Raw genomic sequence first — 57,671 nt, forward strand, 5'->3', positions numbered from 1 at the left:
GCCTGTAGTGTTAACCTTTGATGATGGGTATGCAGATACCTATTCTATCGTATATCCTTTGATGAAAGAGTATGGTTTTGCTGCTACTGTATTTGTTAATCCGGGCGATGTAGGAACGCGACTTACATGGGAGCAATTGAAAGAGATGAAAGAAAATGGTATGACCATTTCTAATCATGGGTTCCAGCATATCGAAATGGGACAGCTTTCAAAAGCGGAGCAAATGGAAAATATTAAAAGGGCTCAACAAGCTCTAGCTGATAAGCTTGGTATTACAGATAATCCTTGGTTCTGCTATCCTTATGGCGACAAAAACAAGGATACCGATGCGGCAACAAAAGAGAGCGGCATAAAAATGGCAATGGCTATGAAATCTGGTTGGGCGCATAAAGGCGATAATCCGTATAATATTTTGCGCGTCTGGATTGGCAATGCTGTAGATATTAAGCATTTTGAAGAGCGAATTAGCACTGAACATTTCAGTGATTTATAAGGAGATAGACATTGTTTAAAAAGAATTGGGTAAAGTTCATCCTCATGGTGTTCTTGTTTACCGCAGTCACATCACCAGTAGTGGTATTGTTTGGTCCATTTAATAATGTAAAACGTGCCGTTATTGGTGCTATATTGCAATCTCGTCACCCTCACTACATAACTTGGTTATTTAGTACTGATGAATTGCAAGCAATCCTTGGTTCCGTGGGCGTTGTAAAAAGCCAAGACTTATTCAAATTTAATGCTCGTGAAGACAAGGACTTAAAATTAGAAAAAATTGAGTCATCTCGTTATGTCGGCTATGTGCTTGAAATTCCTGATCCACGTCGCATTCAAGTAGCAACGGCAGCCAATATTCAAGAAAAAGGTGATACTACAAGTAATATCGCTAAAATGAATGGTGCTGTAGCGGCTATTAATGGCGGTGGGTTCCACGATCCAAATGGTACGGGTACAGGTCGTTTACCATATGGCTTTATTCTTCATGATGGAGAATATATCATCGGTAAAGATGTAGGCCCATCTGAGGCTGTTGACTTTATTGGGTTCTCAAAATCTGGCAACCTAATTGCTGGCAATTATGACAAAGCAGAACTAGCTGATATGAAAGCTATGGAAGGTATTACCTTTGGTCCTCCGCTTATCGTAGATGGTAAGAAAATGATTACTGATGGCGATGGCGGTTGGGGCGTAGGCCCTCGTACGGCTATTGGTCAACGCAAGGATGGTACTGTGTTATTTGTAGTTATCGATGGTCGTCAACCGGGCTATTCTATCGGTGCTACATTGCGTGATGTACAAGATGTATTATATGAAAAGGGCGCATACATTGCCGCTAACCTCGATGGTGGCTCTAGCTCTACCTTGTATTTAAATGGCAAAGTTGTTAATAAACCAGCCGATTTGTTAGGGGAACGGATGATTCCTACGGCGTTTATCGTGAAATAGGAGGGACAATGAAACCTTTTACGCGTGTACTGAGCGCCTTTGCAGTAGGTATTTTACTGCAAGGAGGGGTGTATCTGTACCTTGATCAATATATGTTTGCACCCACTACTGAATTTAATGTGTCTGGTGCATCTAAGGATGACACAAAAAACTTCCCTAATGTAAAAGAGGGCCGTAAATACGTATCCTATGATCATCAATTTATGGCTGTTGTAACTGATGACAGTCTACGGATTTATAAGGCTGGTGAAAGTAAACCTACAACGGTTAACTTAAAAGGCCGCTCCATTAGTTACTTTGACTGGATGCCAGACCGTAACTATGCAATTATGGGGCTTTATACGGATAATAAAGTCGTTATGGCTCGACTCAATGCAGATGATCCTGAACATGAAGTCGATACAGAACTAGAAGATGTGCCAAAAGGCAGTCGTATTGTTGATGCGGCATATTCCGAAGCAACTAATGTGGTATACATGAAGGTAAAGGTTCGTGAAGGTGCATACCGCATTTATCGAACTGATGCAAACTACGATACTCGTCGCGTTTACATGCAAGCTACAGACATTGGCCGCATAGCCGTATTCTACGATGAAGATAATTTCTTCTATGACAATGCTAAAACAGGTGATATATTCATGTTTAACGGCATTGAAGGTGGCTGGCGTGTAATCAATCCACCAGGACGCTATAGATTGATTGGTGTAGATACTAGCAAAACAATCTATATTGGTCGTGTTGATGAAGATAACAATGTAATCACTGTATATACTGGTAAATTAGGTGTAGGTTTCAAACCAGTTTATAAGTATAATAATCCAACTACATTGTCTGAGGTGACAATGAGTACTGTGAAAGAAATTATTACTAATGGTAGTGATGATACGACAAAGGTAACAGAAGATAATGAAAAATCTTCATCCTCTGATTCATCAACTAACTCAAAAAAGAAAAAGAATTAACATAAAGCCTTTATAATCTTAGGTTATAAAGGCTTTATTTATAAAATATTTTTGGTTTTATGCTATATAATTAAACTTAAATTCATATCTGTTTTGTTAGATAGCAGTAAATAATAACAGAAATGTATTGATGCTGAATAGTTAGTAGAATATAAACGCTATGTGAGAAAGGCGGTTGTTTGTGAATATACTATTTGTACGGCTTAGTTATATAGGTGATATACTACATGCCACAGCCGCTGCGCGGTGGATAAAGCAACGGTATCCTAATGCAATATTACATTGGATTGTTACACCGAGTATGGCTGAGTTATTAGAACATAATCCATATGTAGACCATATTATCCCCTGGGAACGGGATGTGTATGAGGCTCATTCCAAAAAATTGCACCTACGTACCATGTGGAATATGTGGTGGGATTTAAGAAAACAGCTACAACCATATCAGTTTGATATTGCTGTTGATATACAAGGTCGCCTTATTACAGGCCTTGTATTACTAGCAACAGGTGCTCCTATACGCTTAGGTTTGGGTGGAACGAAAGAGTTGAACTGGCTGTTTACAAACTATAAATCAAAAGATAGATCCAAGCATGTTATTGAGCAATATCTTGAAGTGGCCCAGCTATTACCGATGGCAATACAGCAATCTAGTCTTAAAGATAGAGGTACAGTTGAAACCTCTAATCAGGATCTTTTGGCTAATGATGCGTCTGAGACGACTAGATCTGATGAAAGTTTTGATGATATAAATCAAATGGATCTCTTTGTGACGGATGAGGAACAGCAACAGGCGCAATCTGAAATCGCACATGCTTTCACAGATAAAGAGAGACCGACTATAGGGATTGTTCTTGGTTCGTCTTGGCAAACTAAATCTTGGCCTAGTGAAAAGTGGCAGCAATTAATTGAATCCATGTCATATAGGAGTAATTTTATTTGCTTTGGTGGACCAAAGGAAGAAAAGGATTTTACTAGTCTCATGCAGTATGTAGAAAAAGAGGAATTACCTGTTTATAATAAATTAGGTAAAACAACACTTCGTGAAATGGCCGCCCTTTTGCAGGCCTGTGATGTGGTTGTTTCTTGCGATACTGGTGCGTTACATATGGCGATTGCTTTAAATCGACCTGTTGTGGCTCTATTTGGCCCTACAAATCCCGCTGAATGGGGACCCTTAACTGGACTTTATAGAGTGATACAAAATCATGATATGGATTGCTTAGGATGTCGTAAGAGAAAATGTCCTAAGGGCAAAGCCTATTGTATGTCAGGCATTGATCCAATATGGGTGAAAGAAAATATTATTGAACTATTAGATGTAGTATCTAGTGAGGTTCGGTAATAATAATTATAGCTTTTTAGTAAGAGAAATAGGTGATTATAATGGCAAAATTTAAGATTCAAAAAGGTTTGTCTGATGCGGAAATGATGAAGCAATGGGGGGGAGAGGATAATTTTGAAGAAACGATGATGGAGGCCGAACGTAATGCAGCTAAGCCTGTAATTCATCAAAGTCCTCAACAAAGTCAAGATGCTTTCTACCGTGAGTTCTTAACAGAAAAGGTAGAAACTTTAATTGGGAAAATGCTATTAGACATCAAGATGGAGTACTTTAAAGAAGGGGAAGGCGCTTTTTCTATTCAAGTAAAACGAAATGGCAAAAATATAGTTCTTGAAACAGCTCCGAAAAAAGTGAAATAAAACGCTTATACAAAGAATGTAAAATGTATAATTATGAAGTTTATAACCTACTGAACTCTTATCATAAAAATTGATAACTGCATTTACTAATCAAGATAATTCGTTATACTACATCAAGAAATACTGATATAGTCTAGACCATAAACAAAAATTATATCGAAATTTTGTTTAGTTAGTTTATACATTCTCATTAACATACTATTTTGGTAATGATTGAAAATACAAGATAAAATCTAGTGTATCCGGCGTTTATTGTGATTTTTCATACACTTTTATACCGAAAATGATCGCTTTTTAATGACAAATAAGCATAATATACTTGTTGACAAAGAATTTTAGAAGTAGTCTAATATAAGTATGTTCCAATAATTCATAGTGTATTTTACTTATATGGGTAGGCACTATAGAAATTGTTGATAAATAGGTATGAGATAGTAAGTGAAAAGATGCATAAAGTTGCATCGGGTAACTATTTCGAATTGGAGGATTAACATGGCAAACAAACTAAGAATCTGTGAAACCGTTCTTCGTGACGGTCATCAATCTATTTTGGCAACACGCATGCGTTATGAGCAAATGGAACCAGTACTTGGTCTTTTAGACGAAATTGGTTATGAAGCTCTTGAGTGTTGGGGCGGTGCTACTTATGATAGCTGCCTTCGTTTCTTGAATGAAGATCCATGGGAACGCCTTCGCAAATTGAAATCCAATTTGAAAAACACTCCATTGCAAATGTTGCTTCGTGGTCAAAACTTATTGGGCTACAAACACTACTCTGATGACGTAGTAGAAGCGTTCTGTAATGCAGCTGTTAAAAATGGTATCGACCGTATCCGTATTTTCGACGCATTGAATGACCCACGTAACATGGAAGCTGCTATTAAGTACTCCAAAAAAGCTGGTGCACACGTTCAATCCGCTATGGTATACACTATTTCCCCAGTTCATACAACTGAAAGCTTCTTGAAAGTAGCTGAAACATTGGTAGAAATGGGTACTGATTCCCTTTGTATCAAAGATATGTCCGGTTTGTTAGGACCTGCTGATGCATATGATTTAGTTTCTACTTTCAAAAAACGTTTTGGCGAATTGCCAATCGATTTGCACAGCCATTTCACTTGCGGTCTTGCAAGCACTACATACTGGGAAGCTGCTAAAGCTGGCGTAGATATCATCGATACTGCTATCTCCCCATTTGCTCATGCAACTAGCCAACCAGCTACTGAAACTATGATTGAAATGTTCAAAGGTACTGAATGGGATCTTGGTCTTGATCTTGACAAATTCATTCCATTAGTTGACCATTTCCGTAAAGTAAAACAACAAATCGCTGAAGAATTCAACTTGAAACCAGCTAGCGATGTAATCCCAGCTGTTCGTCGTTACCAAATTCCTGGCGGTATGTTGTCCAATACTCAAAACCAATTGAATGAAATGGGTATGGGCGATCGCTTCTTCGACGTTATGGATGAAATGCCACGCGTTCGTGAAGACTTGGGTTACCCTCCATTGGTAACTCCAACATCCCAAATCGTTGGTACAATGGCTATGATGAACGTTATGATGGGCGACCGTTACAAAATGGTTCCTAACGAAGTTAAAGACCTTGTACGCGGTAAATATGGTGCGTTGCCTGGTAAAATTTCTGACGAAATTCGTCACACTATCATTGGTGATGAAGAACCTATCACTTGCCGTCCAGCAGATCTTATCGAACCTGAATTGGAAGGTTATCGTCAAGATTTAGCTTCCAAAGGCTACAATGGTATCACTGACGAAGACGTATTAACATACGCTATGTTCCCAGAAGTTGCTATTAACTTCTTCGAAGCTAACCGTCGTTAATCTTACATTAACAGCTCTACCTATACAGGTGGAGCTGTTTTTATGTCTATTTATAGAAAATCTACTCTTTATTTATATTTTCTAGAGATAGATATGAAAAAAATATAATTAGTAATTATTATTGGTTACAATTATAAACATATGATGAATAAGTTGTGAATTTTATTACATGAAATTTACGTTTTTGCTTGCTAATCATGCGTAAAATAGCGTACACTATAAGGAGTATCTACTAATTATGATATTGAGGTAATCCTGTGAATTTACAAATTAGAATTTGGATATCCAATGTTGTTCTATTTGTAGTTCCTATACTAATAGCAATTATTCTATTTTTGTTATATTTTTCAGGGCTACGCATTTTAGCAAATGCTGGATACTATTTGCGTATCGAGCAAGAACAACAATTTAAAAGTGTCAGTCGTGTGGCTGAGACAATTACTTTTTATGGCTTAGATAATGGTTTAATTGATTCTCTTGTTAAACCTAGCTATAGCTTGTTTGACCCAAATGAAATCTATGTAGAGGTTCTTGATCAAGGTAAACTTTTATATTCTTATGGAACACAACAAATTTACAATGAATCTGCGATTGTAGGGTTGATCGATGTTAACCCAGAATTACAGGGCATTGTGTATCAATCAAATCATACCTTTGTGTATGAAATGCGTAAGAATGAAGGTCACCATGCTTACTTGTACCATATAGCTATTAAACGCGCTGTTCATGGTAGTGATAGTTTGATGGAATCAGTTTCCTTCTACATTAGCATTGTGGCTTTACTTTTGTTTATTGTTACATTTTTTGCAATTAACCGATTTGTAACTAAGTTTATCATGATTCACGTTCGTAATATGACGGAATCATTGAGAGTCGCTAATTATCAAATCGAGATGGAACAGGAGCAACAAAAGGAATTACTAGCTGGTATTTCCCATGATATCCGAACTCCATTAACTGCTATCAAAGCGTATGCAGAAGGTGTTAGAGATGGTATAGCACCAACTGAAGAGCAACAAAAGCGCTACATGGGTATTATTTTAAAACGCGCCAATGATTTAGATTCTATGTTGGAGGAACTATTCCTTATAACAACGCTAAATTATAAAAAAGAATCTAGACCGTCGGAAGCAATCAATCTAGGTAAATACGTACAGGGCTTTGTTGATGATCATATAGAACATTACAAGTCTAGAGGTCTTGAATTAAGTCAACGTATTACCGTAAAGGATGCAACTATTATGGCAAATCCGCAGTTGCTACAACGGGTTTTGCAAAATATTTTAAATAATAGTGCAAAATATAAGATGGCAGATATAGGACATAGTGTTATTGATGTCACCGAAGATGAAAGTCATGTGTACTGTGTGGTAAGTGATGATGGCCCTGGGGTTCCGCCAGAATCGCTTGACCGACTTATGCGTCCGTTTTATCGAGTTGATTCGTCCCGCACTAATCCACAGGAGGGGAGTGGACTTGGTCTTTCGATTATTAGACGTATTATGGAAATTTTCGAAGGTCGTGTAGTGATAGAAAATATTAGACCACATGGACTTAGGATTATTTTAGAGTTCCCAAAAAAAGGAGAAAATCATGAGTGAACATATTCTAATAATTGAAGACGATATCGATATTGCTAATATTGAACGTGATTATTTGATGGTTGCTGGTTATGATGTAACTGTTATGAACAATGGTACTGATGGTATTGAAGCTGCTTTAAATACACCTGTGGACTTAATTATCTTGGACGTTATGTTGCCGGAAATGGATGGCTTTGAAGTTTGTCGCATTATTCGTGACAAAGTCCGTGTACCTATCGTAATGGTTACTGCACGCCTTGATGATATTGATAAAATCCGTGGCCTTGGTGTAGGTGCAGATGACTATATCGAAAAACCATTCTCTCCATCCGTATTGATTGCTAAAATCAAAGCAATGTTAGCGCAATATAAACGTCTTACAGAAAAAGACGTGGTTGATACGAATGCAATTCAATCTGGTGATATTCGTCTTGATCCAAAAATGATGAAAGTTTGGGTGAACGACAATGAAGTTCATCTTAAAAAGAAAGAGTTCCAACTATTAGAATTCCTTATGCGTAATCGCGATATTGTATTCTCTAAAGAAGAATTATATTCCCGTGTATGGGGCTTGGACTCTTATGGTGATTATGCAACTGTAGCAGTTCATATTAATCGTTTACGTGAAGAAATTGAAGAAAATCCATCTGATAGTAAACACATTATTACTGTTTGGGGCGTAGGTTATAAATTTGTATAAATTAACAGTTTAATTCACTTTGAACTCATGGATTGGTGCGCTGTTGATAAGATATGGGATTAGAGGACTTATATTATAGAGATATAATTGAAGTTTTAAGTATTGTTTATATACTATGGTTTATTTTTTAGACATATCGTGTATACTATAATTGTAAGGATTTTATGAAGATATACGGAAAAGATACACTTAACTTCTCTCTCTTAATAAGTTCTCTCTCAACTTTTCCGTCTTCATAAATAACTCTCTCTCACAGTCCTTACACTCTCAAACTATATGCAAAAGAGGTATTCATTAGTAAATGCTAATGAATACCTCTTTTGTGTTCTCTGCTTTTTACATATATTTTAGGCTTAATAAGAATTGTTATATTGCAAATCTATAATATTAGCAATATAATAAATTAGTATTAATTGTATACAATTGAAAAATGTAGGAGAAAATATATGAATATAAAAAACTATAAGAAACAAATTATAGCATGTGCTATTGCAGCCTGTGTAGGTATCGGCGGTGGTTATTATTTATTTGGTACTCCAGCAGGCCACCAGCAAACTGTAGTGTCAGAGAATACCAAACAAACTAAGCCACTAACAGAATCTCGAAATACTTATGTTGTACAGGCGGCTAAAAAATCAGGCCCTGCCGTAGTTGGTATTACAACACAGGTATTCCAAAAGGATATCTTTAATCGTACTATTTATGCAGGTGAAGGCGTTGGCTCTGGCGTTTTAATCGATAATGAAGGTCATATTGTTACCAATAACCATGTTGTGGCAGGTGCTAAAAATGGGGAAGTTACAGTTTCCTTGTCTGATGGATCTACTGTAACAGGTACCGTTATAGGCACAGATTCACAAACAGATTTGGCCGTTGTAAAAATTACGGCGCCAAAGAACATTCAACCTATTACTATAGGTGATTCGGATTCCTTACAAGTAGGTGAACCTGCCATTGCTATCGGCAATCCATTAGGTTTAGAGTTTAAAGGTTCTGTAACATCTGGCGTGATCAGTGCCTTGGCACGTACCATTGACGATCAAGGACAACGTTTTCCATTGATTCAAACTGATGCCGCTATTAATCCAGGTAACTCTGGTGGTGCATTACTCAATGCGGATGGCGAGCTCATTGGCATCAATAGCTCTAAAATTTCTAAGGAAGGCGTTGAGGGGATGGGCTTTGCTATTCCTATTAATTCTGCTAAGTCTATTATCGACTCTATCATCAAGAATGGTAAGGTAATCCGTCCATATTTAGGAATATGGGCTGTGGATCGTCAAACAGCAGCTCGCAATAATGTAAGCTATGAAGGAGAAGGCCTTCTTATTGTACAATTGGATCCTACCGGTCCTGTGGCTCGAGCTGGTATTGTAGAAGGTGATACGATTGCTCAAATCGATGGTAAGAATGTAAGTACATTAATCGAATTGAAAGAGCAAATTGATGCCAAGAGCCCTGGTGATACAATTTTAGTATCTTATACTCATAATGGTAAAATGAAGAGCGCTCAGGTAAAATTAGGACAAGCCTCTACAAATTAATTAATAGATGTGTATTTACATTAGAAAATTGAATTTAATCTAACATGTTAAAACCCTTTCAATTCATGAAACACTTTATAATAGGTGTGTTTTTAGAGATATTGAAAGGGTTTTATATTGTATAAAACATTTTTTTACAAGGTACCTTGCAATTCGAGGTACCTTGTGTTATTATGTATTTGTCAGTACATGATAGTGACCGTAAGAGAGCTTTCACATTGGCAGGTAGGCACAGCCTAAAGGGAGGAACTATGCAAGTTCAATTAAAAAAAGGTGTTATGGATATGCTTGTGCTAGCACTATTAACACAAAGTGATCGCTATGGATATGAAATCGTAAGCACTATTTCAGAATACATTGAAATTTCAGAAGGAACTATATATCCATTATTTAATAGATTGAAAAAAGAAAAGTATGTTGAAACGTATTTGAAAGAGTCGTCCACAGGGCCATCTCGAAAATATTATCACATCACGGCAAACGGCCGTGTAGCATACAATCAGATGCGCCAAGAATGGGATGAATTTTCTAGTGTCATCAATATCCTGTTGAAAGGAGTCGACTATAATGGACAAAAATAGCTTTTTAGAGGCATTGCGCAATATTTTTAAAAAGGCGCACGTTGCCGATGTAGAGAGTATTATAGAGGTTTATGAGGAACACTTTGCCGTAGGTTATGAAAAAGGCCTTACAGATAGTGAAATCATTAAATCGTTAGGTACTCCAGAGGAAATTTATGCATCCTATGTAGATGCAGGCATTATTACAGATACATTAGGCCAAGATGGTGGTGACAGTAAATCTGTAAATATGCAAGAAATTTATGCTAGATTTGATGACTACAAAGAGCGTTTATTGCCGCAGTTGCCAGGAATGGCTAAAAAAGCATCTAAAACCTTACTATCCATCGGTAGTGGTTTATCATATATTGTGGGGGTTCTTATATTTATTATTACGCCGGCAATCCTGTATTTATTAGGTAGCTCTTGGCAACCATTCGAGAATGTAACGGCATTTCCTGCATTATCATTGGTAACTTTAGTGGCACTTGGTGGTGTAGGTCTCTTTGGGGGCCTTACATGTATCTTTATTGGTATTGAACTTCGTGGTGTACGCGAACGTTATTTCAGCAATGTAGATTAAGGAGGACCTATGAGACGAATTATAATTGCTGCCATTCTAACTGTAATCAGTGCTGTAGGGGTAGGTACATCCTTTGCTGTAAATGATTTACCAAATTTTGGTGAATGGATGAAAACCAATGAACAACAGTTCAGAAAAACACATAGACATGATGGTCCTAATATGCATATGAATCAACATATGATGGATGGAAATAATAAAATGATGCCTCAAGATGGTATGGGGCCAAATAATGGTCAACATATGTACCAAAATTGTCAAAACCAAATGATGCCTCAAGATGGTATGGGACGAAATAATGGTCAGTATATGCATCAAAATGGTCAAATGCCTCCACAAGGCCAATCTGGTCAAATAGGGCAACAAGGTCAACCTGGTCAAATGCCTCAAGGGGGGCAACCAAATGGTAATGTGCCTCAACCATCTGTGGAACAAGGTGCATCACAGACTACTCAAAATCAATAGTATTTTATTGATTCTTTTCTCTCACAACACTTTTAGAGCGCGTGGTCATGAAAGTGCATTCATGGCCACCGTAGAGCCATACACTCTACGTGATACATATGTATCAGAATCTCTCTCTTACACACAATAACTACACACAAGCAAAAAGAGCTCCTCAGTGAAGGAGCTCTTTTTGTATCTGTTTATAATTTTATTTAATGTGTTTAGAACCGCGTTCTGTCATAGCTACGCCATCTTTACAAAGAGGGCATTCCTCTGGCTTGTATGTTGGAACTTCAAGGTTGAGTAATGCTTGTACCTTTTCGTTTGGTACGCCAAATTCGGCTTTGCCGCCAGAACGGTTAACGAGAAGGCCGACGCCTACGATTTCACCACCGGATTGGTTCACTACGTTAACAACTTCTTGTACGGAACCACCAGTAGTTACAATGTCCTCAACGATGAGTACGCGTGTACCTGGTTCAATCTTAAAACCGCGACGCAATGTCATAACGCCTTTTTCACGTTCTGTGAAAATAGCGCGAGTACCCAATTCTTTACCAACTTCGTGAGCCAATAAGATACCACCAGTCATAGGTCCAATAACGAGTTCTACATTTTGATCGCGGAAGCGTTCAGCTAACTCTTTACACAATGTTTCAGTGTACTTTGGATGTTGTAATACATTGAATTTTTCAACGTACATTGGGCTATGCAGACCAGAAGTCAATAAGAAATGACCTTCTAAAATTGCTTGGGTATCGATAAGTAATTGTTTTACTTCTTGTTCTGACATCATTTGGATACACTCTCCATTTCTTCAATAATCAAGCGCACAGCTTCTTGTGGGTTATCCGCTTGTGTAATCGGTCGGCCAATAACGAGGCGAGATGCGCCATCTTGTAACGCACTCGATGGTGTAGCGATGCGTTTTTGGTCATTTGTGGCTGCAAAGGATGGGCGAATACCAGGCGTAACGATAAGGAACTCTGGTCCGCAGGCATCGCGAATCATCCTAGCCTCTAAAGCGGAACATACAACACCGTCCATACCAGATTCTTTTGCTAGTTTAGCAAGGCGAATTACTTGGTCTGCAATTGGTAATTGACCGCCAATAGATGTCCAAGATTCGTCATCAAAGCTCGTTAAAACGGTAATAGCCAATAGTTTTGGACGTTCGATGCCTAGTTTTTCAGCGCTTTCACGAGCAGCCTCAGCGGCAGCTTTCATCATTATAGGGCCACCTTGACCGTGAATGGTAATTAAATTGGCGCCTAAACGAGTAAGGGAAGATACGCCATGGGCCACCGTATTAGGAATATCATGTAATTTCAAATCGAGAAATACATGCTTGCCGTGCTCTTGCAAATAGCGAACCGTTTGGTCCCCTTCGGCGTAGAATAATTCCATCCCCACCTTGTAGAAACTAACGGAATCCCCTAGTGAGGACACGATAGATTTCATCGCATCCATTGTGGATACGTCGAGGGCGACGATTAATCTGTCATCTGCCATGTTATAACCTCCATAGTACTTATATATCTAAATAATTTTCACATAGAATGGGTCGTCCTGTCAATGAAAATCCAATGTGAAAGTATACATAAGAACGGCTTTTGTACATCGATTTTCTTTGCGTTCATGATATAATAAATAAAGAAGTGAAGATGATTCCTAATACGAGTTGATATATGTATATCGGATTTATTTATATAATTTATTGTTAGTAGCTAAGAAAGGATAACCATGTTAGATTTTGTAGCATTGGATTTTGAAACAGCTAATAAATATAAAAATAGTGCCTGTTCCTTAGCGGTTATTACCGTAGAAAATGGACAGATTACAAAAAAAGCATATAGTCTTATTAAACCACCGTTTATGTCCTTTGATCCTGAATGTATTGAGATTCATGGCATTGAACCTAATGAGGTAATACATGAGAAAACATTTGATCAATTATGGCCTACTATTTACGAGAATCATTTGAAGGGGAAAATCATGATTGCTCACAATGCTAAATTCGATATGAATGTATTGCGTGCTACTCTTGATTACTATAAAATTCCTTGGCCAGAACTCGATTATGCATGTACTGTAAAAATCTCTCGTGCCGTATGGCCTGATTTGGTAAATCATAAATTAAATACTATGGCAGCGTACCTAGGTGTAGAATTTAAGCATCATTATGCATTAGATGATGCAGAAACATGTGCTAAGGTCGCTATTGAGGCCGCTCGTTTGAAAGGCGCTAATTCATTGCCAGAGTTGCTTTCAAAAACAGGTGTACCGCTCGAGCCATTTATCGATGAAAAGAATAAGGCAGCACAGGCAGAGCTTCATAAAGCACCAGAACCAGAGCAAATGTCATTTTTCTAAATATGGCTTAGTTCGAAATACAAATTAATGATGAACCGTATAGTGTAATAGATTGTTTTGGGAGGTTATTATGCTAGGTAAAGAATTATTGACATATGTTGATCATACATTGTTAAACCCCATTGCTACATGGGAGGAAATTAAGGTGGTTTGTGAAGATGCACTAGCATATCATACAGCGTCTGTATGTATTCCGCCGGACTTTGTAGCGTCTGCGCATAATGCATATCCAGATTTAACTGTGTGTACCGTTGTAGGTTTTCCTTTGGGATACCAAACTACAGAAGCCAAGGTAGCAGAAACTAAACAAGCTATTGAAGAAGGTGCTTCGGAAATCGACATGGTAATCAACTTAGGTGATGTTAAACAAGGTGATTACCATGCTATAACCGAGGAGATTAAGGCACTTAAAGCCATATGTGGAGAGAAAATATTGAAGGTCATCATAGAGGCTTGTTCCTTAACAAAGGATGAAAAAGTAGAATTGTGCCGCTGTGTGACTGAAGGTGGTGCTGACTTCATTAAGACATCGACTGGATTTGGTAGTGGTGGCGCTACTTTAGAAGATGTGCAATTATTTAAAAAGCATATTGGGCCACATGTACAAATTAAGGCGGCTGGCGGTATTCGTTCCGTTGAGGCTATGAAGGCTTATATCGAGGCTGGATGCACACGTATTGGGGCTAGTGCGGCAGTGGGGCTATTACAAAATCGATTGGATGAACAAGTATAGATTGTTTTGCCATGTACTGTATAGAAAGGGGGCTGTACCGAAGTTAAAATAAGCTATTTCGGTACAGCCCTTTATAGGTGAACTATGAGAATGTATGATGTGATACTCAAAAAACGACAAGGTATTGAGTTAACTGACTCTGAATTACAATGGCTTATACATGGTTATGTAGCGGGTGATATTCCAGACTACCAAATGAGTGCCTTTTTAATGGCTGTCATATTTAAGGGCATGACACCAAAGGAGCTAGGGGCTTTCACTATGGCTATGGCACATTCTGGTGATATGGTTGATTTATCAGCTATTAAGGGAATCAAGGTAGACAAGCATAGCACTGGAGGTGTAGGTGATAAAACAACACTTGTCATCGCATCCTTGGTTGTAGCCTGTGGAGGTGTGGTGGCTAAGATGTCTGGTCGTGGCCTTGGTCATACAGGTGGCACCATTGATAAAATGGAGTCTATACCTGGTCTTAGAACAGAGCTTTCAGAAGAGGAATTTAGAAATCAAGTCAACAATATTGGCGTTGCTGTAATTGGTCAATCCAGTAATATTGCACCAGCCGATAAAAAAATTTATGCACTTCGAGATGTAACGGCTACGGTGGATAGTATTCCTCTTATTGCATCTTCGATTATGAGTAAGAAGCTCGCTTCTGGGGCAGATGCTATTTTATTAGATGTTAAGGTCGGTAGTGGTGCATTTATGAAAACTATCGATGATGCTCGCTTACTCGCGCAGGCAATGGTGGATATCGGTAACGCTAATGGTCGTATTGTGAAGGCTGTTATTACAGATATGGATCGACCATTGGGGCAGGCCATCGGAAATGCCTTGGAAATTGCAGAGGTGATTCAAACCTTGAAGGGACGTGGCCCTCAAGATTTAACACACGAATGCCTTGTGATGGCGACCCATTTATTAGTGATGAGTGAAAAGGGCGATTATGACAACTGCTATTCTATGGTGCAGACGGCATTGCAAAATGGAGCTGGTTTGGCTAAGTTGCGAGAACTCATCGTGGCGCAAGGTGGAAAAGGTCAAGTTGTAGATGATACTTCTCTATTAGGGTCCGCTCGATTTACCTATGATATTAGGGCCTCTAAGGCAGGCTATATCGCTCATATGAATACGGAGGATTGTGGTATTGCATCTGTTATGCTTGGTGCTGGTCGTATTGTGAAAGATGGTCCTATTGATATGACAGCAGGGATTGTGATGCATAAGAAAACTGGTGATGCTGTTGTAGCAGGTGATGTGCTTGCCACCTTGTATGCTAATGATGAAAGTCTGTTTGAGGAGGCCGAAAAGGCTTACGTACAAGCCCTTACAATAGGTACAGAAGCATCTACTATTGGTGAGACTATACTTGGTTTTGTAGAATAGGAGGCCTTATGATAGAACAAGAGTTACAGAAATTAATTCAAGCTGCCATAGAGATGCGTAAACAGTCCTATAGTCCGTATTCTAATTTTGCCGTAGGGGCCGCTGTTTTAAGCAATGATGGATACATCTATGGAGGCTGTAATATTGAAAATGCATCCTATGGGCTCACAAATTGTGCTGAACGAACTGCTATATTTAATGCTGTGTCCGATGGGAAACGAAACATATCTGCCATTGCAGTTGTGGCGGATACGGACAGGCCTTGCTCGCCTTGTGGCGCATGTCGTCAAGTCATTGGAGAGTTCAAGATACCTTGTATTATTATGGCAAATTTAAAAGGAGAGTATAAGACGGTTACTCTAGAAGAATTACTGCCCTTTAGTTTCTCAAACACAGATTTATAAGAATGACTGGAGTTTCTTTTACCTTAGTAGAATGGTATAGAATTAAGTTTTATAAGCAAAAGAAAAAGGCTGGAGCACGTTGTAGTGGCTCCAGCCTTTTGATATGTAATCTTAGAAAGCAGGTATGATAGCACCTTGGTATTTATCTTGAATGAATTTTTTGATTTCAGGGCTATGAAGAGCAGCCATTAATTTTTGGATGCGAGGGTCATTTTCATTGCCTTTAAGAACAGTTACGATATTTACATAAGGGGAATCGTTAGCTTCGATGAATAATGCATCTTTAGCAGGGTTAAGATTTGCATTCAATGCAAAGTTAGTATTAACAGCTGCTAAAGCAACATCGTCAAGAGAGCGAGGTACTTGTGCTGCTTCCAATTCTACAAATTCGTAACCATTAGGGTTAGTAGCAATATCTTGTACAGTGGATAAGATATTATTGGAGTCTTTCAATGTGATAAGACCAGCTTTTTGCAATAACAACAATGCACGACCGCCATTTGTAGGGTCATTAGGAATAGCGATTTTAGCGCCTTTAGGAAGATCTTTTAAATCTTTGATTTGACGGGAATATAAGCCCATTGGTTCAAGATGAACACCACCCACAGATACTAGAGGAAGGTTATGTGCTTTCGCAAATTCGTCCATGTATGGCACATGTTGGAAGAAGTTAGCGTCGATTTCTTTATCACCCAATGCTAGATTTGGTGTATTGTAATCAGTGAATTCTGTGATTTTTAATTCAACACCTTCTTTTGCTAAGATTGGTTTTACTTGTTCTAAGATTTCCGCATGTGGTACTGCAGTAGCACCAATTTTTAATACTTGTTTGTCACCGCTGCTAGCCGCTTTATTATTATCGCTGCCGCAACCTGCGATTAATAGCGCACCGCCGAGAACGACTGTAGCCGCTAATGCTAAAAATTTGTTCATACAAACACTCTCCTTTTCGAGAAAATTAAATGTAATTTAATAAACTTATAGTACTAAAATATTTCCTATTCTGCAACTATGTATTATTGGCGGTTATCCATAACTAAAAGTTATAGGGCTCATTATAGGTAAAAGTAAAAAATAAGCTGCCCTAAATAACTCCACCGGCTGGGTCTGACTTCGGCCTACGGCCTTCGCAGGGCCAAAGTCGTTATTTAGGGTAGCTTATCTTTTTTTATTATTTACTAATAATGAGCCCTATACTTAATAGTAATTGGTATAACATCGCTGTGGCAGCAGTAGTGCCCATCGCTTTATCTAATTCAAATTCATCGACATACATATAGAATGTTTTTATTGTTTTGAACGCTGGGATAATAGCAATAAGGGCTAAGAGGGCAAGTATTGGTAATGCTTTCAAATAGATCCATGCACCAATCCAGATAAAATTAAAAATATAGGTAATGCTCATGAGGCTGATGGCGCGGTCTCGGCCTAGTACGATAGGTAGTGTACGGCGACCGTGGTTTTCATCATTACGAATATCACGGATATTATTGGTAAGCATGATGGACCCTACCAAAAGGGTGGCTGGAATCGCTGGAATTAAGAGTGACCAGCTAAGTTCACGAGTCCATGCATAGCCCGTGATGAGAACAATGGCAAGCCCCATGGCAATACCAGAGGAGATTTCACCAAATGGTGTGCGAGAAATTGGCTTTGGGCCACCAGAGTAGAGAAAGCTAATTAAGATGCAAACAAAGCCAGCTGGAATATAGTACCAAGTAATTGTAGATGCTAAATAGAGACCAATGATGATTGGCACGACCATCAATACTTTTATCATAGTAATGATGAGTTCAGGCGTGATAGCACCACGCGTGATAGAGCCCGCATTGCCAACCTTTTGGCCTGCATCGAGACCTGATTTAAAATCCTTATACTCATTCCATAAGTTGGCTACAATTTGAGCGGATACGACGGCTAGAAATATTAGGATGGTGTGAAAGATGGCAAGACCTGTACCATGAACAGCACCAAAGGCATAGTAACTAAATGCAGCACCTAAAATAGTAGGTCCCAGTGCAGCTGCTAATGTGCGCGGTCTAGTAAGAGGAATAATTTCTTGTATCATAATGGTTTGGCGAAATGACAACTCCTTTCTACAATTAATGAGTTTCTTATCTCTAAGTATTGTATAGTACATTAGGTAAAATGTAAATTTGAGAAACCTATCATGTTAGTACAATTATATAGTATAATACTATATATATTCAAAATTACTAATTTAGAGTTAATGTAATAGATTCACGAGGTGAGATTATGAAGTTGTGGCGTAAAAAAATAATGACACTAGCTTGTGCAACGTGCCTAACAGTTGGCATGGGGGCAGTAGCCTGTGCAGATACGATTGACCTAGGTTATGGACAATATGCAACTACAAATAATGGTGTTAGTGCTACTGCTATAGACGTAGTTTCTACAAATCCTAATTTTAGAACTAAAGAACAAAATAAAGCTGTAAATGAGGCTAATGCGGAAGTTAGAAAAAAACTTAGCGAGCGCATGCAAGAGATATATCAAGTAGCGATTCCTCCATTTAATGGGAATACTGTAGATGGATATAGTGTCTATCAACTATCTGGAGATAGTGCTTTGGGCCACCATACAGCTTGGTTGATATCATATAATCTGAATAAAGATTTTATTGATTATTCTAGTGATGTATCGACTCAAATTGTTAATTCTGTAATGGCCGAAAAACAAGTAGGAATAATTACAAATAATAAGCCATACTCCAAATCAAATGCAGAAGAGTTTATTACTCAGTTGTCATTAGTCAATTTAGATCGTAATTCATTAACACCTGTTATGATCGAATATAATACGGCAATGCAACGCAATATGAACAAGCAGTTGAATCAAGCTGTTATAGATAATGCAACTTTATCTCCTAAAGAACAGCAACTTACAAATGAAGCGATTGATGTTTTAAAGAAAATTATCCCTAATTTCTCGGTAGGTGCTACAGAATTATCCTTTAGCCCTTACACCTCTAAATTTGGTACTCTTGAGAGAGTGAGCTTACGTGGTAGCATTAATTATGATGGATTCATGTTGCCAGGTGCGTTGAATCTGTATATATTACCACAAAATGAAGGTATTTCTATACAAGTATTGGCGACAGAAGATACGAGCAGAGATTACTGGTTAGGACAACTAGAATCTATGTATAGTTTAAAAACCCTAAAGGGAGGACATAAATAATGAAACCATTAAAAACGCTTGTGTTAGCAGCCTGTTTAGTTGGTGCTGTTACTAGCTTGGCTGGTGCAAAGAATGTAAAAACGTTGGCTGGCACAATGACTGTTCCAAATACAGTGACTGTCACATCTGCAGCTAACACAAATACAGTAGGTATTATAAAAGATATCCTTATCAAAGATAATGCAAAGCCTAATATCAATAAACTTACACGGCAAAGTAATGATGAGGCGTTGGCTGTTTTAGACCAAATGGGTATTTCCTACGATGTATATCAAATCCAAGGTGAAGATAAAACAGGACAAAAGGATGCGTTGTTAGCCGCTGTAGATTTAAAAACAGCAGCTAATGCATTGTTTGAAAATCCTAAAGGTAATGCTCCTATTCTTCCTGTATTAGCAATACTTAATACGGGTAAGATGGATCCTATTACAGAACAACTTATGTTGACTACTGTTAATAATGCACTGCCAAAAGAAACTAAAACGTTCACATTGGCAGATAAGAATATACCTGGTTCTGTATATGTAAAAGCCGGTAATGATTACAGTGCTGCTGTTGGTGTAGTGGGAGAGCGTAAAGCGCCGACAACTGTTACTGTGGAAAATACAGAAATGATGGAAAAAATGAATAATACAAAGTATCCAACATACACTGTTGGTACTCGTGTATTGCTTGATACAGAAGGTCTTAAATTCCCTTACTATGCAAAAGCAGCTCTTGTAATGACCCCAGAAAAACCAACACTGTTTTTGGCATTAACAAGTGATGTACAACGTCAATATTTTATGCCAATCTTTACAGAAGCTTTCAAATCCATTAAATAATTAATTGAAATACATCGTGTTGTGATGTTTGATTTAACTATATATTTGTAACAAAGGAGAGTTATTATGAAGACGATTCACACAGACAAAGCACCTGCAGCAGTAGGTCCTTATTCTCAAGCTAAGATAGCGGGCGGTTTTTTATTTGCGTCTGGACAAGTGCCAATTAATCCTGAAACAGCTACAGTTATTGAAGGTGGTATTGAGGCGCAAACAGAACAAGTATGCAAAAATATCGAGGCTGTATTGACTGAAGCGGGGACAGATTTTTCTAAAGTTGTTAAAACAACATGTTTCTTAGCAGACATCAATGATTTTAAAGCATTTAACGAAGTATATGCTAACTATTTTACTTCTAAACCAGCACGTTCTTGCGTAGCTGTAAAAGATCTTCCATTAGGCGTATCCGTAGAAGTGGAAATCATTGCGGAAGTGTAATATGGATTATATTTCTTTATTACAGTCAGAGATGCGTCCTGCCTTTGGTTGTACTGAGCCCATTGCTTTGGCGTATGCGGCTGCGAAGGCAGTCTCTGTTTTAGATGAGTTTCCCAATCATATTCATGCGCGATGCAGTGCGAATATTATTAAAAATGTAAAATCTGTAGTCATTCCTAACTCTGGTGGTCGTAAAGGCCTCATAGCTGCAACGACTCTTGGTGCCATCGTAGGTCATCCGGAACGTGAGTTAGAGGTATTGGAATCTGCTACAGATGAAGATCGCAAATGGCTTGGTACATTGCTTGATGCTAATTTCTGTACCGTTTCATTAGCGGAAGGCGTAGATAATCTTTATATTGAAATTACGGCTGAAACAGATGCACATACGGCCGTTGTTCGTATTGAAAATGACCATACGAATATAACTTATGTATCTGTGGATGATGAGATTATCTTTGAATCTGTCAATGAGATCAAAAAAGCAGCTAAAACTGAATGTGCCATGACCTTTGATAGCATTTACGAATTTGCTAAGAACGCTGATATTTCTGGCATTTTGCCTCAAATTAAACAACAAGTCGAGTATAATACTGCGATTTCGAAGGAAGGTTTATCTAACGATTATGGCTCTAATATTGGTCAATTGCTATTGTTGGATGATGAGAATCCTTCCCTTGAAATGAAATGTAAGGCTCGTGCAGCGGCTGGATCTGATGCTCGTATGAGTGGATGCCCATTGCCTGTAGTCATTTGCTCAGGTTCTGGTAACCAAGGCTTAACCGTGTCTGTGCCTATCATTACATCTGCTGAGGAACTTGGTAAAAGTAATGATGAACTGTATCGAGCGCTAGTCTTTGCAAACTTGTTAACCCTTTATGTTAAATCTGGCATTGGTAAACTATCCGCCTATTGCGGCGTTGTATCTGCTGGCGTTGTAAGCGTAGCAGGTATTGCCTTCTTGAAAGGCGATAGCAAAGAAATTATCGAGAATACCCTTGTAAATGGACTTGCAAGTCTATCTGGCATTGTATGTGATGGAGCAAAGCCGTCTTGTGCAGGTAAAATCGCAATCTCTTTAGATGGTGCCTTTATGGGCTATAAACAAGCCCGACTAAACAAGAACTACCAAAAAGGCGATGGCCTTGTAGCATACTCCGTTGATGATACCATCCGCAGTATTGGTACCGTGGCTCAAGGCATGAAAGAAACGGATATCGTTATTTTGAATGAGATGTTAAAACATTAAGTCTTACACTTAAATATGTGATTGCATAGAAAAAGAACCCTCGTTGAAAGGGTTCTTTTTGTTTACTGTAATTTTTTAGGATCTTTAAGTAGCAATGATGCCCCTAGGCCCATTACGAGGAATGGTACTAGCGTCATCATTGCAGTTGGGAGTGAGTAGGTGTCGGCTAGGTTACCCACCACTGGTGCGATGATACCGCCAATAGTTTGGCTCACGCCGAGGGTGATGCCGGAGGCAAAGCCGATGCTTTTTGCTAGGTAAGTTTGTCCTAATACGATGACAGGGCTGTAGCTAATAGCTTTGGCTGCGCCAATCATAAGTAAAAGTAGATAGCCTACAGGTAACATGATTGCTGGAGTGAAGGTTGGTACTTCGGTTAATAAGAACATCGCTGGTAACCAAATTAATAGAGATAATCTAATGATTTTGATAGGACCATATTTATCGCCCAATAGACCACCGATATAGGTCATGAAGATCCCGATACTAAAGAAGACGGTTAATGCGAAACTGCCTTGCTCAGGACTAGTACCGAGTTCGCGAGTCCAGAAAATAGGAATGAAAGCATTGATAACGCGGAAGTTAACCGATTGACTGAGGATGATAATAAACAATATACCAAAGTATTTCCAATAGTTTTTTAGTGGTTTAGCAGCTATTGTAGGATTTTCAGTAGCTACAGCTTGGTCGATTGTACGTGCATGAGCTACGATGCGCGGCATAAGCACGAATAAAACTGTTGAAATAAGTATGCCTGCTACTGTGAAAGCCGCCAACCCATGTGGACCGACCGTATAGGCAATGGCACCTGCAAATAGAGGCCCAATGGCAAAGCCTGAACTACCACCGATGGCAAAGGTTCCCATAGCTTTCCCTTTTTTGCCGCCGCCAAGGCGATTCATAATTTTCGCACCTTCTGGATGGAAAATAGAAGAACCTACACCGGCGAGTGTAGCACAAATTAAGAGGCTTTCATAAGAGGTAACAAAACCCATCATACCCGTACTACAGGCGGATAATAAGACCCCCATTGCAATGAGGCGTGGTTGATTGATTTTGTCTGAAATATAACCGAGTAAAGGTTGTAGTAATGACGATAAGGCCGTATTGGCTAAGATAAGAAAACCTGCTTGCTCTAAGGATAGCCCATAGGTATAGATGAACAATGGCAATAGTGCAGGCAATACACTTTGGCATGAGTCATTGATCATGTGGCTCAGCGTGATGAGATAGGGATAATATTTTTGCATAGTAGTATCCTCTTTGATTGATGATGTAGTGTACAATATATTTCTATTATATACTATATTTGTATTAAAATATAAAATTGCATGACAGATATTGGAAATATAAAAATCTTTACAGAGTCGTTGACTAGATGTAATATTATGAATAATTAAAGCATAAAACTTATTTAGAAAAACAAGAAAACCTAGATAACATCTGGATTATGTGTATCTAGGTTTATTTATTATATCTCTATCATTATCATTTAAAAGAATGGCAGAGGAGGAGGGATTTGAACCCCCGCGCCGGTTGCCCGACCTACCGCATTTCGAGTGCGGACCCTTCAGCCTCTTGGGTACTCCTCCGTGCTTTACGACGCTCTTTAAAGAAATCTTTCATCAATTGGCTACATTCATCGGCTAGGATGCCTGCTTGTAATTGAGGCTCATGATTTAATCCAGGGTGGGATAGCACATTAAACAAAGATTCAACAGCGCCTCCTTTGTAGTCGCTAGCACCATATACAACGCGATCAATACGGCTGTTAATAATGGCTCCTGCGCACATCGGACACGGCTCTATCGTAACATACAGGGTGCATCCAGTCAACCGCCAGCGATTTAGGTTATCACAGGCTTCGCGAATGACGAGAATCTCTGCGTGCGCCGTTGCATCATGATCGAGCTCACGTCGATTATGGTGGCGCGAAATGATTTTGTTGTTATAGACTAAAATAGCACCAATAGGGATTTCACCAAGGGCATAAGCTTTTTGTCCCTCCTCGATAGCAAGGCTCATAAAATATTCGTCGCGACTACGTTCGTCCATATGATTCAGTTCATTTTGTGGTATAAGGTCTTTTGTCATTATAGTACCTCTTCATGTATAATATCTTACATAAAGTCTATCATATTATATGAGTTTTTTGCGAATAGATTTAATCGTTGTGTATGTAAATCGTGTGAGGCAATTATGGATATTATTTGGTATATGTTTGATATGATTGGCACCGTTGCTTTTGCCGTATCAGGGGCGCTTGTGGGCGTGTCGCGTAAAATGGATATTTTCGGTATGGCTGTACTCGCTTTGGCTACCGCTATTGGAGGCGGAGTTATTCGAGACGTATTGTTAGGCTATTTTCCACCGAACTCATTGAGGAATGTCGTATATGTTACGGTAGTTCTGGCAGTGACATTCATCGTTTTTGTGATCTATAGCAGTCGTTATCATCGCAATATGATGGGGCCTCGCAGCCGTGCTAGCTATTTGTTTGCCGATGCATTGGGGTTGGCATCCTTTACCGTAACAGGTGCTTCTGCGGGGTATACATTATATCCTGAACTTCCTATCTTTATTGTGTTACTAGGCACAATTACTGCTGTGGGCGGAGGTATTTTGCGTGACATGTTAGCACAACGGGTGCCATCTGTACTAAAAGAAGATGTATATGCACTACCTAGTATTATTGGTGGGATTGCATATTATTTATTTGTTATTTACGGTTGGTCTGATCAGGCCGTATATGGTGCTTTCAGCATTGTACTAGTCATTCGATTGCTGGCTATTAAATATCAGTGGAGCTTGCCGCGCGTTAGATAGTAGCGGAGCTTATGGCTAGATTTGCGAAAATATGACTAAGTGATATAATTGTAATATTAGTTATTTTTAAAATGATTGTATCCCTTACAATAGTTGTGAAATGTACGCGCATGCGTGCTTAATGAAGGAGTTTAATGTATGTCTAAGAAATGGTTGAAAGTAGCATTAATGGTTACCGCTATTGCTACTAGTACATCCATCCAAGTTGATGCGGAAACTGTACTGTTTGTTCCGCAAGATGATCGACCTGTCAGTCTTCAGTATACCGTTGATACTGCAAAAGCTGCGGGTATGACGGTATTGACACCACCACAAAATTTAATATCTGGTAAAACCTATAAGGGGCAAGCTGACCAAATTTGGAATTGGGTAGAGCAAAATGCGGGGCGTGCCGATGTTATGGTATTGAGTACGGATACATTGATTTATGGTGGTCTTGTAGATTCTCGTAAGCATAATTTGCCTCTAAGTACATTGGAATATCGCTTAAAACGTATTGAAGCGTTAAAGGCAAATTATAAGAATACTCGCATTTATGGTTTTGGTACTGTAATGCGTTCTCCACGCGCTAGTGGGGGTGGCACAGAACCGTCCTACTATGCAGATTATGGTCCAACCATATTCCAAATTGCTGCATTGCAAGATAAACTAGACGCTGGTACATTGACTCAAGCAGAAACACAAAAATTGATGAGTTTACAAGCCTCTGTTCCTGTAGAATACTTGCAAGACTGGTTCTCCCGTCGTCAAAAGAATATGCAAATCAACAAGGGGTTGATTGATGAAGCTCGTAAGGGTGTATTTGAATACTTTGCCCTCGGTCACGATGATACGTCTCAATTATCTCAATCCGCTTTGGAAGGGCGTTATTTGAGCCAATACTCTAAAGGAATTCCACGCACTCAATACGGTAGTTTTCCAGGTGCCGACCAACTGGGCTTGTTATTGATGGCTCGTTCTCGGACTGATGAAAGTGTAGAGAAACCAACATTCTCCATCATCTATCCCCTTGGTGGAGCGGGTAAAACATTACCAGGCTATGAAGATCAAACCATTGATAAAACCATTGCAGAACACGTAGAGGCTGTAGGTGGTACGATGACAACAGCTGGTAAACCAACGGTTCTTCTTGCTGTTAATACGCCACTATCTACGAGCACATCTGAATCTGAAGCATTTGGCAATTTGCCAATGGTGTCTCAAGCAACTAATGCCTTTGTAGACCGTATTCAACAAGCTACTGAGCAAGGTGTAACTGTTAGCGTTGCAGATATTGCTTATAATAATGGCTCCGATAATACCTTGGTAGGTGCGATGTATAAACGTGACATACTGTATAAAATAGGTGCCTATAATGGTTGGAATACAGCAAGTAATACAGTAGGTTATGCTATCGCGCAAGGTTTGTTGCTCAAATCCATGAGCCCTGAAGGCCATCGCGATATGTTAACCCAGCAATATCTAGATAACTGGGCGTACCAAGCTAATATCCGCAAGGATATTTATCGCATGCAGGATTCTATCCGTACCGATAATGTACGTTACTCTGGCGATTTAAATTCAAAACTAGAAGAGTACTTACAAGAACGAATTCAAGATTTTGGTAAAACCTATTTAAAGGTAGACCCTCGCACAATCAAGGCTACATTCCCATGGGGCCGTCTATTTGAAACAGATATTACCGTATACAATAAACCGGTCGTACCATTGCAAAAAGACATTCGTTTGCAACGTGAAGCAGAAGCAAAAAGAAAAGCTGAAGCAGAGGCTGCAGCGGCAGCCGCATTAGCAAACGGTCAAACAGTACCAGCTGCTCAACCAGTAGCAACTCAACCAGTAGCAACTCAACCTGCTACACCTGTTGTTGCGGTACCAACAACTCAGCCGGCAACGACTCCTACTATTATTCCTACACCTGCAGCGGTGTCACAATAATAATTGCGTATGAAAAAAGCATTTTTACCTGAAATAACCTATATGCGGGGACTTTGCATGCTCGGCGTTATCGGCATTCATGTAGGTTCCTATGCATTACAAAATCCATTCGTTAATTTACAACTCATTAGCGTATTGGAAATCTTATCGCGATTCGCGGTACCCGCATTTTTCTTCCTTTCAGCGTTTGGACTGTTTTATCACACGTCGGTAAACGATCCATTTAGCTACAAGGACTTTATGAAACGGCGTATTCAAGTGGTCCTGTACCCTTATATCGTGTGGTCCTTATTCTATCTCCTCTATACAGGAGTAACGGTGCACAATTTAGGTAATCTGCATCCAGGCCCATTAATAGTGAACCTCCTATTTGGAACCGGTATGTACCATTTGTATTTTATGGTCATCTTGGTATGGTTCTATGTGCTTATGCCGTTATGGCGTGTCCTGGTGCGGTGGATTTTGAAAGCCCCCATTCCATGGCTCGTTATCTTATTTGCCTTACAATTAGGATTTGATTTTATATCGTCCTATCGACTAGGTGCGTGGGTGACACAGCAATTTAGTGATTTACCAAGCATTAAATATCTCTTTGATATGCGTCTCAATTATTGGGTGATTCATTATGTATGGATATTCCTCTTTGGTGCTGTTGTAGCAGAAAAATATGAACAGGCATCAGAGTATATGTGGCGATACAGATATATTTTGGCGATTTGTGCTGTTGTATCTGTGCTCTCCATGTTAGGGGCTTATTACTACGTGATGGATGTATGGCATTACACTGTTCTTGAAGCAATTTACACGGTCCATCAGTTGAGTCCGATGGGTGTATTCTATACGGCGTTAGGGACATTGTTTAGTCTATTCCTATTCCAAGTAATGCCTCTCAACAATACGATGGAAGCATTTTGGTCGCAAATTGGTGACACATCCTATGGCATATACTTAGTACATCCATTCTGGTTGTTGATTATGACGGGCGTGATGGTAAAATATAATCTTTTGTTTACGGTGGTTCATGTTGTTTTACTCTATGTGATGGCCGTAGGTTTATCCTACTTAACCACAATCGCTTTAAAACAATTGCCTAAATCGGCTCGTAAATATATTCTTGGTAATTAAATCTTAGGTTATATCGTGTGCATTATACGTACGATATAGCTCTTTATAAGAAAAACCGCTCTGGCCATAACTTATAGTTATCGGGAAGAGGCGGTTTTTTTCATAACTAAAAAGAAAACTTTCACAATGTAAAGTGTGAAAATTAGTTAGTAATTGTGCTATAATACAATCATACTGATTAGAGTTACAACAAGGAAAATGAGGTGCTCTTATGCAAGAATTAACATATTTTAACGGTGAATTCGTCGAATCAGGCGCAAAGGTTATCAGCATTAATGACCGAGGCTATTTATTCGGCGATTCTGTATATGAAGTTGTACGTGTTACAAAAGGTCGTTGTTTTGCGTTGTCCTATCATCAAGATCGTTTATATCGATCCATGCGTGAAATGGATATACCTGTAAAAATGACACCTGATGATTTAACGGAACTTCACGAAATTTTGATTGAACAAAGTGAAATCAAAGAAGGTTATATTTACTTACAAATTTCTCGTGGTGTAGCGCCACGTCATCATGCATATGATCGTTCTAAATTGGAACCACAAATGCTCATGTCTATCCACAATCTCGATATGGATGAGGTGAATAAGGTGGCAGCTGGTGTAAAAGCGATTGCTTTGCCTGATGAACGTTGGAGCCATGTAGATATTAAAACAACTAATTTGATTCCTAACATTTTGGCACAAACAAAGGCAGAAAAGAAATTTGCTTATACAGCGATGTTATTCCGTGACGGCATTTGCACAGAAGGGGCAACATCCAATGTGTTTGCCGTAAAAGATGGCATTCTTTACACACATCCAGCAGATAATTTCATCTTAAAGGGCATTACTCGTCAAATGATTATTACTCGTGTAGCACCATCATTAGGGGTTACTGTCATTGAAAAAGAATTCGACCGCGCATTTGTAGATGATGCGGATGAATTATTCTTTACCGATACTATTGGTGGCGTAATTCCAATTACAAAACTCGATCGTAATCCAGTAGCTGATGGTAAACCAGGTACTGTGACCATGAAATTACGACATGGTCTGGAAAAATTAATGGAAGAAGGCTTAGCTTAACCTTACTATAGCTTTGATATTGTTAGCTAAGTGGCTAGTAAGGTGCTTCGTAACGATAGATGTATCTACGATACGCCTAATAGCTTTGATATTGTTAGCTAAGTGGCTAGTAAGGGGCGCTTTCACAGAGAAAGGAACTATTTTGATTACATTAGAACACATTAGTAAGGTTTACGAAGGTGCTCATCGCGTAGAGGCTCTAAAGGATATAAGCCTCACCATTGAAAAAGGGCAAATCTATGGTATTATCGGTCAATCAGGGGCCGGTAAATCTACATTGATTCGCTGCATTAACATGCTTGAAGCACCTACATCGGGTTCTGTTATCGTAGACGGCACCGATTTGACGAAATTGAGTGCTAATGAATTGCGTAAGGCGCGCAAAAATATTGGTATGATTTTCCAACATTTTAACCTCTTATCATCTCGTACCGTGTATGATAATGTAGCATTTCCATTGGAAATACAAGGGATGAGCAAAGCTGAGATTAAGGAACGTATCACACCGATTCTTGATATCGTAGGCTTGTCTGACCGTGTAAATAACTATCCATCCCAATTGTCGGGTGGTCAAAAGCAACGTGTTGGTATTGCACGTGCATTGGCATCTAATCCGAAGGTATTGTTATGCGACGAAGCAACATCCGCCTTGGATCCACAAACTACACAATCTATCTTGAAATTATTGAAAGATATCAATGAACGCATGGGGCTTACTATCGTTCTTATCACTCATGAGATGCAGGTTATTCGTGAAATCTGTGACCGCGTAGCTGTTATCGAAGGGGGCATGATTTTAGAGGAAGGTAGTACCGTTGATGTATTTACTAATCCGAAGAAACCAACTACAAAGGACTTCGTTGGTTCTGTAGTAAGTGATAACCTACCACAAGAGGCTCTTGAACACTTTGAACTTCACCAAGATTGGATTGCTGGTACGGCACCACTTGTAAGATTGAAATTTACAGGTCAAGCTACAGATGAACCGGTTGTGGCGGGGTTAGTTCGCCGTTTTGATCTTGATGTAAGCATCTTGTTCGGAGGTATCGATTACATCCAAAATACTAGCGTTGGTCGCCTCATTGTCATCTTAAATGGCGATTCTATGAAGGCTAAAGAAGGGCTAGACTATATTAGAACATTACCAATTGAAAGCGAGGTGATCGGTTATGTCAGAGCAAGTCGTTAAATTGTTACTAACCGGTACCTTGGATACATTGCAAATGACTGTGATTTCTACAGTTATGGCAATGCTTATTGGTATTCCGCTTGGCGTAGTATTGGTTATTACGTCTAAAGGTCATATCTTAGAAAATACAGCGCTTAATAAAATTTTAGGTGCTATCATTAATGCTACACGCTCTATTCCGTTTATTATTTTGATGGTTGCTATCATTCCATTTACTCGTATGGTAGTAGGTACATCCATTGGTACAACTGCAGCCTGTGTGCCGTTGACATTGGCGGCAATTCCGTTTTTAGCACGCTTGGTGGAAACATCCATTAAGGATATTCAGTTTGGCGTTATTGAAGCGGCTCAATCCATGGGGGCCAGTCCATTCCAAATCATCCGTAAAGTATTATTGCCTGAGGCTTTGCCTACGATTATCGATAATGTAACCGTGCTTATCGTCAATTTAATCGGTTACTCTGCGATGGCGGGTGCTATTGGTGGCGGCGGTCTTGGTGATATTGCAATTCGCTATGGTTACCAACGTTTCCAAGGGGATATCATGCTCGCTACAATCATCATTCTTATCATCATGGTACAAGTAATCCAAATGGTTGGTGATGCTTTATCCAAGGCGATGAATAAGAAATAGGAGGCGTTATGAGCGTCAATGAAAAATTGAGAAGTGCTCAACATGACGAGCTCTTTTCAGGTATATTACAACTTCAAACTGTGGAAGAGTGTTATGCATTCTTTGAGGATATTTGTACTGTAAATGAATTGAAAGCTTTATCACAGCGTTTACAAGTAGCAAAAATGTTGCGTGCTGGTGATAGTTATGAAACAATCGTAGAAGAAACCGGTGCTAGTACAGCAACCATTAGTCGCGTAAAACGATGTCTCGTTTATGGTGCTGATGGATATACCTTGGTATTAGATCGATTGGCAGAAACAAAAGATTCATAGAGTGTTTTCATAAAATCACAATTATACAACGGTGACCGATGGTCACCGTTGTTTTGCATATAAGGCTATTATTTTTCTATCTGTGAATGGTAAAATAATATTATGAATCTGATAAGTGAGATTTTGGAGGTCATATATGGACTGGATTCTTTCGATAACTGGATTGCCGTATGACTTGGCAATCCTCATACTGCTTGCTATAGCTGGGGCCTTTGCGGGCTTTGTAGATTCCATCGTCGGTGGTGGCGGTCTTATTTCTGTACCGGCTATGTTGCTGACAAATTTACCGCCTAGCGTCGCATTAGGTAGTAATAAACTATCTAGTATCTTTGGCGCTGGTAGTGCGTCTATTACTTTTTTGCGAAATCACATGGTTGACTTTAACCTAGTTCGTAAATTACTACCTTTTACCTTTATTGGCTCTATGCTGGGCACATTAGCAGTTGTATCGTTACCGCCATTATATGTTAAGCCCATTATTATTGTATTACTCGTAGCAGTAACCTTATTTGTGGTCTTTAAAAAGAATTGGGGCGAAGTAAATCGAACATCCCAAGTAATGGGACGGGCCTTATATATTTGCATGGCCTTTGCTCTTGGTATTGGTATTTATGATGGATTTATTGGACCTGGTACGGGTACATTTCTCATCATGGGATTTATCTTTACGGGCTTTGATTTCTTGCATGCATCAGCAAATGCAAAAATATTAAACTTTACCAGTAATTTAGCATCTTTACTGGTATTCCTATATTTAGGTCATGTCAATATTATGTATGGTTTGGCCGCTGCTGTAGGTCAAGTTGTTGGCGCTTATTTAGGTTCTCATCTAGCGATTGCGAAGGGGTCCTCCTTGGTGCGCGTAGTATTCTTGTCGGTAACGACCATTATGTTATTAAAATTAGTATTTGATTATATTTCTACCTTATAGGAGGTGTGAGTATGCCTCATAAAAGTGATGTTCAAGTGGTATTGATTAGTGGCGGTACATCCGGTATCGGATTTGCTACGGCCAAGCTTTTACTGCAAGAGGGCTGGTGCGTGGTTATCAACGGTCGCGACGAACAAGCAGGACAAAAGGCGAAGATGAAATTACGTCGTTATTCGTCAAAGGTTCACTATATTAAGGGTGATGTATCTGTCGTAAGCGAATGTCAACGCATCGTAAATGAAACGGTAGATTTCTATGGTGGTATTTCGGCTCTAGTAACGGCGGCAGGGTATTATGAAGAAGAATTGTTGTCAGATGTGTCTGAGGCCGCTTTTGATGAAATGTTTGGAACGAATGTGAAAGGTACAGTATTTTTGTGCCAAGCAGCATTACCCTATTTACGTAAAACAAAGGGCAGTATCGTAACTGTATCTAGTGATGCGGGACTGCAAGGCAATGTAGCTTGCTCTGTATATGGTGCATCAAAAGGGGCTATCGTAAGTTTTACAAAATCTTTATCCCTCGAAATGGCACCACATGGGGTGCGCGTAAATTGTGTATGCCCTGGTGATGTAGATACTTCTCTTGTAGATAAACAGATTGCTCAATCCCATCAGGATGCAGTGCAAGCAAAGGAGGAAATGGGACAGCATTATCCATTAGGCCGTATCGCAAAGCCTCATGAAATTGGTGAAGTTATTGCATTTTTGATCAGTTCCAAGGCTTCTTTTGTAACGGGTGCAGCTTGGACTATTGATGGTGGTCTTACAAGTTGGTAATGCATTGATGTTTATCTATTACTAATAGTCATAATACACCCATTTATACAGGTAAAAATATATATTATTCATTTCAATTCTACATTGAGAATGGTATAATAATACTAATGAATAAAACATACATTCACAAGTGGAATCCGGAGAAAAAGGAGAACGATTATGGCAGAATATAATGGCGTTACAATTGAACCGCTTAGCGATGGTGGTCAAGATTTAAATTATCAAGTTGAACAGTTTATTTTCTGGGGCGCTGGTCGTGCTGCTGTGTTAGCTTTATCCCCTAAATTTAGCAATGTTGCTTTATGCACAAATGCAACATACATGGTGACTCGCATTGCACATTTGTATGATGTAGAATTACAAACAGGTGCTGTTGTAGGTTTAGTAGGTGGTTTGAGCACAGCTATTGCTACAGCTGCAATTTCCCTATTAGTTCCTATGAAAGCAGTTCGCGTACCTGTAGCTGTTGGTTTAACATATGCTATCGGTAAAGTAGCACATATTTGGATTGAAGATGGTATGCCATCCGATATTGAACGCTACAAACCTATGATCGCTGAATTCTATGAAAACGGTAAAGCTATTGCTGGTGAAATTGCTCGCGATGCAGCTGCAAGCATTCCTTTCACTCAATGTCAACGCGACGTATGGGCTGGTATTGCCAATGAAACAGGTCTTGCTAAAGAACAATTAGAGCAAGTATATGCCGACAAAGTGGCACCTGCTATCGAAAAATGGAACACAGAAACAAAATACCAACTTCATGACCATGCAGCAGAAGCAGTTGCTAAAGTTACTGATGCAGCGAAAGAAAAGATCGATGTAGCAAAAGAAACTTTGGATACAGCAAAAGAATTGGCTAAAGGTGGCGTAGAAGTAGCAAAAGCAACAACTCAAGTAGCTGTTGAAAACGCAAAAACTACGGCAGCTCAAGCTGTTGAAACTGCAAAAGATACGGCTTTCCAAGCTGTTGAAACTGTTAAAGAAACAACAAAATCCACAATTAACGGTTTCCGTAAATAATTGGAAGGATTGTTATGAATCCATTAAAAATTATCAAATATGGCAAGTATTTTAGTGAATCACGCTTTTTAGCGTTTGTAACACGATATGGTAAAAAACTTGCCTTTGTACAAAGAGCAGTGGTGTTATTCTTGTGCTTACGAGATCAAGATACACCGAAATATGTAAAGGCTATTTTAGCCGGCGCCTTAGGGTATCTCATCCTACCAATTGATGTCATTCCCGACACGATTGCGGGCCTTGGCTGGGTGGATGATGTAGCTATTCTTGGCATTGCTTTCAAAGTGGCCAATCGCTATATCAAAACAACCCATGAAGAACAAGCGAAAAAGTTATTCCCTTTTGGTCGTTAACAAGTACATAGAAAAGGCAGTTTAATCATTTTTATTGGTTGGACTGCCTTTGTTTATTTGACACCCTTTGTTAATAGATATACAATTAAATTTATATTGTAATAAGAAGGATGAATAAATGTATACAGCGACAATTAACGTCCGTTTTTATGAAACCGATATGATGGGGATTGCGCACCACAGTAATCATTTTCGGTGGTTTGAAATGGCGCGTATTGAATTTCTTCGTCACATCGGCGTAACCCTATGGGACATGATGGACGAGGACATAGTATTTCCAATCATGAATGTATCGTGTAACTATAAGGAACCAGCTCGGTTTGATGACACGATTAATATAGAAACGTATTTAGTCAAAATGACTCGAGCTCAAATGGTATTCAAATACCGTATGAGACGCGCCAGTGATGGTGCTCTATTGGCAACGGGGGAGACCAAGAACGCATTTATGTCTAAATCGTCTGGAAAAATCATACGATTAGAGGATAAATTTTATCAACCTATTGTAAATGCTGCTGAGGAGATGCCTCATGACTAATATAGATACACAACGACTGCCCATCGGTGTCTTTGACTCCGGTGTAGGAGGTCTATCCGTTTTGAAGGTCCTTCAAGAACAATTTCCCAATGAAGACTTCATCTATATAGGAGATAATGCTAATAACCCCGTTGGCAATCGACCGACTGAGGAAATTACAGAAATCGCATGTCGTATAGCAGAAACACTGCATCAACTTCCGGTGAAACTGATGGTTATTGCTTGTAATACCTTTACCGTAGTAGCCCTTGATGAGGTTCGTAGCCGTGTAACTGTGCCGGTTATCGGCGTGTCGCAAGGTGTTAAGACGGCTATTCGTGAAAGTAATAGTAATACCATCGGTATTATGGCGACGGTTGCCACCGTGAATAGTCATATTCATAAGCATGTGGCCATGGAAATTGACCATGAAGTATTTGTGTGGGAACAACCGTGTCCAGAACTAGCAGGTTTAATTGAACAAGGCCATTTACAGGATGATGCTGTGCGTGAGGCGGCTAAAGAATATTTAGCACCTATGCTAGAACGCGATATTGATGTTGTTGTATTGGGGTGTACTCATTTCCCATTCGTCAAATCAGTGCTCCAAGAATTATCGGGCGATAGCATCCGCTATATCGACCCTGCTTATGAGACCAGCGATCTTGTTAAACGAACGATGGATAGCAATAATTTGCATAATCCGTCTACGAAGCAAGGTCATAGTACCTTGTATTTTACAAAGGATATCGTTCTCGGTGCTGATTTAGGGGCCCAATTCTTAGATACGGATAATTTTTCTGTGGAATTGATTACACTATAAAGGAGAATTCTCATGTGGTTTTATAACATATTGAATGTGATAGTTGCCATTGCAGTTATCATAGCTGTTTTGTATTTATTGTTCCGTTTATTCGTATTCAAACAAGGTAATGAACGTGTTATTTTGTTAGCGAAACGAAAAACAAACTTTCAGTTGGCAGACATGAACATGAGCTCTATGACATTGTTCTGCGATGTACCATTTGTAAATAAAGGTCGCCAACTTGGCACCATTATGGATTTGTTCCCTCGTACATTGTTACCAGAAGAACATTTTGACGCAGTGAAGGTAGATGCTTGGGCGATGGATATCGACCGTCCGCGTCACGATGGGTATTTTGAAGCCATTATTATTAAACCTCGCAAAGGTGGCACGGTTCGTATTTACGTTACATTGACTGGCCAAAATGGCAATATCCGTGAAGATATTAAGGGATTCCCTTACATGGATATCGATATTTACTACCAAATCGTAGGTCGTACGGACTATCATATTGATAAACAACGTATTCGTTTAACTGCTGAAGAAGTACAAGCAGCATTAGTTCACTAAGGAGGCATAACAATGGCAGAATTAGAATTAGTATGTGTTCCCACACGTATTCTTACAGATAATGATGACATCGTTGATGCTATCGTTGAATTTGGTGGTCACAACATTGGACCAGAAGACATCGTATGTGTAGCAGAATCCGTTGTAGCGATTACACAAGGTCGCTTTACACGTCCAGAAGAACTCGATGTATGTTGGCAAGCACGCATGATTAACCGCTTTATTCATCCGGATGGATCTATGGCATCCATTTATGGTATGCAATCTGCAATGAACCTAGATGGTAAATGGAAGGTGTTAGGTGCATTCTTCTTAGGCGCTATAGCTAAAGCGTTCCGTAAACCGGGCGTGTTCTATGCAATTGCTCGTGCTGCATCCTTAACCGATGACGTAACTGGCACAATGCCTCCGTTCGATAAACATATCGTATTTGGTCCTAAAGATCCAGATAAGGTAGCTGAAAAAATCGTTCAACGTACTGGTTGCTACGGCGCTGTTGTGGCGGACGTGAATGATTTGAAACGCTCTGCAATTCTCGGTACAAGCCGCGGCATTGATGCAAATAAGATTGCTCAATTGTTGATTGATAATCCGTTTGGTAATGATAGCCAAATGACACCAATCGTTATCATTAAAAACTATGCTTCCGTTTCGGCAGCAAAATAAGAAATTCTCGATGTTTCCGGTGCAGAAACTGGTAAGTCTAGATATGTAGCAACAAGAGACTGTTCCGGCGGTCTCTTTTGTTGTATATGAGATAATAAACGTTATGAGCACGCTATATATTGTGAAAGTCTGGTCCCGTGCTTACAATGTGAAAGCATAGTTAGGAGGATAGTATGTTATTAGGCATAGATGTAGGTGGTACCTTTACAGATGCCGTTATCATAGACGGTGCAAACGTCGTTTCTTGGGCAAAGAGACGTACCACAAAAGATAATCTCATGAACGGTATTACAGAGGCCTTAGGTGCTGTATTAGTCGATATAGACTCGGCGCAGATTGAACAGGTTACATTATCTACTACAGTTGTTACGAATACGATTGTAGAACATAAGGAACAACCGGTAGACCTTTATGTTATAGCGGGGCCAGGCCGAAATGTGGACGATATATTTCCCGTAAGGCCCGTGTATCTAAAGGGCTATACAGATCATAGAGGGATTGTAGTAGAATCGACGAAATGTGAGGCTATTAATCATATTGCTCATACGGTGCAATCTCGGAGTGGCACCAATTTAGCGGCCGTATCTGCTAAATTTGGCGTTCGAAACCCTAAGGAAGAACTAGATGTTACAAATGCTCTGAGCGCTATGTATGACACTATTTCGACAGGTAGCTCTCTAAGTGGCAATCTTAATTTTCCTCGACGCACAATTAGTGCCTATTTTAATAGTGCTGTAACGGACGTGTTTAATCGCTTCAGACAAGCTGTGCGTGATGCATTGGTTGCACATAATATTACAGCCCCAGTGTATATATTAAAGGCTGATGGTGGTTCATTACCTATCGATACGATTGCTTCGGTTCCTGTAGAAACCGTATTTACAGGCCCTGCTGCGACAGTACTAGGCCTAGAAGCATTGCGTAGCGCTACATTAGGTCATACAGTGGCCCTAGATATAGGTGGTACTACAACAGATATATCCTTATGGAAACAAGGGAAGCCCCTTATGACAAAAGAGGGGGTATCCATTCGTAATTATCCAAGTGCGGTGCGTTCCTTTGCAGTGACATCCGTCGGTATTGGTGGCGAATCAGTGGTGCGTTATAATAACGGAAATCTTACAGTAGGTCCAGAACGTGTAGGTCCATCTGTTGCACTTGGTGGCATAGAACCAACATTAGGGGATGCCCTTATTGTTCTTGGAAAAGCCCAGTATGGTAACGGACAAAAGGCCTATGATGGGATTGCTCAAATTGATAGCACTATAGATGCTACTACTATGGCCCAACGTATCGTAAATGTAGCGGTACAGGTGATTCAAGAGGGTATTGATACGGTAGTAGCGAACGAAAATAAACGACCTATTTATGTAGTGGCTGATATTGTGCATCCAGATCCATTTGTGCCAGCACAGCTTGTCATCGTTGGCGGTACAGCCGCAAGTCTAGGTCCTATCATCGGAGACCAATTAGGATTGCCTATTCGCATTCCGTCTGATGCGGCTGTGGCAAATGCTATTGGTGCAGGTGTGGCTAATCATACTATGGCCATTACGATTCATGTCGATACAAAACGACGCACCATGGTGGTTCCTGAATTAGGTATTCAAGATACATCTAGTCATCTACGCTCAGCCCAAGCCGTAGAAGAGGTTGCATATGGTCTATTGCGTGAGGCTGCCAAAGAACAAGGCTTAGTTACTTCAGATGTATTACCTGACATAGAAACTATTAGTGTAGAAGATTTTCCGGTAGTAGATGGATGGCAATCAATGGAACGCATTATAACTGTGAAAGTTCAATTACAAGCGGGGGTGAGTAGTTATGTGGAATCATAAGGACAGTTACCGTGTACGAAATGGAATCGTGCCGGCAAGTGCAATAGAACATTCTTCATTAGGCCTCGTATTTTTTCCTGCCTTTGATTGGAAAATTTCCGCCACTCATCCCGAACGACAAGAGCGCTTGCTGTATACGCGGGATCAAATCGTAGAAGAAGGGTTACTAGATGTACCCAATATTCGAGAATACAATCCTATCGTAGCAGATTGGGATGTAATAGAACGTGTTCACGTTGGGGCCCCTGATTTACAATCGTGGGTGACCGATGCGCATCGCGTATCTGCTGGTGGTGCCATTGCTGCAGCTGATGCAGTATTACAAGGTGAAGTAGATAGAGCCTTTGCTCTCGTTAGACCGCCAGGGCATCATGCGATGGCTATGGTTCATGGCATCCGTGGATTCTGTACCATCAATATCGAGGCCGTCATGGTCCAACACATACGCCAAACCTATGGTGTGAAACGCGTAGCTATCGTAGATACAGATGTACATCATGGTGATGGCTCACAAGACGTGTTCTACCATGACCCAGATACATTGTATATAAGCTTTCACCAAGATGGACGGACCTTATATCCGGGCACAGGTTTTATGGATGAATTCGGAGGCCCTCAAGCCATTGGGGCTAATATAGATATTCCATTACCACCGGGCACGGGTGATGAAGGTCTATTAAAGGTGATGCGTGAACTTGTATTGCCAATTCTACATGAATTTAAACCGGATATTGTCATTAATTCGGCAGGACAGGATAATCACTTCTCAGATCCATTAGCGAATATGAATGTGACCGCTAAGGGATATGCAGAATTAGTGGATTTATTGCAAGCAGATGTCGCTGTACTTGAAGGTGGCTATTCTGTACAGGAGGCCTTGCCCTATGTAAATACAGGGATAATCTTATCCATGTCTGGCCTAGATTATAGTCGTGTTATTGAACCAAATTATGTAGAGCAACATCAATCGGCTAATGTAACGAAATATATAGATGATCTCATTGTTAAATGGAAACAGCAATGGGCACGTCGTGATGAAATAGCACGAGAGGCTCTTGTTGGTCATACAGATAGATGGGTACATGATTATTCTGTCTATTATGATGAGTCCGGCGTACAAGAACAACGACGTGAAACGGTACGTCTCTATGAGGATAAGATAGGATGGCACAGCATAGAGTCCTATGGTAACTATGGTCCGTATGCAAAACAAAGTGTGTACGCCATGTTCATTCCTTGGCAAGCTGATGATGCGACGAGAGAAGAGGCTTTCACAGAAGCCCGAAAGGCACAACAGCGAGGTGGGCTGCAACGCTATGTTGTGGTAGATCCATTAGGTAGTGGACAAATAGAACTAAAAGGGAAATGATGTCGTCATATATCGAATATAATCGTCATTTCGTGCTATAATAGAATAAATAATAAGACGCCCCTTTGTATAAGGGGCGTTACTAATGTCGTAATTCGGTTATATGCATCGTGCTAAAGAATATATAATATGGTTACAAGGGAGGCATTGTGATGCGCAGCGATAATAGAACAGCTGGTCAATTGAGACCAATTAAGATAACGAGACATTTCACGGAATATGCAGAAGGTTCTGTACTTATTGAATGTGGTAAAACAAAGGTCATTTGTACAGCTACTATCGAGGAAAATGTACCGCGCTGGCTAAAAGGTTCCGGTCAAGGCTGGGTGACTGCAGAATATTCCTTGTTGCCTCGTTCTACTAAAACACGTGTAAGTCGTGAAGCAGCTCGTGGTAAACAAACGGGTCGTACTGTTGAAATTCAACGTTTAATCGGTCGAGCATTGCGTGCCGTTGTTGATTTAAAAGCTCTTGGTGAACGGTCGATTACTGTAGATTGTGATGTTATCCAAGCAGATGGTGGTACGCGTACTGCATCGATTACAGGCGCTTTCGTGGCGCTTGTTGATGCAATTGACTATACTTTTGGAGGCTTTGGAAAATTTCCAATTACCGATTTCTGTGCAGCCATTTCTGTAGGTATCGGCCCTGATGGTCCGATTACGGATTTATGCTACGAAGAGGATAGCGCTGCCGTTGTGGATATGAATGTGGTACGCACTGGTGCAGGTAATCTCATCGAGGTACAAGGTACAGGTGAACATGGCACATTTAGCCGCGACGAACTCAATGCACTATTAGACCTTGCAGAAGCGGCAACCGATGAATTGATGGCAAACCAACGAGACGTATTAGGCTCTGTAGCGGATAAAATCGGTAAGGTGTATCCTGATGCACCAGCTATGGCGTTTGAAGGAGATAAGTAATATGGAACGTATTGTGCTAGCAACAGGTAACAAGGGAAAAATCCGCGAGTTTGAACGGGCTTTTTCTCACATGAATATTACTTGTGTGCCTGTAAAAGAGGTTGCCACAGTTCCAGAACCTGAGGAAACAGGCACAACCTTTATGGAAAATGCTATTCTCAAGGCTAAATATTATAGCGAAAAAATAGGGTTACCTTGTTTAGCGGATGATTCAGGATTAACTGTTGATGCTCTAGAAGGTGAACCTGGCGTATATTCTGCACGTTATGCTGGTTCGCATGGTGATGATGAAGCAAATAATCAAAAGTTGATTCGAGAACTACAAGGCAAAGCTAACCGGACGGCTCATTATGTGTGTGCACTAGCACTAGTCTATCCAGATGGCTCTAGTTTAACCTCAGAAGCCTCTTGCGATGGTGAAATTCAAGATACGCCAATCGGTACAAATGGTTTTGGTTATGATCCATATTTTTATGTACCTCAATTTGGAAAAACGATGGCGGAACTCGATATCGATACGAAGGAATCCATTAGCCATCGCGGTAAAGCATTACAACAATTGGTAGCAAAGGTGAATGGATGAAACGGATAGGTATTATTAGTGACACCCATGGGTACCTTGAAGATATCGACCTTGTGTTAGCAGCAACGGCTGAACAAGATATCGATATGTGGCTTCATGCAGGAGATTTGGGCGATGATGCACGGTATATGCAGGAACATACAGATGTACCGGTATATGCTGTTCGCGGCAATAATGACCGCGTGCAGCCGCTCGAGCCTAGGGAACAGTTGATTCCCTTAGAGGATACCTATATTTACATGACCCACGGTCATGATGTATCTTATTCTAATCAATCGGGGGACCTCATCCACCTTGGACGAGCGATGGGGGCTCACCTTATTGTGGCAGGGCATACACATCGTCAGTATAAGGTACGCGTGGGTAAAATTCTTTTTGTAAATCCCGGCAGCCTATCGCTACCTCGCGATAAATCGGGTGGTTCCTTTGCCGTAGTTACCTATGATGAAGGACAATTTGATGTAGAATTTATATATAAACAAGAAATTATTTAGTATAATGGTGAAAGAAGGAAAGATAACTTTCACAAATAATAGTAAGTCTATGCATGGAAAGGGTTATGGCATATCATGGATACACCAGTTAAAGCAAAGCCTAAAATGAAATTATATGGTTTTAATAATCTCACAAAGACGTTGAGTTTTAATATTTATGATATTTGTTATACTCGTACAGAGGAAGAGAAAAAACAATATATTCAATATATTGATGAAGTATACAATGCAGAGCGTTTAACATCCATTTTGACGGAGGTTAGCCATATCATTGGCGCTAATATTTTGAACGTGGCGAAGCAAGACTATGATCCACAAGGTGCATCCGTTACAATTTTGATTTCCGAAGAAGAAATCGAAAAAGAAGATGTAGTTATGCACTTGGATAAATCCCATTTGACTGTTCATACCTATCCTGAAAGTCATCCGCACAAAGGGGTGAGTACGTTCCGTGCAGATATTGAAGTATCTACATGTGGTCAAATTTCTCCGCTTAATGCGCTTAATTATTTGATTAAGAGTTTTGACTCGGATATCCTTACCTTGGACTATCATGTTCGTGGCTTTACGCGTGATGTATCAGGGAAGAAAATTTATATCGATCACCGCATCAATTCGATTCAAAACTACATCAATGCAAAAACTCGTAATTTGTACAATATGATTGATGTTAACGTATACCAAGAGAATATTTTCCATACGAAGATGATGCTTAAAGAATTTGACTTAGATAACTACCTATTTGGTATTACTGAATCCGAATTGAGCGCTCGTGAAATCAAGGAAATCAAGCATCAATTAAAACAAGAAATGACAGAAATTTTCTATGGCCGTAACTTGCCATCTGTGAAAGCGTAATCAATTCTAAAATTTTCGGAAAACTATATCGAAAAATATTGTAATGTTTGTATAGATTCTGTATAATGAAGATGTAAGGGGTATTAATAATTAATACCAAATACGAAATAGATAATGTGTGCGTTGTGATTCAAAAGGAGAATTATTATGGACGTACGTGAATTAGCAGTACAAAAAAAACGTGAATTAAAAGGCTTCCTCACAGTAGGAACTAAATATGAATTAAAAGATGCTCATGACTTGTCCGTTGCTTACACACCAGGTGTAGCAGAGCCATGCTTGCGCATTAAAGATAACGAAGCAGAATCCTTCGAATTAACTTGTCGTTCCAACATGGTTGCTGTTGTATCCGACGGTACTCGTGTACTTGGCCTTGGTGATATTGGCGCTGCTGCTGCATTGCCTGTAATGGAAGGTAAATCCTTGTTGTTCAAAAAATTTGGCGATGTAGACTGCATTCCATTAGTTGTAGATACAAAAGATGCTGATACTTTGATCAACACTGTAAAATTATTGCAAAAAAACTTTGCTGGTATCAACTTGGAAGACATTTCCTCTCCTAAATGCTACGAAATCGAAAATCGTTTAAAAGAAGAATTGGAAATTCCTGTATTCCATGATGACCAACATGGTACAGCTATTGCATGTTTGGCTGGTGTAAAAGGTGCTCTTCGTTTAGTTAAAAAAGATTTAGCTACTGCTAAAATCGTTGTAAACGGTGCTGGTGCTGCTGGTGCAAACATTGCTCGTTTGTTATACCTTGCAGGCGCTCGTGATATTACATTATTAGTATCTTCTGGCGTATTGCACAAAGACTACAAACGTCTTGACTCCTTGCAAGCTGAATTGATCGACTTGCTTAAACTTGAAGAAAAACATGGCAACTTGGCTGAAAATGCTAAAGGTGCTGATATTCTTCTTGGTGTATCTGCAGCAGGTGTATTCACAAAAGAAATTTTGGAAAACTTGGCTGACGATGCAATCGTATTCGCAATGGCTAACCCTAACCCAGAAGCAACATACGCTGATATGAAAGCAGCTGGTATTCGCATCGCTGGTACTGGTCGTTCCGACGCTCCTAACCAAATCAACAACGTAGCGGTATTCCCAGGCGTATTCCGTGGTGCTATCGATGTTCGCGCATCCCAAATCACTGACGAAATGAAATTGGCTGCTGCTGAGGCATTGGCTCACTTGATTCCAGATGACGAATTGAACGAAGAAAACGTAATGCCATCCGTATTCGATCCTCGCGTAGCTCCAGCTGTTGCAAAAGCAGTTGCTGAAGTTGCTGTAAAACAAGGTATCGCAAGAAACCCTCAAGTAGTTGAAGATGGTAGCTACGAAGGCTAATAATTAACATATAGAAATAGGCTGCTTAGGCAGCCTATTTTTGTATAATAAAGATAAATTTTTGATGAAAATATAAAAATTTACTTGTCAGATTTTTCGTCTAATGATATAATAAATTTCGTTGCAGAGAGGTGCTCAAAGACGAGTAAAACTCAGCAAAAGTAGTGGTTGACATCAACTACCGGGTTTGCTATAATGGCAAAGTAATGAATGACGGGGCATAGCGCAGTTTGGTAGCGCACCTGGCTTGGGACCAGGGGGTCGCAGGTTCGAATCCTGCTGCTCCGACCATTTTTTATTTGCGGGTGTAGCTCAATGGTAGAGCCCCAGCCTTCCAAGCTGGTCGCGAGGGTTCGATTCCCTTCACCCGCTCCATTTTTTTTTGCCTTTTTTAGGGTAAACTCATATAAAGTACAGTTGACGATACATAGTACATAATTTATACTATAATAGATAATTACATATATAGGTAATCCACATGGTTCAGTAGCTCAGTTGGATAGAGCAACGGCCTTCTAAGCCGTGGGTCGGGGGTTCGAATCCCTCCTGGATCACCAAAGAAATTAAGCGGATAGTTCGTAATGAGCTATCCGCTTTTTATTATAACAAATAACTCAAAAGTTCAAATTTCATAACCTTCCATAAACCCAGTGTTTATCTATATTTTTACTCTTAAAATACATTATTCAAATAAAAAGTCAAAATAATCAAAAATTTTCTTTTTGACTTATTGACTTTTTGACTTATTAGGATTATTATAATGACATAAGGTTAAGAAAACCTAGTAATTATAATATTAGTCAAATAGTTAAATGTAGTGATACATAAGTGAGGTAATATATATGAACAACAATTTCAATAACTTTGGTAATGAATTTGCTAGCATGAATGATTTGTTTAATCAATTGATGGGGAACATGGGTGGTTATTCTACAGAGAACCGTAGATATCAAATTAATGGTCGTGAAGTAACTCCTGAGGAGTTTGCTTATTATCGTCAAACTGGTCGCTTGCCATCTAACGAAGAAATGCAAGCTGCTCAAGCTGCAAAACAAGGTAAAATTAAACAAGATGGTATCCTCGGTCGTTTAGGTACTAACTTGACTGACCAAGCTCGTGACGGCAAACTCGATCCTGTAATTGGTCGTAATAAAGAAATTCAAGAAACAGCAGAAATCTTAGCACGTCGTACTAAAAACAATCCAGTACTCGTAGGTGATGCTGGTGTAGGTAAAACAGCTGTAGTAGAAGGTTTAGCACAAGCTATCGTCAATGGCGATGTTCCTGCAGCTATTAAAAATAAAGAAATCATTTCCATCGATATTTCCGGTTTGGAAGCTGGTACTCAATATCGTGGTTCCTTCGAAGAAAACATTCAAAACCTTATTAAAGAGGTAAAAGCCGCTGGCAATATCATCTTGTTCTTTGACGAAATCCACCAAATCTTAGGTGCTGGTTCCACTGGTGACGGTCAAGGCTCCAAAGGTTTAGCAGATATCTTGAAACCAGCTCTTTCTCGTGGTGAATTATCCGTAATCGGTGCTACAACACAAGATGAATACCGCAATACAATTATGAAAAACGCTGCTTTGGCTCGTCGTTTCAATGAAGTAAAAGTAAACGCACCATCTGCAGAAGATACTTTCAAAATCTTGCAAGGTATTCGTCCATTATACGAAGCGCATCATAACATTGAATTACCTGATGCTGTGTTGAAAGCAGCGGTAGATTATTCCGTACAATACATTCCTCAACGCAGTTTACCAGATAAAGCAATCGACTTGATCGACGTAACTGCAGCGCACTTGGCATCCCAACATCCTGTAACTGATATTAAAACATTAGAAGCAGATATTGCAGATGCTAAAGCAAAACAAGAGGAATATGCTCAAAAAGAAGATTATGAATCTGCTATCAATGAAAAAATGCGTATTCAAAAATTACAAGCAGAGCTTGATAATCATACAGAAAATCAAAAAGTAGTGGCTCAAGTAAACGACGTAGCAGAAGCTGTTGAAAGAATGACAGGTATCCCTGTATCTCAAATGGGCGCGTCTGATATTGAACGCTTGAAAGACATGAAATCTCGTTTGGAAGCAAATGTTATCGGTCAAGATAAAGCTGTAGAGGCTGTATCTTGCGCTATCCGTCGTAACCGCGCGGGCTTTGACGAAGGCAACCGTCCAATTGGTAGCTTCTTGTTCGTAGGTCCTACTGGTGTAGGCAAAACTGAATTGGCTAAACAATTAGCTATTGATATGTTCGGTAATAAAGATGCTATCATCCGCCTCGACATGTCCGAGTACAGCGACCGCACAGCTGTATCCAAATTGATTGGTGCTACAGCAGGTTATGTAGGCTACGAAGATAATTCTAATACATTGACTGAACGTGTTCGTCGTAATCCATATTCCATCGTTCTTTTCGATGAAATTGAAAAAGCAGATCCTCAAGTTATTACATTGCTTTTACAAGTATTGGATGACGGTCGCTTAACAGATGGCCAAGGCAACACAGTAAACTTCAAAAATACTGTTATTATTGCTACATCTAATGCAGGCTTTGGTTTTGGCAGCGATGCTCAAGATGAAAGCAAAGCTGACATCATGGAACGTATTGCACCTTACTTCCGTCCAGAATTCTTGAACCGCTTCAACGGTGTTATTGAATTCAATCATTTGAGCAAAGATGATTTGAAGAAAATCGTAGACTTGATGTTGAACCAAGTAAATAAAACATTAGCTAAAAAAGGTATCACCTTAGATGTTACAGATGATGCTAAAGCTTTATTGATGGAACAAGGTTACGATAAAGCAATGGGCGCTCGTCCATTACGTCGTGTTATCGAAACCGAAATTCGCGATAATGTAACAGATTTCTACTTAGACCACATCGATGTAAAACACTTGTTTGCAGATGTGAAAGATGGTCATATTGTGATCAGCGACAAGGATGCTGCTAACATATCCGATGCTAAATCCGGTGATGATACATCTGCAGATGACAGCAAACAAGCTGATGATGCTGCATCCAAGGATAATAAATAATCGGTAGGCTATTGACCCTTTCATTGAATCCCTTACAACTCTCTCCATATACACATATATAACAATAGTCCTATTGATGGTGAAAGCACTCGACATTGTGTCGAGTGCTTTTTTGCGTGTATATGGCATTTTATACTTTATCGTATGCCAATAAATGTAGGAAAAATTACATTTTGCATAGATATTTATATAAGTTGGATTATGTATACATGAATACATGCTAAGAATTTTGTATACATGAGAAAATTACTTGAATTGTGAACCTCATAATTTGTATAATCTTACTACAAGCTATATTCTATAGAATTTAAAAGAAAGATGAGTATCTATATGAGTTCCATGAGATATACATTTGAGTTCAATGGGAAATACTCCGCATTGAATGAACTATTGATAGAAAATGAATAAGCAAGAATATAGATATCTGAGAGGTATAGAATATGAAACAATACATAGATTTAAATAGCGATTTAGGTGAAAGTTTTGGCAATTATTCATTGGGCATGGATAGTGAGGTGTTAAATCACGTCACTAGTGCCAATGTGGCTTGTGGTTGGCATGCCGGCGATCCTCTCATCATGGAGGCCACTGTTAAGATGTGCAAGGAGAAGGGCGTAGCTGTAGGGGCCCATCCGGGATATCCTGATTTGATGGGCTTTGGACGCCGTAGGATGGCGGTGAGTCCTGATGAGGCACGGGCGTATATGATCTACCAACTCGGTGCGTTGCAAGGATTTTGCAATCAGTACGATGTAGAGTTGCAGCATATGAAATTACATGGTGCTTTTTATAACATGGCGTGTGTAACGCCGGAATTAGCTGATGCGGTATTAGATGGTTTACAAGCGGTGAATCCCAATGTTCAAGCCATGGTGCTCAGCGGTAGTTATATAGCCAAAGAGGCGGAGCGACGAGGTATTCCAGTGATACAAGAGGTCTTTGCAGACCGAGGCTATACAGAGGAAGGCACCTTGGTGCCTCGTACGGAAGAGGGGGCTTTCATAAAAGACCCGCAAGAGGCATTAGAACGAGTGCTCATGATGGTGCAAGAAGGCAAGGTCGTAACGAATACGGATAAAACAATCGATATTGCAGCCGATTCCGTATGCGTTCATGGCGATAATCCGAAAGCGATAGCTTTCACAAGCTATATACATGAAGGGCTCGTTAAGGCGGGTGTCATTGTAGCAAATTTTCAGAATCGATAGTTCAACATAGATAGTTCTAGAATGGATAGTTCTAGCAGAGGTATAAGGAGTTAGTATGAAACCCATTACAGGTAAAGCGAGTTTGTCGGTCCTCTTAGGGGCGGCGTTTTTGATGGCCACGTCATCCATCGGGCCAGGATTTATATTACAAACGGCGGCGTTTACAGGTGAGCTGAAGGCGGATTTCGCGTTCGCTATCGTGGTATCCGTTATTTTCTCCATCATTGCACAGCTCAATGTGTGGACCATTATCGGCGTTTCTAAAATGCGGGGCCAAGATATTGCGAATAAGGTATTGCCAGGGCTTGGTTATGCAGTAGCGTTCTTGATCTCCCTTGGGGGTCTTGCGTTTAACATCGGCAATATTGGCGGTGCATCCATGGGCCTTAACATCGTATTCGGTATCGATACGACGACGGCAGCGGCCATCAGTGGTATCTTGGGTATTTTATTATTTGCGTCTCCTAAAATGGGCGGGGTCCTCGATAATACAGCGAAGGTTTTGGGCACAGTAATGCTAGCCCTCATCGGCTATGTAGCGTTTTCTACGAACCCTCCTGTAGCAGAAGCTGTAACGCATGCCATCGTGCCGACACATTACGCTTGGCTGGCTACGATCACCCTTATCGGTGGTACCGTAGGCGGGTACATTACATTCTCCGGCGGCCATCGCTTGATTGATGCGGGCATTACAGGTCGTGAACATTTAAACGATGTACGTCGTGCTGCCTTTATGGGCATGTCCGTAGATGCCATTGTTCGTATATTGCTATTCTTGGCCGTACTTGGTGTCGTATCCATGGGCTTTACATTAGATCCAAAGGACCCAGCAGGTTCTGCGTTCTTACTTGGTGCTGGTGAAATCGGTCATAAATTATTCGGTATCGTATTCTTCTGCGCTGCGTTGACATCTGTTGTAGGCGCTGCCTATACATCCGTATCCTTCCTTAAAACCTTGTTCAAGGTGGTGGAACGGTATGAAAAATTGACCATCATGGCATTCATCTTTGTGTCCACATGCATTCTTATCTTTATCGGTAAACCGGCTACACTATTAATTGTGGCGGGCTCTGTGAATGGTTTGATCTTACCTGTTACATTAGCTGTTATGCTATTGGCAACGCGTAAGTCGAATATCGTAGGGGACTATAAGCACAATCCGATTTTATTCTACACCGGCTGGATTGTCGTGCTTGTGACCGCTTATATCGGTGTTACATCCTTGCAAGGTATTGCTAAATTATTAGGTTAGGGGGACATCATGCATCCCACAATTTCACCTGTTGGAGATAGTGCTATCTCTATCGAATTCGGTCAAGTTATTGACCCAAAGATTAATCAGCGTATCCGTCAGACTGTGGCGAGTATTGAAAGCCTCCATTTAGAGGGGATAATTGAGATGGTGCCTACCTATTGTGCACTTCTCATTCAGTATGATGCATTGCGCTACACCTATGCTGAGCTGTGCCGCATTCTTGAACCTATCTGTACGCAGCCTATCCAATCTGATGAAAGTGAACTAGTGACGGTCATAGAAATACCGACCATCTATGGTGGTGAATTTGGCTCAGACCTTGGATTTGTAGCCTCTTATAATCACCTTACAGAGGCCGACGTGGTGAGCATCCATAGCGGCACGGATTACCTCGTGTACATGATGGGCTTTATCCCCGGTTTTACCTATTTAGGTGGCATGGATCCGCGCATCGCTACACCTCGCTTGTCCTCGCCACGTACACATATTCCGGCAGGGTCCGTCGGTATCGCAGGGGAGCAGACCGGCACCTATCCATCGGATTCCCCTGGAGGATGGCAAATCATAGGACGTACACCTCTGTCCATGTACGATGAGTCGCGAGAACAGGCGGCCCTTCTTAAGGCGGGCGATTATGTGCGCTATGTTCCCATTGATGAAAGTGCGTTCCACTATATTAAGAAATTGGGCACTTCTTTTAAGCCCGTTGTGCATCATGTAAAGGTAGGTGACCTCCGTGGCGGTAAGTGAATATATGAATGCGTCATTTGAGGTAGTTGCGCCTGGTATGATGACCACCGTGCAAGACGGAGGACGCGTAGGCTTTCAACAATATGGCATGCCCGTGGCTGGTCCTATGGATGGTGAAAGCTATTCTATCGGACAAGCCCTTGTAGGAAATACGACACCAGTAGGTGCTTTGGAGTGTACCGTACTCAGCCCTACGCTCAAGGTGAAAGGTACGTGTATTGTTGCTTTTACAGGCGCCGACATGAGGCCTACCATTAATAATGTAGAGGTGCCGCGGTACATTCCTTTTGTCTGTCATGACGGCGATGTAATCTCTGGCAGCTTTAGCCAATGTGGGGTGCGCATGTATATTTCCTTCGCCGGAGGTATTGATGTGCCTGAAATCAACGGTAGCGTGGCGACACATACAAAAGCGAATATTGGCGGAGTTGAGGGACGTCCCTTAGCGGCGGGCGACGAAGTGCGTTTAAAGGACTGCATGCGTGATACTATTATCTGCGACTATACTAGAGAATCAAATCATTTATTTAATACGGTTTTGTTTAATCGGGGCGGCCGTGAATGCCATGAACCGCTGCGCGTTGTACTGGGCTCGCAAACTAAGTACTTTACAGAAACGGGTATTCGCAATTTTAGCAGAGAACTCTATACATTAACCATTCAATGCGACCGCATGGGATTTAGGTTAGATGGAGCCCCTGTTGAACACATCGACGGCGCCGATATAATCTCCGATGGCGCTATATTTGGATCGATTCAAGTTCCATCTGATGGGAATCCAATTATCCTCATGGCGGATCGGCAAACAACGGGAGGCTATACGAAAATCGGCACCGTTATTACCGCTGATTTGCCTAGATTGAGCCAATTGCCTATTGGGGATGGAATTACCTTTGATATTGTATCTGTGGAAGAGGCACAAGAGATGTATAGGGCATATATGCAAAATTTGCATAGCAAAATCAACTTGGCTTCCGCACAAAGTACATTTGTATTCTCTCTGAAAACAACAATATAATATGTAAAAAAGACTGATTTATAAGTTTACACATAATTTTGTATGTATATGTATTTTATGAAAGCCACTCCTTGTAGTAAGGAGTGGCTTTTTTGTGCATAAAGTATAAATCAATATTAAATAATTTATCTGATTACTTAAAAATATATCGATATATTTTCTTAAACGAAAATCTTCTATAAAAAATGAGAGTAAAATGAACCAATTTGGTATAGCTTAAGTTGTGTGAAATCAATAACGGATTGATAATGAGAATGACAGAAATACTACATATAATGAAAATACATACGATATGAATTAAAATACATAAAGAATTAATATAGAACATAGTAAATATAAGTAAAATACAAAAATAGACAAAATTCGAAATAGGAATTAAATATTCTTAATCCGTATAATTTACAATTGAGAAATATGAGGGGGATATGATAGAATAATGAAATCAAATTCATAGTTTTTTAGAAGTTAATGGGTTTTATCGCTCTAGAAAGAGCTAAACTTCATTATGTATTTGAAAATATATTTCATGTAGTTGAGAGGTTAGTTAGTGAAAAGGAAGCGAAAATGAATAAAATCTTTAAAGTTATTTGGTCTAAGTCGAAACAATGTTACGTTGTAGTATCTGAATTGGCTAAGAATACAACAGGGAAAAAGAAAATTGTTGTGGCTAGTATTTTGGCGGCTTTGATGGCTGGTCAGGCTATGCAGGTTGAGGCTACAAAGGGGGATTTTTATGACACTGGCTCTACAAAAGGAGCTATTGCCATTGGTAAATCTGGTAGTACAGCTCCGCAGGCTACTGATGAAAATGCTATTGCTATTGGGCAAGCTGCAAGAGCCAATGGTCGTGGTGGTGTCGCACTAGGAAATGATACTCGAAGTGCACAAAATGCGATTGCTGCAGCATGGGATTCTCAGGCAACAGGTAAAAATTCTGTTGCCGTTGGTACGGGTACACGGGCTACAGGTTTGAGTTCAACAGCTGTAGGGGATGGTGCTCAGGCAACGGCAAATGGTGCTGTCGCGTTAGGTCAGTCTACAGAAAGTGCTGGCAATTCAGTTGCCGCAGGTTTTAATGCCAAAGCAAGGTCTAATAATACTGTTGCAATTGGTGTCGAGGCTAATAATGATGGGGGGATTACCAATAATGCATCAAGCGTATCTGTGGGTGTTGCAACTCGTGCAAGAGCAGTGGGCTCTATGGCAATGGGCGTAAGTGCTGATGCGTCAGGTAAATATTCTTTAGCATTAGGGAGTGGTGATGTTAGTGGTGATTATACAGATGGAACTAATCACCCAAGTGCTAGTGGTGAGAAGTCTATTGCTATAGGGCATAACTCGAATGCTTCTGACGAAAGTGCTATTGCTATTGGTAGTAGCTCTATATCTGATAAAACTAGTGCGACAGCTCTTGGTCGTAACACTACTGCTACAGGTGTGAATTCCTCTGCTATTGGTGCATATTCTATTGCTAGTGATACTGATGCAACCGCATTAGGTAGAAATGCTAATGCAACTGCAGCTCAATCAACGGCACTTGGTACATATAGTAAGGCGTTCGGAACGTATAGTACAGGTGTTGGCTATCAAGCAAATGCATCAGGATCTAATTCTACCGCAGTAGGTGTATCAGCAAAAGCTAATAAAGAAGGTGCTTCAGCTATGGGACCTGGCGCACGTGCTTATGGTAATGGGGCCATTTCTTTTGGTTATCAAGCTCTATCCGGTGCGAATATTTTTAACAGTGCTGGTAATGGTAGCTTTAATGATGCTAGTCCAGATGTTACTAGTTACGCTAAATGGGGTGATTCGGCAATAGGTTTGCGTGCTATTGCTTCTGGTGGTAATGCTACAGCTCTTGGTCGCAGTGCAACAGCAACTGCTGCTAATGCTATTGCTATCGGTGGTGGTAATGGTAATTCTGCCACAGATAATACTGAAAAAACAGAGGCAACAGGTGAAAAAGCTACAGCTATTGGTTATAACGCTAAAGCGAAAACAGGAAATGATCTTGCTGTTGGTCGTGGTGTTACTTCTAGTGGTGGTGCTGCTACGTCCGTAGGTTACTATGCAACTGCATCTGGAAATCAAACTGTTGCGTTAGGTTCTACTATCAATTCCACTGCTCAATATGCAACTGGTATTGGTTATAGTGTGAATTCTCAAGGTGAAGGTTCTGTTGCTATTGGTGCTGGTACTGATGCTCTAGGAGTTATTCCTGCAAAACAAGTTAAAGCAACGGCCAAAAATGCTATTGCTATTGGTCGTGCTACACAAGCAACCTCACAAGATGCAACAGCAATTGGTACAGAGGCAACAGCGTCTAATACCGATGCTATTGCAATAGGTAGAAAATCTAATGCTTCTGGGTCTACATCTATTGGTTTTGGTTATAACACACAATCGACTGCAACTAATACTGTAGCAATTGGTACTGACGTGTCAGCCACAGCTGAAAGTGCCATTGCTCTTGGTCGTAAGACTAAGGCTAGCGACTTAAATGCAACTGCAGTTGGTCCAATTGCGAACGCCTCTGGAAAGTACTCTTCAGCGTTTGGTATGAACGCCGCTGCATCTAAAGAAAACTCGTTAGCGTTAGGCACGAATGCCAATGCATCTTTAGATAAGTCTGTAGCTCTTGGTAGTGATTCTACAACTGCTACAAATGCTACAAGTCAAGGTTCCGTTGTTATTGGCGGTAAAACAATAACTTGGAATGGTGCACCAACTGTGTCGGGTACAGGTATGCAAGTTTCTGTTGGCGCTGCTGGTGCTGAACGTCAAATTAAGAACGTAGCAGCAGGTGAAGTATCTGCTAATAGTACCGATGCAATTAATGGATCTCAATTGTATGCGGTAGCAGATGTTCTTAACCAGGCTAATGCGGATCAATCTATTAAATACAAAGCTAATGGTACAGGAAGTAATTCTGTTAAACTTTCTGATGGCTTGAACTTTACAAATGGTAATACTACTACGGCAACAGTAGGTGCAAATGGTCAAGTATCCTTTGATCTTAATACGGCAACAAAGCAATCAATTGCTGATTCTGCTACTGCTGTAGCTCGTACGGTTTCTCTTGGCGGTGATACAGGTACTACAACGGCTAAATCCTTATCCTCTGGTAATGTTAACTTTGGCATTAAGAGTGGCAGTCCTACGTATCTTACAACTAAAGCAACTGGTAACGATGTAACATTGACTATCAATGAGCAGGCCATTAAGAATGCCGCTAAGGATGCATCATCTTTCAAGGTGAAAGCAAATACTACTGCTGCAGAAGATGTTAAGGGTGGCGATACAGTTACTTTCAACAATGGCGATAATATCGCGATTACCCAAACTGGTAAGACCTTTAAAATTGCTACGGCTAAAAATGTAACATTTGATGCTGCAACTATTGGTGGTAATACAACTATCGGATCTACAGGTGTTACAACTAATAAGGTGACTGTAGGTGCTATTTCTATTGATGGAACTAACGGCATTAACGCAGGTAATAAGGCGATTACTCATGTAGGCACAGGTATTGTAGCGAATAGCAATGCAGATAATAGTAATGTAGCTAATATTGGCGATGTTAAGACTATCGCTAATGACGCTGTAGCTAATTTGTCTACAAGTCTTGGAGTTACGGATGGTACGAATAGTGGTACTGTTAACTTAAAGAACCAAAGTTTAAAAGTTGTTGGTACAGGTGTTGCAAAGGCAACTGTAAATGGCCAAACAATTACAGTTGATGTAGCAAAAGGTACATTGACAAATAATACGACAACTGGTGCTTTAACGGGTACTGCTGGTGTTGTTGATGCTAATGATATGGCAACTGCTGTTAACACAGCGATTACAAAAGCTGTAGATACTGCTACTGGTACGCAAAAACTTGATGTTTCTGCAGGTGGTACAGATAGCTCCGTTAACCTTAAAACTCAAAAATTAACGGTAGCAGGTGCAGGTGCTGCGACAGCGTCTTTGACTGGTCAAACGATTACTGTTAATGTGGCGGAAGGTACATTTACTAATAAGTCAGATGGTACAACGAGTGCTACAGCTGGAGTAGCTAAGGCTGTAGATGTAGCCGCAGCGATTAATAATACTAATGCTGTATTAGGTAATAAAATTACGGAAGCTACACAATCTTTATCTACATTAGGTGACAATAAATTTAAATTAACGGCAGATTCAACCTCAACAACAGGTCAAGCACTTAATAAGTCTGGTGGCTTATCCTTTAAGATTGCCGGTGATGGTGACTTAGTATCCACAAGTGCTACTACAGATACTGTAAATGTGACTGTTAAAAAAGGTACACTAACTAATGCTGCAGATGGATCGCTTAATGTAACTAATAGTGGGGTAGTAACTGCAGATAACATGAAATCTGTAGTCAATGATGCGATTACTAAAGCGGTTACATCTGCTAAAGATGGTTCTGCCTGGAATATTTCTACTAATGGTGGTACCGCTACCAAAGTATCTGGTGGTAATACGGTTGATCTCATTAATGGTGATAACATCGAGATTACACAAGATGGTACAGATGGTAAGAAGATTACGGTTAAGACGAAAAAAGACCTTACATTAGATTCTGTAACTGCAGCCAATGCTGTAAAAGTAGGCTCTGGTACTAACCTTATTACCTTAGATGGTACAACAGGTGGAGTGAGTGGTAATTCCTTCACAGCTGGTAATGCATCTATGAATACGACTGGATTCCGTGTAACAGGGGGCCCATCTGTTACTACTGTTGGTATTGATGCAGGCGGTAAACAAATTACTAATATGATAAGCGGTGGCACAGTTGCTACTAATGCCGCTACTATTGGTGATGTGAATACTAAGGTTACAACTGCTATTAATGATTTAACAACTAATTTAACTAAGAATACCAATATTGCTTACACAGCAAATACTGCTACTCCTGGTCAAACTGTGTCCTTAAAAGATGGTTTTAAGTTCACTAATGGCACATTAACAACTGCAGAAGTAGCAGCTGGTGGTGTTGTGAAGTTTAATGTTACTCAAGGTACATTGTCTACGGATACCAATGGTACTGTATCTGCTGGCACACCTGGCGTGGCAACAACGAGTGATGTGGCAAGTGCTGTTAATAGTGCGGTGACTACGGCTGTTACCAATGCGACAGGCAATCAAAAACTAGATATCTCCGCAGGTGGTACAGATAGTTCCGTTAACCTTAAAACTCAAAAATTAACAGTAGCAGGTACAGGTGCTGCGACAGCGTCTTTGAATGGTCAAACGATTACTGTTGATGTAGCACAAGGTACATTTACTAATAAGTCTGATGGTACAACCAGTGCTACAGCTGGTGTGGCTAAAGCTGCGGATGTAGCATCAGCAATTAATAATGCTAATACAGCATTAAGTCAAAAAATTACTGATGCAACTACCTCGTTGGGCACATTAGGTAATAATACATTCACATTAAAAGCAGATTCTACAGATACAACAGCGCAAGCACTCAATAAATCTGGTGGCTTAGCGTTCAAAGTAGCGGGTGATGGCGATTTAGTATCTACTAGCGCTACTACAGATACTGTAAAAGTAACTGTCAAAAAAGGTGAATTAAGTAATGCTGCAGATGGCTCTCTAAATGTAACTGATAGCGGTGTAGTAACTGCAGATAACATGAAAACTGTTGTGAATGATGCTATCACTAAAGCTGTCACATCTGCTAAAGATGGATCTGCATGGAACATTTCTACTAATGGTGGTACAGCTACAAAAGTGTCTGGTGGTAATACGGTTGATCTCATTAATGGTGACAACATCGAGATTACACAAGATGGTACAGATGGTAAGAAGATTACGGTTAAGACGAAAAAAGACCTTACTGTAGACTCTGTGACTGCAGGCAATACTGTAATTAATACATCTGGATTAACTAATGGTACAACTGCTATTACTGGAACTGGTATTACAACAGATAAGGTAACAGTAGGTGGCTTATCTATTGACAAAACTGCAGGTATTAATGCTGGTAATAAGGCGATTACTAATGTAGGCACAGGTATCGTGGCGAATAGCAACGCAGATAATAGTAATGTTGCTAACATTGGCGATGTTAAGACTATTGCTAATGATGCTGTAGCTAATTTATCTACAAATCTTGGTGTTACAGATGGCACGAATAATGGTACTGTTAACTTAAAGACTGAAAAATTAAAAGTTGTTGGCACAGGCGCTGCAACAGCGACTGTGAATGGTCAAACGGTTACCGTTGATGTAGCAAAAGG

Annotated in this window: 54 protein-coding genes and 4 tRNA genes (2 of these 58 cut by a window edge); 51 read left to right on the forward strand and 7 right to left on the reverse strand. The window is 40.1% G+C overall.

Features of this window, described 5'->3' with window-relative positions; all coding sequences use genetic code 11:
* From VTHSUH11_RS00295 to VTHSUH11_RS00350, 12 genes are all read left to right on the forward strand, one after another.
* Positions 1-493 carry the 3' portion of a polysaccharide deacetylase family protein gene (locus tag VTHSUH11_RS00295; protein ID WP_105092229.1) on the forward strand. 314 nt of this gene lie to the left of the window's left edge, so 493 of the gene's 807 nt are visible here — the last part of the coding sequence; its start codon lies beyond the left edge, outside the window; the stop codon is at positions 491-493.
* 11 nt (positions 494-504) lie between these two features.
* Complete coding sequence (locus tag VTHSUH11_RS00300) at positions 505-1,443, forward strand: phosphodiester glycosidase family protein (RefSeq protein ID WP_059361580.1); 939 nt, start codon at positions 505-507, stop codon at positions 1,441-1,443.
* Positions 1,444-1,451: 8 nt separating this feature from the next.
* Positions 1,452-2,405, forward strand: a complete 954-nt coding sequence (locus tag VTHSUH11_RS00305; RefSeq protein ID WP_105092230.1) for a hypothetical protein — start codon at positions 1,452-1,454, stop codon at positions 2,403-2,405.
* Between the two features lie 181 nt (positions 2,406-2,586).
* The gene (locus VTHSUH11_RS00310) at positions 2,587-3,750 is read left to right on the forward strand and encodes a glycosyltransferase family 9 protein (protein WP_059361582.1); all 1,164 of its coding nucleotides are present in this window, start codon (positions 2,587-2,589) and stop codon (positions 3,748-3,750) included.
* A 41-nt stretch (positions 3,751-3,791) separates the two neighbouring features.
* Positions 3,792-4,109, forward strand: a complete 318-nt coding sequence (locus VTHSUH11_RS00315) for a hypothetical protein (protein ID WP_059361583.1) — start codon at positions 3,792-3,794, stop codon at positions 4,107-4,109.
* A 492-nt stretch (positions 4,110-4,601) separates the two neighbouring features.
* Positions 4,602-5,954 (forward strand): pyruvate carboxylase subunit B, encoded by a 1,353-nt coding sequence (locus VTHSUH11_RS00320; protein WP_059361584.1) that lies wholly within the window; start codon positions 4,602-4,604, stop codon positions 5,952-5,954.
* A gap of 257 nt (positions 5,955-6,211) precedes the next feature.
* On the forward strand, positions 6,212-7,555 hold the full coding sequence (locus VTHSUH11_RS00325; protein ID WP_105092231.1) for a sensor histidine kinase: 1,344 nt from the start codon (positions 6,212-6,214) through the stop codon (positions 7,553-7,555).
* Complete coding sequence (locus VTHSUH11_RS00330) at positions 7,548-8,237, forward strand: response regulator transcription factor (protein WP_059361586.1); 690 nt, start codon at positions 7,548-7,550, stop codon at positions 8,235-8,237. Before VTHSUH11_RS00325 ends, VTHSUH11_RS00330 begins: the two co-directional genes overlap by 8 nt.
* Before the next feature lie 446 nt (positions 8,238-8,683).
* Positions 8,684-9,781, forward strand: a complete 1,098-nt coding sequence (locus VTHSUH11_RS00335; RefSeq protein WP_059361587.1) for a S1C family serine protease — start codon at positions 8,684-8,686, stop codon at positions 9,779-9,781.
* Between the two features lie 251 nt (positions 9,782-10,032).
* Entirely contained in the window at positions 10,033-10,362 is a 330-nt protein-coding gene (locus VTHSUH11_RS00340; protein WP_059361588.1) for a PadR family transcriptional regulator, read from the forward strand.
* Positions 10,349-10,924 (forward strand): DUF1700 domain-containing protein, encoded by a 576-nt coding sequence (locus VTHSUH11_RS00345; RefSeq protein ID WP_059361589.1) that lies wholly within the window; start codon positions 10,349-10,351, stop codon positions 10,922-10,924. Before VTHSUH11_RS00340 ends, VTHSUH11_RS00345 begins: the two co-directional genes overlap by 14 nt.
* A gap of 9 nt (positions 10,925-10,933) precedes the next feature.
* Positions 10,934-11,389, forward strand: a complete 456-nt coding sequence (locus tag VTHSUH11_RS00350) for a transcriptional regulator (RefSeq protein WP_105092232.1) — start codon at positions 10,934-10,936, stop codon at positions 11,387-11,389.
* A gap of 190 nt (positions 11,390-11,579) precedes the next feature.
* Here the strand turns inward: VTHSUH11_RS00350 and pyrE are convergent, their stop codons facing one another.
* A complete protein-coding gene (gene pyrE, locus VTHSUH11_RS00355; protein ID WP_059361590.1) occupies positions 11,580-12,167 on the reverse strand; it encodes an orotate phosphoribosyltransferase in 588 nt (195 codons plus the stop codon).
* Complete coding sequence (pyrF, locus tag VTHSUH11_RS00360; RefSeq protein WP_105092233.1) at positions 12,164-12,883, reverse strand: orotidine-5'-phosphate decarboxylase; 720 nt, start codon at positions 12,881-12,883, stop codon at positions 12,164-12,166. Before pyrF ends, pyrE begins: the two co-directional genes overlap by 4 nt.
* A gap of 231 nt (positions 12,884-13,114) precedes the next feature.
* Here pyrF and VTHSUH11_RS00365 point away from each other — a divergent pair, with 231 nt between their 5' ends.
* From VTHSUH11_RS00365 to VTHSUH11_RS00380, 4 genes are all read left to right on the forward strand, one after another.
* Positions 13,115-13,744, forward strand: a complete 630-nt coding sequence (locus VTHSUH11_RS00365) for a 3'-5' exonuclease (RefSeq protein ID WP_059361592.1) — start codon at positions 13,115-13,117, stop codon at positions 13,742-13,744.
* Between the two features lie 70 nt (positions 13,745-13,814).
* Positions 13,815-14,477, forward strand: a complete 663-nt coding sequence (deoC, locus tag VTHSUH11_RS00370) for a deoxyribose-phosphate aldolase (RefSeq protein WP_105092234.1) — start codon at positions 13,815-13,817, stop codon at positions 14,475-14,477.
* A gap of 90 nt (positions 14,478-14,567) precedes the next feature.
* Entirely contained in the window at positions 14,568-15,863 is a 1,296-nt protein-coding gene (locus VTHSUH11_RS00375) for a pyrimidine-nucleoside phosphorylase (RefSeq protein ID WP_244899953.1), read from the forward strand.
* Between the two features lie 8 nt (positions 15,864-15,871).
* Entirely contained in the window at positions 15,872-16,267 is a 396-nt protein-coding gene (locus VTHSUH11_RS00380; protein WP_105092236.1) for a cytidine deaminase, read from the forward strand.
* Positions 16,268-16,378: 111 nt separating this feature from the next.
* Here VTHSUH11_RS00380 and VTHSUH11_RS00385 read toward each other — a convergent pair whose 3' ends face one another.
* Both VTHSUH11_RS00385 and menA read right to left on the reverse strand, forming a co-directional pair.
* Positions 16,379-17,200: a MetQ/NlpA family ABC transporter substrate-binding protein gene (locus VTHSUH11_RS00385; protein ID WP_105092237.1), complete on the reverse strand. Its 822-nt coding sequence runs from the start codon at positions 17,198-17,200 to the stop codon at positions 16,379-16,381.
* A gap of 238 nt (positions 17,201-17,438) precedes the next feature.
* Positions 17,439-18,335 carry a 1,4-dihydroxy-2-naphthoate octaprenyltransferase gene (gene menA / locus VTHSUH11_RS00390; RefSeq protein ID WP_105092238.1) on the reverse strand — a complete coding sequence of 299 codons (897 nt, stop codon included), beginning with the start codon at positions 18,333-18,335 and terminating at the stop codon, positions 17,439-17,441.
* Positions 18,336-18,523: 188 nt separating this feature from the next.
* On the opposite strand from menA, the gene VTHSUH11_RS00395 reads away from it, so the two are divergent.
* The 4 genes from VTHSUH11_RS00395 (at position 18,524) to VTHSUH11_RS00410 (ending at position 21,979) form a co-directional block, all read left to right on the forward strand.
* Positions 18,524-19,468: a glutamyl-tRNA amidotransferase gene (locus VTHSUH11_RS00395; RefSeq protein WP_105092239.1), complete on the forward strand. Its 945-nt coding sequence runs from the start codon at positions 18,524-18,526 to the stop codon at positions 19,466-19,468.
* The gene (locus VTHSUH11_RS00400) at positions 19,468-20,292 is read left to right on the forward strand and encodes a hypothetical protein (RefSeq protein WP_105092240.1); all 825 of its coding nucleotides are present in this window, start codon (positions 19,468-19,470) and stop codon (positions 20,290-20,292) included. Before VTHSUH11_RS00395 ends, VTHSUH11_RS00400 begins: the two co-directional genes overlap by 1 nt.
* A gap of 66 nt (positions 20,293-20,358) precedes the next feature.
* The gene (locus VTHSUH11_RS00405) at positions 20,359-20,730 is read left to right on the forward strand and encodes a RidA family protein (protein ID WP_105092241.1); all 372 of its coding nucleotides are present in this window, start codon (positions 20,359-20,361) and stop codon (positions 20,728-20,730) included.
* A 1-nt stretch (position 20,731) separates the two neighbouring features.
* Positions 20,732-21,979 (forward strand): L-cysteine desulfidase family protein, encoded by a 1,248-nt coding sequence (locus VTHSUH11_RS00410; RefSeq protein WP_105092242.1) that lies wholly within the window; start codon positions 20,732-20,734, stop codon positions 21,977-21,979.
* A 62-nt stretch (positions 21,980-22,041) separates the two neighbouring features.
* Here the strand turns inward: VTHSUH11_RS00410 and VTHSUH11_RS00415 are convergent, their stop codons facing one another.
* The 3 genes from VTHSUH11_RS00415 to tadA all read right to left on the reverse strand — a co-directional run bounded on the left by VTHSUH11_RS00415 (position 22,042) and on the right by tadA (position 24,073).
* Positions 22,042-23,229 (reverse strand): MFS transporter, encoded by a 1,188-nt coding sequence (locus tag VTHSUH11_RS00415; RefSeq protein WP_105092243.1) that lies wholly within the window; start codon positions 23,227-23,229, stop codon positions 22,042-22,044.
* A 251-nt stretch (positions 23,230-23,480) separates the two neighbouring features.
* Positions 23,481-23,571, reverse strand: a tRNA-Ser gene (locus tag VTHSUH11_RS00420).
* Entirely contained in the window at positions 23,525-24,073 is a 549-nt protein-coding gene (tadA, locus tag VTHSUH11_RS00425; RefSeq protein WP_105092272.1) for a tRNA adenosine(34) deaminase TadA, read from the reverse strand. Before tadA ends, VTHSUH11_RS00420 begins: the two co-directional genes overlap by 47 nt.
* Positions 24,074-24,178: 105 nt before the next feature.
* Here tadA and VTHSUH11_RS00430 point away from each other — a divergent pair, with 105 nt between their 5' ends.
* The 31 genes from VTHSUH11_RS00430 to VTHSUH11_RS09585 all read left to right on the forward strand — a co-directional run.
* Complete coding sequence (locus tag VTHSUH11_RS00430) at positions 24,179-24,805, forward strand: trimeric intracellular cation channel family protein (RefSeq protein WP_059361603.1); 627 nt, start codon at positions 24,179-24,181, stop codon at positions 24,803-24,805.
* Between the two features lie 138 nt (positions 24,806-24,943).
* Positions 24,944-26,740 (forward strand): DUF4127 family protein, encoded by a 1,797-nt coding sequence (locus VTHSUH11_RS00435; RefSeq protein WP_105092244.1) that lies wholly within the window; start codon positions 24,944-24,946, stop codon positions 26,738-26,740.
* A 9-nt stretch (positions 26,741-26,749) separates the two neighbouring features.
* Positions 26,750-27,865, forward strand: a complete 1,116-nt coding sequence (locus VTHSUH11_RS00440; protein WP_105092245.1) for an acyltransferase — start codon at positions 26,750-26,752, stop codon at positions 27,863-27,865.
* 211 nt (positions 27,866-28,076) lie between these two features.
* Positions 28,077-28,934, forward strand: coding sequence for an aminotransferase class IV (locus VTHSUH11_RS00445; protein WP_105092246.1), 858 nt, complete (start codon positions 28,077-28,079; stop codon positions 28,932-28,934).
* A gap of 142 nt (positions 28,935-29,076) precedes the next feature.
* Complete coding sequence (locus VTHSUH11_RS00450) at positions 29,077-30,123, forward strand: methionine ABC transporter ATP-binding protein (protein ID WP_105092247.1); 1,047 nt, start codon at positions 29,077-29,079, stop codon at positions 30,121-30,123.
* Positions 30,104-30,757 (forward strand): methionine ABC transporter permease, encoded by a 654-nt coding sequence (locus tag VTHSUH11_RS00455; protein WP_059361608.1) that lies wholly within the window; start codon positions 30,104-30,106, stop codon positions 30,755-30,757. The genes VTHSUH11_RS00450 and VTHSUH11_RS00455 overlap by 20 nt, the downstream gene beginning before the upstream one ends.
* Before the next feature lie 8 nt (positions 30,758-30,765).
* Positions 30,766-31,071, forward strand: a complete 306-nt coding sequence (locus VTHSUH11_RS00460; protein WP_059361609.1) for a YerC/YecD family TrpR-related protein — start codon at positions 30,766-30,768, stop codon at positions 31,069-31,071.
* A 136-nt stretch (positions 31,072-31,207) separates the two neighbouring features.
* A complete protein-coding gene (locus VTHSUH11_RS00465) occupies positions 31,208-32,002 on the forward strand; it encodes a TSUP family transporter (RefSeq protein ID WP_105092248.1) in 795 nt (264 codons plus the stop codon).
* Between the two features lie 11 nt (positions 32,003-32,013).
* Positions 32,014-32,781 carry an SDR family NAD(P)-dependent oxidoreductase gene (locus VTHSUH11_RS00470; RefSeq protein WP_059361611.1) on the forward strand — a complete coding sequence of 256 codons (768 nt, stop codon included), beginning with the start codon at positions 32,014-32,016 and terminating at the stop codon, positions 32,779-32,781.
* Between the two features lie 159 nt (positions 32,782-32,940).
* Entirely contained in the window at positions 32,941-33,804 is an 864-nt protein-coding gene (locus VTHSUH11_RS00475) for a hypothetical protein (protein ID WP_105092249.1), read from the forward strand.
* Positions 33,805-33,818: 14 nt separating this feature from the next.
* Entirely contained in the window at positions 33,819-34,157 is a 339-nt protein-coding gene (locus tag VTHSUH11_RS00480; protein ID WP_105092250.1) for a YkvA family protein, read from the forward strand.
* 118 nt (positions 34,158-34,275) lie between these two features.
* Positions 34,276-34,695, forward strand: coding sequence for an acyl-CoA thioesterase (locus VTHSUH11_RS00485; RefSeq protein ID WP_105092251.1), 420 nt, complete (start codon positions 34,276-34,278; stop codon positions 34,693-34,695).
* Positions 34,688-35,497, forward strand: a complete 810-nt coding sequence (gene murI, locus VTHSUH11_RS00490) for a glutamate racemase (RefSeq protein ID WP_105092252.1) — start codon at positions 34,688-34,690, stop codon at positions 35,495-35,497. Before VTHSUH11_RS00485 ends, murI begins: the two co-directional genes overlap by 8 nt.
* Before the next feature lie 12 nt (positions 35,498-35,509).
* Positions 35,510-36,049, forward strand: coding sequence for a hypothetical protein (locus VTHSUH11_RS00495; protein ID WP_105092253.1), 540 nt, complete (start codon positions 35,510-35,512; stop codon positions 36,047-36,049).
* A gap of 12 nt (positions 36,050-36,061) precedes the next feature.
* Positions 36,062-36,715, forward strand: a complete 654-nt coding sequence (locus VTHSUH11_RS00500; protein WP_059361617.1) for a coenzyme F420-0:L-glutamate ligase — start codon at positions 36,062-36,064, stop codon at positions 36,713-36,715.
* Between the two features lie 173 nt (positions 36,716-36,888).
* Positions 36,889-38,553 (forward strand): hydantoinase/oxoprolinase family protein, encoded by a 1,665-nt coding sequence (locus tag VTHSUH11_RS00505; protein ID WP_105092254.1) that lies wholly within the window; start codon positions 36,889-36,891, stop codon positions 38,551-38,553.
* Positions 38,540-39,922, forward strand: coding sequence for a histone deacetylase family protein (locus tag VTHSUH11_RS00510; RefSeq protein WP_105092255.1), 1,383 nt, complete (start codon positions 38,540-38,542; stop codon positions 39,920-39,922). The genes VTHSUH11_RS00505 and VTHSUH11_RS00510 overlap by 14 nt, the downstream gene beginning before the upstream one ends.
* Positions 39,923-40,074: 152 nt before the next feature.
* Positions 40,075-40,848: a ribonuclease PH gene (gene rph / locus VTHSUH11_RS00515; RefSeq protein WP_105092256.1), complete on the forward strand. Its 774-nt coding sequence runs from the start codon at positions 40,075-40,077 to the stop codon at positions 40,846-40,848.
* 1 nt (position 40,849) lies between these two features.
* Entirely contained in the window at positions 40,850-41,431 is a 582-nt protein-coding gene (locus VTHSUH11_RS00520) for an XTP/dITP diphosphatase (protein WP_105092257.1), read from the forward strand.
* Positions 41,428-41,925, forward strand: a complete 498-nt coding sequence (locus VTHSUH11_RS00525; protein WP_105092258.1) for a metallophosphoesterase family protein — start codon at positions 41,428-41,430, stop codon at positions 41,923-41,925. The genes VTHSUH11_RS00520 and VTHSUH11_RS00525 overlap by 4 nt, the downstream gene beginning before the upstream one ends.
* Positions 41,926-42,000: 75 nt before the next feature.
* Positions 42,001-42,783 (forward strand): adenosylmethionine decarboxylase, encoded by a 783-nt coding sequence (speD, locus tag VTHSUH11_RS00530; protein ID WP_105092259.1) that lies wholly within the window; start codon positions 42,001-42,003, stop codon positions 42,781-42,783.
* A 147-nt stretch (positions 42,784-42,930) separates the two neighbouring features.
* Positions 42,931-44,136, forward strand: coding sequence for an NAD(P)-dependent malic enzyme (locus tag VTHSUH11_RS00535; protein ID WP_105092260.1), 1,206 nt, complete (start codon positions 42,931-42,933; stop codon positions 44,134-44,136).
* Positions 44,137-44,350: 214 nt separating this feature from the next.
* A tRNA-Pro gene (locus VTHSUH11_RS00540) sits at positions 44,351-44,427 on the forward strand.
* A 10-nt stretch (positions 44,428-44,437) separates the two neighbouring features.
* Positions 44,438-44,511, forward strand: a tRNA-Gly gene (locus VTHSUH11_RS00545).
* Positions 44,512-44,616: 105 nt separating this feature from the next.
* Positions 44,617-44,693: transfer RNA gene (locus VTHSUH11_RS00550), tRNA-Arg, on the forward strand.
* 285 nt (positions 44,694-44,978) lie between these two features.
* A complete protein-coding gene (locus VTHSUH11_RS00555; RefSeq protein WP_105092261.1) occupies positions 44,979-47,183 on the forward strand; it encodes an ATP-dependent Clp protease ATP-binding subunit in 2,205 nt (734 codons plus the stop codon).
* Between the two features lie 440 nt (positions 47,184-47,623).
* Positions 47,624-48,391, forward strand: a complete 768-nt coding sequence (locus VTHSUH11_RS00560) for a LamB/YcsF family protein (protein WP_105092262.1) — start codon at positions 47,624-47,626, stop codon at positions 48,389-48,391.
* 55 nt (positions 48,392-48,446) lie between these two features.
* Complete coding sequence (locus tag VTHSUH11_RS00565) at positions 48,447-49,643, forward strand: NRAMP family divalent metal transporter (RefSeq protein WP_105092263.1); 1,197 nt, start codon at positions 48,447-48,449, stop codon at positions 49,641-49,643.
* A gap of 9 nt (positions 49,644-49,652) precedes the next feature.
* Positions 49,653-50,396, forward strand: coding sequence for a 5-oxoprolinase subunit PxpB (gene pxpB / locus VTHSUH11_RS00570; RefSeq protein WP_105092264.1), 744 nt, complete (start codon positions 49,653-49,655; stop codon positions 50,394-50,396).
* A gap of 4 nt (positions 50,397-50,400) precedes the next feature.
* Positions 50,401-51,414, forward strand: coding sequence for a 5-oxoprolinase subunit C family protein (locus VTHSUH11_RS00575; protein WP_425319435.1), 1,014 nt, complete (start codon positions 50,401-50,403; stop codon positions 51,412-51,414).
* A gap of 564 nt (positions 51,415-51,978) precedes the next feature.
* On the forward strand, positions 51,979-57,671 hold the 5' portion of the coding sequence (locus tag VTHSUH11_RS09585) for an ESPR-type extended signal peptide-containing protein (RefSeq protein ID WP_219843290.1). Its footprint extends 5,506 nt past the window's final position; the window shows 5,693 of its 11,199 coding nt (coding positions 1-5,693); the start codon lies at positions 51,979-51,981; the stop codon falls past the right edge of the window.

Source organism: Veillonella tobetsuensis (assembly GCF_002959935.1).
Taxonomy (GTDB): domain Bacteria; phylum Bacillota; class Negativicutes; order Veillonellales; family Veillonellaceae; genus Veillonella; species Veillonella tobetsuensis.

What these genes read in the sequence shown, in the direction of transcription:
- VTHSUH11_RS00340 (WP_059361588.1), top strand. Translation starts at nt 10,033, where the DNA reads ATGCAAGTTCAATTAAAAAAAGGTGTTATGGATATGCTTGTGCTAGCA.
- VTHSUH11_RS00565 (WP_105092263.1), top strand. Translation starts at nt 48,447, where the DNA reads ATGAAACCCATTACAGGTAAAGCGAGTTTGTCGGTCCTCTTAGGGGCG.
- VTHSUH11_RS00460 (WP_059361609.1), top strand. Translation starts at nt 30,766, where the DNA reads ATGAGCGTCAATGAAAAATTGAGAAGTGCTCAACATGACGAGCTCTTT.
- pyrE (WP_059361590.1), bottom strand. Translation starts at nt 12,167, where the DNA reads ATGATGTCAGAACAAGAAGTAAAACAATTACTTATCGATACCCAAGCA.
- VTHSUH11_RS00455 (WP_059361608.1), top strand. Translation starts at nt 30,104, where the DNA reads ATGTCAGAGCAAGTCGTTAAATTGTTACTAACCGGTACCTTGGATACA.
- VTHSUH11_RS00465 (WP_105092248.1), top strand. Translation starts at nt 31,208, where the DNA reads ATGGACTGGATTCTTTCGATAACTGGATTGCCGTATGACTTGGCAATC.
- VTHSUH11_RS00405 (WP_105092241.1), top strand. Translation starts at nt 20,359, where the DNA reads ATGAAGACGATTCACACAGACAAAGCACCTGCAGCAGTAGGTCCTTAT.
- VTHSUH11_RS00430 (WP_059361603.1), top strand. Translation starts at nt 24,179, where the DNA reads ATGGATATTATTTGGTATATGTTTGATATGATTGGCACCGTTGCTTTT.
- murI (WP_105092252.1), top strand. Translation starts at nt 34,688, where the DNA reads ATGACTAATATAGATACACAACGACTGCCCATCGGTGTCTTTGACTCC.
- VTHSUH11_RS00495 (WP_105092253.1), top strand. Translation starts at nt 35,510, where the DNA reads ATGTGGTTTTATAACATATTGAATGTGATAGTTGCCATTGCAGTTATC.
- speD (WP_105092259.1), top strand. Translation starts at nt 42,001, where the DNA reads ATGGATACACCAGTTAAAGCAAAGCCTAAAATGAAATTATATGGTTTT.
- VTHSUH11_RS00335 (WP_059361587.1), top strand. Translation starts at nt 8,684, where the DNA reads ATGAATATAAAAAACTATAAGAAACAAATTATAGCATGTGCTATTGCA.
- VTHSUH11_RS00560 (WP_105092262.1), top strand. Translation starts at nt 47,624, where the DNA reads ATGAAACAATACATAGATTTAAATAGCGATTTAGGTGAAAGTTTTGGC.
- VTHSUH11_RS00475 (WP_105092249.1), top strand. Translation starts at nt 32,941, where the DNA reads ATGGCAGAATATAATGGCGTTACAATTGAACCGCTTAGCGATGGTGGT.
- VTHSUH11_RS00400 (WP_105092240.1), top strand. Translation starts at nt 19,468, where the DNA reads ATGAAACCATTAAAAACGCTTGTGTTAGCAGCCTGTTTAGTTGGTGCT.
- VTHSUH11_RS00375 (WP_244899953.1), top strand. Translation starts at nt 14,568, where the DNA reads ATGTATGATGTGATACTCAAAAAACGACAAGGTATTGAGTTAACTGAC.
- VTHSUH11_RS00385 (WP_105092237.1), bottom strand. Translation starts at nt 17,200, where the DNA reads ATGAACAAATTTTTAGCATTAGCGGCTACAGTCGTTCTCGGCGGTGCG.
- VTHSUH11_RS00575 (WP_425319435.1), top strand. Translation starts at nt 50,401, where the DNA reads ATGAATGCGTCATTTGAGGTAGTTGCGCCTGGTATGATGACCACCGTG.
- VTHSUH11_RS00380 (WP_105092236.1), top strand. Translation starts at nt 15,872, where the DNA reads ATGATAGAACAAGAGTTACAGAAATTAATTCAAGCTGCCATAGAGATG.
- VTHSUH11_RS00555 (WP_105092261.1), top strand. Translation starts at nt 44,979, where the DNA reads ATGAACAACAATTTCAATAACTTTGGTAATGAATTTGCTAGCATGAAT.
- VTHSUH11_RS00535 (WP_105092260.1), top strand. Translation starts at nt 42,931, where the DNA reads ATGGACGTACGTGAATTAGCAGTACAAAAAAAACGTGAATTAAAAGGC.
- pyrF (WP_105092233.1), bottom strand. Translation starts at nt 12,883, where the DNA reads ATGGCAGATGACAGATTAATCGTCGCCCTCGACGTATCCACAATGGAT.
- VTHSUH11_RS00480 (WP_105092250.1), top strand. Translation starts at nt 33,819, where the DNA reads ATGAATCCATTAAAAATTATCAAATATGGCAAGTATTTTAGTGAATCA.
- VTHSUH11_RS00415 (WP_105092243.1), bottom strand. Translation starts at nt 23,229, where the DNA reads ATGCAAAAATATTATCCCTATCTCATCACGCTGAGCCACATGATCAAT.
- VTHSUH11_RS00330 (WP_059361586.1), top strand. Translation starts at nt 7,548, where the DNA reads ATGAGTGAACATATTCTAATAATTGAAGACGATATCGATATTGCTAAT.
- VTHSUH11_RS00395 (WP_105092239.1), top strand. Translation starts at nt 18,524, where the DNA reads ATGAAGTTGTGGCGTAAAAAAATAATGACACTAGCTTGTGCAACGTGC.
- VTHSUH11_RS00505 (WP_105092254.1), top strand. Translation starts at nt 36,889, where the DNA reads ATGTTATTAGGCATAGATGTAGGTGGTACCTTTACAGATGCCGTTATC.
- VTHSUH11_RS00365 (WP_059361592.1), top strand. Translation starts at nt 13,115, where the DNA reads ATGTTAGATTTTGTAGCATTGGATTTTGAAACAGCTAATAAATATAAA.
- VTHSUH11_RS00345 (WP_059361589.1), top strand. Translation starts at nt 10,349, where the DNA reads ATGGACAAAAATAGCTTTTTAGAGGCATTGCGCAATATTTTTAAAAAG.
- VTHSUH11_RS00520 (WP_105092257.1), top strand. Translation starts at nt 40,850, where the DNA reads ATGGAACGTATTGTGCTAGCAACAGGTAACAAGGGAAAAATCCGCGAG.
- tadA (WP_105092272.1), bottom strand. Translation starts at nt 24,073, where the DNA reads ATGACAAAAGACCTTATACCACAAAATGAACTGAATCATATGGACGAA.
- VTHSUH11_RS00510 (WP_105092255.1), top strand. Translation starts at nt 38,540, where the DNA reads ATGTGGAATCATAAGGACAGTTACCGTGTACGAAATGGAATCGTGCCG.
- VTHSUH11_RS00470 (WP_059361611.1), top strand. Translation starts at nt 32,014, where the DNA reads ATGCCTCATAAAAGTGATGTTCAAGTGGTATTGATTAGTGGCGGTACA.
- menA (WP_105092238.1), bottom strand. Translation starts at nt 18,335, where the DNA reads ATGATACAAGAAATTATTCCTCTTACTAGACCGCGCACATTAGCAGCT.
- VTHSUH11_RS00320 (WP_059361584.1), top strand. Translation starts at nt 4,602, where the DNA reads ATGGCAAACAAACTAAGAATCTGTGAAACCGTTCTTCGTGACGGTCAT.
- deoC (WP_105092234.1), top strand. Translation starts at nt 13,815, where the DNA reads ATGCTAGGTAAAGAATTATTGACATATGTTGATCATACATTGTTAAAC.
- VTHSUH11_RS00435 (WP_105092244.1), top strand. Translation starts at nt 24,944, where the DNA reads ATGTCTAAGAAATGGTTGAAAGTAGCATTAATGGTTACCGCTATTGCT.
- VTHSUH11_RS00410 (WP_105092242.1), top strand. Translation starts at nt 20,732, where the DNA reads ATGGATTATATTTCTTTATTACAGTCAGAGATGCGTCCTGCCTTTGGT.
- VTHSUH11_RS00445 (WP_105092246.1), top strand. Translation starts at nt 28,077, where the DNA reads ATGCAAGAATTAACATATTTTAACGGTGAATTCGTCGAATCAGGCGCA.
- VTHSUH11_RS00500 (WP_059361617.1), top strand. Translation starts at nt 36,062, where the DNA reads ATGGCAGAATTAGAATTAGTATGTGTTCCCACACGTATTCTTACAGAT.
- VTHSUH11_RS00305 (WP_105092230.1), top strand. Translation starts at nt 1,452, where the DNA reads ATGAAACCTTTTACGCGTGTACTGAGCGCCTTTGCAGTAGGTATTTTA.
- VTHSUH11_RS00525 (WP_105092258.1), top strand. Translation starts at nt 41,428, where the DNA reads ATGAAACGGATAGGTATTATTAGTGACACCCATGGGTACCTTGAAGAT.
- VTHSUH11_RS00315 (WP_059361583.1), top strand. Translation starts at nt 3,792, where the DNA reads ATGGCAAAATTTAAGATTCAAAAAGGTTTGTCTGATGCGGAAATGATG.
- VTHSUH11_RS00485 (WP_105092251.1), top strand. Translation starts at nt 34,276, where the DNA reads ATGTATACAGCGACAATTAACGTCCGTTTTTATGAAACCGATATGATG.
- pxpB (WP_105092264.1), top strand. Translation starts at nt 49,653, where the DNA reads ATGCATCCCACAATTTCACCTGTTGGAGATAGTGCTATCTCTATCGAA.
- rph (WP_105092256.1), top strand. Translation starts at nt 40,075, where the DNA reads ATGCGCAGCGATAATAGAACAGCTGGTCAATTGAGACCAATTAAGATA.
- VTHSUH11_RS00440 (WP_105092245.1), top strand. Translation starts at nt 26,750, where the DNA reads ATGAAAAAAGCATTTTTACCTGAAATAACCTATATGCGGGGACTTTGC.
- VTHSUH11_RS00350 (WP_105092232.1), top strand. Translation starts at nt 10,934, where the DNA reads ATGAGACGAATTATAATTGCTGCCATTCTAACTGTAATCAGTGCTGTA.